Annotated in this window: 55 protein-coding genes and 2 pseudogenes (2 of these 57 cut by a window edge); 39 read left to right on the top strand and 18 right to left on the bottom strand. The window is 63.4% G+C overall.

The features are described from left to right. The 12 genes and pseudogenes from HU760_RS12445 to HU760_RS12390 all read left to right on the top strand — a co-directional run. Positions 1 to 414: the 3' portion of a hypothetical protein gene (locus tag HU760_RS12445; protein ID WP_186674271.1), read on the top strand. Its footprint begins 318 nt before the window's first position; 414 of the gene's 732 nt are visible here — the last part of the coding sequence; its start codon lies beyond the left edge, outside the window; the stop codon is at positions 412 to 414. Then, positions 411 to 974, top strand: coding sequence for a siphovirus Gp157 family protein (locus HU760_RS12440; protein WP_186674272.1), 564 nt, complete (start codon positions 411 to 413; stop codon positions 972 to 974). Before HU760_RS12445 ends, HU760_RS12440 begins: the two co-directional genes overlap by 4 nt. A 144-nt stretch (positions 975 to 1,118) precedes the next feature. Further along, on the top strand, positions 1,119 to 1,448 hold the full coding sequence (locus HU760_RS12435) for a hypothetical protein (RefSeq protein ID WP_186674273.1): 330 nt from the start codon (positions 1,119 to 1,121) through the stop codon (positions 1,446 to 1,448). Beyond that, entirely contained in the window at positions 1,445 to 1,741 is a 297-nt protein-coding gene (locus tag HU760_RS12430; RefSeq protein ID WP_186674274.1) for a hypothetical protein, read from the top strand. Before HU760_RS12435 ends, HU760_RS12430 begins: the two co-directional genes overlap by 4 nt. Next, on the top strand, positions 1,738 to 1,992 hold the full coding sequence (locus HU760_RS12425; protein WP_186674275.1) for a hypothetical protein: 255 nt from the start codon (positions 1,738 to 1,740) through the stop codon (positions 1,990 to 1,992). The genes HU760_RS12430 and HU760_RS12425 overlap by 4 nt, the downstream gene beginning before the upstream one ends. Continuing rightward, positions 1,989 to 2,303: a hypothetical protein gene (locus tag HU760_RS12420; RefSeq protein ID WP_186674276.1), complete on the top strand. Its 315-nt coding sequence runs from the start codon at positions 1,989 to 1,991 to the stop codon at positions 2,301 to 2,303. Before HU760_RS12425 ends, HU760_RS12420 begins: the two co-directional genes overlap by 4 nt. Next, the gene (locus tag HU760_RS12415; RefSeq protein WP_186674277.1) at positions 2,300 to 2,635 is read left to right on the top strand and encodes a hypothetical protein; all 336 of its coding nucleotides are present in this window, start codon (positions 2,300 to 2,302) and stop codon (positions 2,633 to 2,635) included. Before HU760_RS12420 ends, HU760_RS12415 begins: the two co-directional genes overlap by 4 nt. 93 nt (positions 2,636 to 2,728) lie before the next feature. Then, positions 2,729 to 3,136 (top strand): hypothetical protein, encoded by a 408-nt coding sequence (locus HU760_RS12410; protein WP_186674278.1) that lies wholly within the window; start codon positions 2,729 to 2,731, stop codon positions 3,134 to 3,136. A 56-nt stretch (positions 3,137 to 3,192) separates the two neighbouring features. Then, positions 3,193 to 3,744, top strand: coding sequence for a hypothetical protein (locus tag HU760_RS12405; protein WP_186674279.1), 552 nt, complete (start codon positions 3,193 to 3,195; stop codon positions 3,742 to 3,744). A gap of 212 nt (positions 3,745 to 3,956) precedes the next feature. After that, positions 3,957 to 5,147, top strand: a pseudogene (locus HU760_RS12400) (tyrosine-type recombinase/integrase). A gap of 20 nt (positions 5,148 to 5,167) precedes the next feature. Continuing rightward, a complete protein-coding gene (locus HU760_RS12395) occupies positions 5,168 to 6,754 on the top strand; it encodes an ABC-F family ATPase (RefSeq protein ID WP_170029732.1) in 1,587 nt (528 codons plus the stop codon). A gap of 183 nt (positions 6,755 to 6,937) precedes the next feature. After that, positions 6,938 to 8,116, top strand: coding sequence for an MFS transporter (locus HU760_RS12390; RefSeq protein WP_186674280.1), 1,179 nt, complete (start codon positions 6,938 to 6,940; stop codon positions 8,114 to 8,116). On the opposite strand, the gene HU760_RS12385 is transcribed toward HU760_RS12390, so the two are convergent. After that, positions 8,078 to 9,124, bottom strand: coding sequence for an alpha/beta hydrolase family protein (locus HU760_RS12385; RefSeq protein WP_186674281.1), 1,047 nt, complete (start codon positions 9,122 to 9,124; stop codon positions 8,078 to 8,080). The genes HU760_RS12390 and HU760_RS12385 overlap by 39 nt on opposite strands. Positions 9,125 to 9,323: 199 nt before the next feature. On the opposite strand from HU760_RS12385, the gene yghU reads away from it, so the two are divergent. The 4 genes from yghU to HU760_RS12365 all read left to right on the top strand — a co-directional run bounded on the left by yghU (position 9,324) and on the right by HU760_RS12365 (position 13,800). Continuing rightward, positions 9,324 to 10,163, top strand: a complete 840-nt coding sequence (yghU, locus tag HU760_RS12380) for a glutathione-dependent disulfide-bond oxidoreductase (protein ID WP_186674282.1) — start codon at positions 9,324 to 9,326, stop codon at positions 10,161 to 10,163. A gap of 138 nt (positions 10,164 to 10,301) precedes the next feature. Then, a complete protein-coding gene (locus HU760_RS12375; protein WP_186674283.1) occupies positions 10,302 to 12,005 on the top strand; it encodes an amidase in 1,704 nt (567 codons plus the stop codon). Positions 12,006 to 12,211: 206 nt separating this feature from the next. Next, entirely contained in the window at positions 12,212 to 12,886 is a 675-nt protein-coding gene (locus HU760_RS12370; RefSeq protein WP_186674284.1) for a helix-turn-helix transcriptional regulator, read from the top strand. Continuing rightward, the gene (locus HU760_RS12365) at positions 12,883 to 13,800 is read left to right on the top strand and encodes a pyridoxal-phosphate dependent enzyme (protein WP_186674285.1); all 918 of its coding nucleotides are present in this window, start codon (positions 12,883 to 12,885) and stop codon (positions 13,798 to 13,800) included. Before HU760_RS12370 ends, HU760_RS12365 begins: the two co-directional genes overlap by 4 nt. 111 nt (positions 13,801 to 13,911) lie before the next feature. On the opposite strand, the pseudogene HU760_RS24460 reads toward HU760_RS12365, so the two are convergent. Further along, positions 13,912 to 13,989, bottom strand: a pseudogene (locus HU760_RS24460) (KGG domain-containing protein); the annotation flags it as partial. A 266-nt stretch (positions 13,990 to 14,255) separates the two neighbouring features. On the opposite strand from HU760_RS24460, the gene nspC reads away from it, so the two are divergent. Next, the gene (gene nspC / locus HU760_RS12355) at positions 14,256 to 15,353 is read left to right on the top strand and encodes a carboxynorspermidine decarboxylase (RefSeq protein ID WP_186674286.1); all 1,098 of its coding nucleotides are present in this window, start codon (positions 14,256 to 14,258) and stop codon (positions 15,351 to 15,353) included. A 31-nt stretch (positions 15,354 to 15,384) separates the two neighbouring features. Next, positions 15,385 to 16,629 (top strand): saccharopine dehydrogenase family protein, encoded by a 1,245-nt coding sequence (locus HU760_RS12350; protein ID WP_186674287.1) that lies wholly within the window; start codon positions 15,385 to 15,387, stop codon positions 16,627 to 16,629. Positions 16,630 to 16,854: 225 nt separating this feature from the next. On the opposite strand, the gene HU760_RS12345 is transcribed toward HU760_RS12350, so the two are convergent. Next, positions 16,855 to 17,901, bottom strand: coding sequence for a class I SAM-dependent methyltransferase (locus HU760_RS12345; RefSeq protein WP_186674288.1), 1,047 nt, complete (start codon positions 17,899 to 17,901; stop codon positions 16,855 to 16,857). Between the two features lie 119 nt (positions 17,902 to 18,020). Next, complete coding sequence (locus HU760_RS12340) at positions 18,021 to 18,884, bottom strand: type 1 glutamine amidotransferase domain-containing protein (protein WP_186674289.1); 864 nt, start codon at positions 18,882 to 18,884, stop codon at positions 18,021 to 18,023. A gap of 117 nt (positions 18,885 to 19,001) precedes the next feature. On the opposite strand from HU760_RS12340, the gene HU760_RS12335 reads away from it, so the two are divergent. From HU760_RS12335 to HU760_RS12310, 6 genes are read left to right on the top strand one after another with little or no spacing between them, the layout of a single operon-like run. Beyond that, positions 19,002 to 19,937 carry a LysR family transcriptional regulator gene (locus HU760_RS12335; RefSeq protein WP_186674290.1) on the top strand — a complete coding sequence of 312 codons (936 nt, stop codon included), beginning with the start codon at positions 19,002 to 19,004 and terminating at the stop codon, positions 19,935 to 19,937. A gap of 48 nt (positions 19,938 to 19,985) precedes the next feature. Beyond that, on the top strand, positions 19,986 to 21,323 hold the full coding sequence (locus HU760_RS12330; protein WP_186674291.1) for a UDP-glucose dehydrogenase family protein: 1,338 nt from the start codon (positions 19,986 to 19,988) through the stop codon (positions 21,321 to 21,323). Beyond that, the gene (locus HU760_RS12325; protein ID WP_186674292.1) at positions 21,311 to 22,285 is read left to right on the top strand and encodes an NAD-dependent epimerase/dehydratase family protein; all 975 of its coding nucleotides are present in this window, start codon (positions 21,311 to 21,313) and stop codon (positions 22,283 to 22,285) included. The genes HU760_RS12330 and HU760_RS12325 overlap by 13 nt, the downstream gene beginning before the upstream one ends. Before the next feature lie 34 nt (positions 22,286 to 22,319). Continuing rightward, positions 22,320 to 23,063, top strand: a complete 744-nt coding sequence (locus HU760_RS12320) for a glycosyltransferase family 2 protein (RefSeq protein ID WP_186674293.1) — start codon at positions 22,320 to 22,322, stop codon at positions 23,061 to 23,063. Next, complete coding sequence (locus HU760_RS12315; RefSeq protein ID WP_186674294.1) at positions 23,060 to 23,332, top strand: lipid-A-disaccharide synthase N-terminal domain-containing protein; 273 nt, start codon at positions 23,060 to 23,062, stop codon at positions 23,330 to 23,332. The genes HU760_RS12320 and HU760_RS12315 overlap by 4 nt, the downstream gene beginning before the upstream one ends. Positions 23,333 to 23,335: 3 nt before the next feature. Next, the gene (locus HU760_RS12310; protein ID WP_186674295.1) at positions 23,336 to 24,892 is read left to right on the top strand and encodes an ArnT family glycosyltransferase; all 1,557 of its coding nucleotides are present in this window, start codon (positions 23,336 to 23,338) and stop codon (positions 24,890 to 24,892) included. On the opposite strand, the gene mqo is transcribed toward HU760_RS12310, so the two are convergent. Then, a complete protein-coding gene (gene mqo, locus HU760_RS12305) occupies positions 24,889 to 26,466 on the bottom strand; it encodes a malate dehydrogenase (quinone) (protein ID WP_186674296.1) in 1,578 nt (525 codons plus the stop codon). The genes HU760_RS12310 and mqo overlap by 4 nt on opposite strands. A 177-nt stretch (positions 26,467 to 26,643) precedes the next feature. On the opposite strand from mqo, the gene HU760_RS12300 reads away from it, so the two are divergent. Continuing rightward, positions 26,644 to 27,864 carry a putative DNA modification/repair radical SAM protein gene (locus HU760_RS12300; RefSeq protein ID WP_186674297.1) on the top strand — a complete coding sequence of 407 codons (1,221 nt, stop codon included), beginning with the start codon at positions 26,644 to 26,646 and terminating at the stop codon, positions 27,862 to 27,864. Then, complete coding sequence (locus HU760_RS12295) at positions 27,855 to 28,703, top strand: TIGR03915 family putative DNA repair protein (protein WP_186674298.1); 849 nt, start codon at positions 27,855 to 27,857, stop codon at positions 28,701 to 28,703. The genes HU760_RS12300 and HU760_RS12295 overlap by 10 nt, the downstream gene beginning before the upstream one ends. A gap of 74 nt (positions 28,704 to 28,777) precedes the next feature. Here the strand turns inward: HU760_RS12295 and HU760_RS12290 are convergent, their stop codons facing one another. Next, positions 28,778 to 29,035 carry a PAAR domain-containing protein gene (locus tag HU760_RS12290; protein ID WP_186674299.1) on the bottom strand — a complete coding sequence of 86 codons (258 nt, stop codon included), beginning with the start codon at positions 29,033 to 29,035 and terminating at the stop codon, positions 28,778 to 28,780. Next, positions 29,032 to 29,154, bottom strand: a complete 123-nt coding sequence (locus HU760_RS24560) for a hypothetical protein (protein WP_264081710.1) — start codon at positions 29,152 to 29,154, stop codon at positions 29,032 to 29,034. Before HU760_RS24560 ends, HU760_RS12290 begins: the two co-directional genes overlap by 4 nt. Positions 29,155 to 29,381: 227 nt before the next feature. Here HU760_RS24560 and treS point away from each other — a divergent pair, with 227 nt between their 5' ends. The 3 genes from treS to HU760_RS12275 all read left to right on the top strand — a co-directional run bounded on the left by treS (position 29,382) and on the right by HU760_RS12275 (position 32,868). Next, positions 29,382 to 31,448 (top strand): maltose alpha-D-glucosyltransferase, encoded by a 2,067-nt coding sequence (gene treS, locus HU760_RS12285; RefSeq protein WP_186674300.1) that lies wholly within the window; start codon positions 29,382 to 29,384, stop codon positions 31,446 to 31,448. Positions 31,449 to 31,529: 81 nt separating this feature from the next. Next, a complete protein-coding gene (locus HU760_RS12280; protein WP_186674301.1) occupies positions 31,530 to 32,156 on the top strand; it encodes a riboflavin synthase subunit alpha in 627 nt (208 codons plus the stop codon). A gap of 10 nt (positions 32,157 to 32,166) precedes the next feature. Then, positions 32,167 to 32,868, top strand: a complete 702-nt coding sequence (locus HU760_RS12275; RefSeq protein ID WP_186674302.1) for a YoaK family protein — start codon at positions 32,167 to 32,169, stop codon at positions 32,866 to 32,868. Here HU760_RS12275 and proP read toward each other — a convergent pair whose 3' ends face one another. From proP to glaH, 6 genes are all read right to left on the bottom strand, one after another. Further along, the gene (gene proP / locus HU760_RS12270) at positions 32,869 to 34,371 is read right to left on the bottom strand and encodes a glycine betaine/L-proline transporter ProP (RefSeq protein ID WP_186674303.1); all 1,503 of its coding nucleotides are present in this window, start codon (positions 34,369 to 34,371) and stop codon (positions 32,869 to 32,871) included. Positions 34,372 to 34,527: 156 nt separating this feature from the next. After that, a complete protein-coding gene (gene hemB / locus HU760_RS12265) occupies positions 34,528 to 35,502 on the bottom strand; it encodes a porphobilinogen synthase (RefSeq protein WP_186674304.1) in 975 nt (324 codons plus the stop codon). 172 nt (positions 35,503 to 35,674) lie between these two features. Next, positions 35,675 to 36,568, bottom strand: coding sequence for a PA4780 family RIO1-like protein kinase (locus tag HU760_RS12260; protein WP_186674305.1), 894 nt, complete (start codon positions 36,566 to 36,568; stop codon positions 35,675 to 35,677). A gap of 87 nt (positions 36,569 to 36,655) precedes the next feature. Beyond that, a complete protein-coding gene (gene gabP / locus HU760_RS12255; RefSeq protein ID WP_186674306.1) occupies positions 36,656 to 38,047 on the bottom strand; it encodes a GABA permease in 1,392 nt (463 codons plus the stop codon). Between the two features lie 149 nt (positions 38,048 to 38,196). After that, positions 38,197 to 39,447, bottom strand: a complete 1,251-nt coding sequence (gene lhgO / locus HU760_RS12250) for an L-2-hydroxyglutarate oxidase (protein WP_186674307.1) — start codon at positions 39,445 to 39,447, stop codon at positions 38,197 to 38,199. Positions 39,448 to 39,527: 80 nt separating this feature from the next. After that, positions 39,528 to 40,505, bottom strand: a complete 978-nt coding sequence (gene glaH / locus HU760_RS12245) for a glutarate dioxygenase GlaH (protein ID WP_186674308.1) — start codon at positions 40,503 to 40,505, stop codon at positions 39,528 to 39,530. Between the two features lie 196 nt (positions 40,506 to 40,701). Here glaH and csiR point away from each other — a divergent pair, with 196 nt between their 5' ends. The 3 genes from csiR (at position 40,702) to HU760_RS12230 (ending at position 43,582) form a co-directional block, all read left to right on the top strand. Beyond that, complete coding sequence (gene csiR, locus HU760_RS12240) at positions 40,702 to 41,397, top strand: DNA-binding transcriptional regulator CsiR (protein ID WP_186674309.1); 696 nt, start codon at positions 40,702 to 40,704, stop codon at positions 41,395 to 41,397. Positions 41,398 to 41,532: 135 nt separating this feature from the next. Continuing rightward, the gene (locus HU760_RS12235; protein ID WP_186674310.1) at positions 41,533 to 42,213 is read left to right on the top strand and encodes a response regulator transcription factor; all 681 of its coding nucleotides are present in this window, start codon (positions 41,533 to 41,535) and stop codon (positions 42,211 to 42,213) included. Next, a complete protein-coding gene (locus tag HU760_RS12230; RefSeq protein WP_186674311.1) occupies positions 42,191 to 43,582 on the top strand; it encodes a sensor histidine kinase in 1,392 nt (463 codons plus the stop codon). The genes HU760_RS12235 and HU760_RS12230 overlap by 23 nt, the downstream gene beginning before the upstream one ends. A 134-nt stretch (positions 43,583 to 43,716) precedes the next feature. Here HU760_RS12230 and cysS read toward each other — a convergent pair whose 3' ends face one another. Beyond that, positions 43,717 to 45,099 (bottom strand): cysteine--tRNA ligase, encoded by a 1,383-nt coding sequence (gene cysS, locus HU760_RS12225; protein ID WP_186674312.1) that lies wholly within the window; start codon positions 45,097 to 45,099, stop codon positions 43,717 to 43,719. A gap of 9 nt (positions 45,100 to 45,108) precedes the next feature. Further along, positions 45,109 to 46,812: a glutamine--tRNA ligase/YqeY domain fusion protein gene (locus HU760_RS12220; RefSeq protein WP_186674313.1), complete on the bottom strand. Its 1,704-nt coding sequence runs from the start codon at positions 46,810 to 46,812 to the stop codon at positions 45,109 to 45,111. A gap of 248 nt (positions 46,813 to 47,060) precedes the next feature. On the opposite strand from HU760_RS12220, the gene HU760_RS12215 reads away from it, so the two are divergent. Beyond that, positions 47,061 to 47,561: a peptidylprolyl isomerase gene (locus HU760_RS12215; RefSeq protein WP_170029693.1), complete on the top strand. Its 501-nt coding sequence runs from the start codon at positions 47,061 to 47,063 to the stop codon at positions 47,559 to 47,561. Next, complete coding sequence (lpxH, locus tag HU760_RS12210) at positions 47,558 to 48,280, top strand: UDP-2,3-diacylglucosamine diphosphatase (protein ID WP_186674314.1); 723 nt, start codon at positions 47,558 to 47,560, stop codon at positions 48,278 to 48,280. The genes HU760_RS12215 and lpxH overlap by 4 nt, the downstream gene beginning before the upstream one ends. Before the next feature lie 91 nt (positions 48,281 to 48,371). Here the strand turns inward: lpxH and pvdQ are convergent, their stop codons facing one another. Continuing rightward, complete coding sequence (gene pvdQ / locus HU760_RS12205) at positions 48,372 to 50,663, bottom strand: bifunctional acylase PvdQ (protein ID WP_186674315.1); 2,292 nt, start codon at positions 50,661 to 50,663, stop codon at positions 48,372 to 48,374. Positions 50,664 to 50,881: 218 nt separating this feature from the next. On the opposite strand from pvdQ, the gene HU760_RS12200 reads away from it, so the two are divergent. Beyond that, on the top strand, positions 50,882 to 51,256 hold the full coding sequence (locus HU760_RS12200) for a fe2+ zn2+ uptake regulation protein (protein WP_186674316.1): 375 nt from the start codon (positions 50,882 to 50,884) through the stop codon (positions 51,254 to 51,256). 36 nt (positions 51,257 to 51,292) lie between these two features. Here the strand turns inward: HU760_RS12200 and HU760_RS12195 are convergent, their stop codons facing one another. Further along, positions 51,293 to 51,481 carry a hypothetical protein gene (locus tag HU760_RS12195; protein WP_003248064.1) on the bottom strand — a complete coding sequence of 63 codons (189 nt, stop codon included), beginning with the start codon at positions 51,479 to 51,481 and terminating at the stop codon, positions 51,293 to 51,295. Positions 51,482 to 51,633: 152 nt separating this feature from the next. Between HU760_RS12195 and HU760_RS12190 the strand changes: the two genes are divergently transcribed. The 4 genes from HU760_RS12190 (at position 51,634) to HU760_RS12175 (ending at position 54,093) form a co-directional block, all read left to right on the top strand. Continuing rightward, positions 51,634 to 52,092 carry a hypothetical protein gene (locus HU760_RS12190; RefSeq protein WP_186674317.1) on the top strand — a complete coding sequence of 153 codons (459 nt, stop codon included), beginning with the start codon at positions 51,634 to 51,636 and terminating at the stop codon, positions 52,090 to 52,092. A gap of 249 nt (positions 52,093 to 52,341) precedes the next feature. After that, positions 52,342 to 52,722 carry a Mor transcription activator family protein gene (locus HU760_RS12185; RefSeq protein ID WP_186674318.1) on the top strand — a complete coding sequence of 127 codons (381 nt, stop codon included), beginning with the start codon at positions 52,342 to 52,344 and terminating at the stop codon, positions 52,720 to 52,722. A gap of 66 nt (positions 52,723 to 52,788) precedes the next feature. Beyond that, positions 52,789 to 53,472 carry a DUF2589 domain-containing protein gene (locus HU760_RS12180; protein WP_186674319.1) on the top strand — a complete coding sequence of 228 codons (684 nt, stop codon included), beginning with the start codon at positions 52,789 to 52,791 and terminating at the stop codon, positions 53,470 to 53,472. 66 nt (positions 53,473 to 53,538) lie between these two features. Then, positions 53,539 to 54,093: a DUF2589 domain-containing protein gene (locus tag HU760_RS12175; RefSeq protein ID WP_367615771.1), complete on the top strand. Its 555-nt coding sequence runs from the start codon at positions 53,539 to 53,541 to the stop codon at positions 54,091 to 54,093. 19 nt (positions 54,094 to 54,112) lie between these two features. Here the strand turns inward: HU760_RS12175 and HU760_RS12170 are convergent, their stop codons facing one another. Next, a protein-coding gene (locus HU760_RS12170; RefSeq protein WP_186674320.1) for a translocation/assembly module TamB domain-containing protein crosses the window boundary here: on the bottom strand, positions 54,113 to 56,576 show its 3' portion. The gene runs 1,211 nt beyond the window's last position; the window shows 2,464 of its 3,675 coding nt (coding positions 1,212-3,675); the start codon falls outside the window, past its right edge; it ends in the stop codon at positions 54,113 to 54,115.

Below are 56,576 nucleotides of genomic sequence, written 5' to 3'. Positions count from 1 at the left end.
TGCACCCGGTACCAGTACAAGACCAAGTACGGCATGACCACTGATGGCGAAGCTCCGAAGAAGTCGCTGACCGACGCCATCAAGAAGGCCCTGTCCATGCTGGGCTTCAGCGCAGACGTGTTCCTGGGCATGTTCGATGACGTGAACTATGTGCAACAGCTGCAGGCCGAGCAGGCCATCGAGCAGGCCGAGGACCGGCAGGCCGAGATCGAGCGCCAGCAAGAGGAGCGCTTGAACTTCATCAAGGACACGATCGCGACCATGCAGAAGGCCGTGACACAGCATGAGCGCAAGAAGATCCACGACCATGCTGTGCGCAAGCTCATCGGTCGCAAGGACGAGAAAGGCGCCGCCCGGATCGCCCTTGAATTGAAGAACCTCGAAGCCGGCAAGCCGCAGGAGGCTGCAGCATGACCCAGCTCTACGCACTCACCGGCCAGATGGCCGAACTGGCCGCCATGTGTGACACCGACGATGAAGGCCTGAAACAGGCCATTCAGGACACCATGGCCGGCATCCAGGGCGAGTTCGAGGTGAAGGCCGACAACATCGTCATGCTGCGCCGGAACATCGAAGGCGACATCAGTGCAATTGAAGCGGAAATCGACCGCCTCAACGAACTCAAGCGCATCAAGGCCAACAGCGTCACGGCTATCACCGACTACCTGCGCCGGAACATGGACGCGGCCAACATCAAGACGATCAAGCGCCCGCTGTTCACCATCAGCCTCGTCACCGGCAAAGAGAAGGTAATCGTCGACAACGAACAGGCGGTACCGGATGAACTGACGTCTGTGGTGACCAAGATCGCGCCGGACAAGAACGCCATCGCCGCCAAGCTCAAGGCCGTCCGGGAGCACAACGAAGCCGTGCGCAAGCGCATGGCTGCCGGCGAAGACTGTGAAGATGAACTCATCCCCGAGCCAGCGTGGGCGCACCTTGAGCGCGGCGAAAGCTCGATCCGCATCAAGTGAGGCAAGCATAAACCAATCCATCGACCTGGAGGCAGCGAAAGCTGCCTTCTTCGCTTCTGGCGGCCAGCTCGTTTTGTACTCCGCACCACTGTAACCCCTCTCCCCTCTATTCACTGCCGCGATATGGCGGCCAAGGACGAAGTCATGCCTGAAGAAAAACAATTGATCCAGCCGCTGCAGGTTGAGCGCGATGAGTACGGTTTCTGGACCCACCCGGCCTGGCCAGATGACGGCGACGAATGCGCGCTTCCGTTCAGCTGGTTCGGTGACCACGGGCTGGAGTACTGCGTGGTCGAGATGGAAAACGACGGCCCAGAAGAACTGAATGCGGAATGGCTCGACGCCGGCGGCGATTATGACTGCTCGCCGTGGCAGCCAAGCAAGCCGGCTGGCAATGGCTGGTTCACCTTCTCGATCCACGACACTGAGGACGGCCCGATCTGCGTTTGGGTCCGCCAAAAGGTGGCGGCATGAGGCTGAAACAGTATCCGCTGGACGTGCAAAGCGTCGGCAGCGACACCTACATCGCGATGAGCAAGGGTCACCACGACCTTGAAACGTTCATGGCTGCAGCCGTGAAGGAATGCCCAGGCTGGTTCCTGGGCGGCCCGCAGCACAAATGGTGCAAGACGGTGCCGGATCGCTCGGGCGAGTTTGCACATCGGTATGTGTTCGTCGAGGAAGGCACGCCAGGCGCATGGCCGGCGACCTACTGCTGGGAGTTCGGTGAAGACTACAAGCGCTACAACGGCGAGGTAGGCACATGAGCGATTTCGAAATCACTGTCACCGAAATGCCCGCAACCAAGCTGCCGGAGTACATCACTGCGCTGGACAAGGCCACACGCGACTGGACAGATCGCGCCGCTCGCGGCGAATGCCCATGGGTTTGCGCGGACTGTTGTTACACCTTCAACGAAGGCATGCCAGATCAATGCTGCCACGGGTTGCAGGCGTGCACCGACATCATCAAGCGCGACAAGCTGCGCGCCATGCGAGAAGGAAACGAACCATCATGACCCGCCTCGCCCTCTGCCTCCTGCTGCTGGCCACCCTGGTCGGCTGCGAACCGGTGACGCCAGAGCATGCTGCACCGCAGAAGATCAACCGGCCGTTCTACGGAGTAACCGTAGAGCACGACGACGCGCGCGGGGTTACCTGCTGGGTTCCTTCCGACGCGCGAGCCGGCCTCTCCTGCTTGCCTGATTGGATGCTGCGTAGCCCAGACCAGGCCGGCAACGAGCGCCAGCTCTCCCCGCACGAAACCCAACCCGAACCTACACCCGCTCTGGCGCCTGGGCGCTGGATTGATGAGAGGTATCAGCTGTGACCGAACTTGAAGAACTGCTGCTGGCTGCCAAAGCCGCCGGGCTTGAAGTTGAACCGTGCACCTGCAGCGATCCGAAATGGCCTCTGCGCATCAAGGGCCAGTCGGGCACGCGGGCGCACTGGAATCCCAACATCAACGACGGCGACGCATTCAAGCTGGCCATTGACCTGGGCATCCAGATCCACATTGAAGGGTCTGGCGAGTCTGAGGCCGTCTGGGCTGATGACACCATGGTCTGGGTGGACAGCGAATATGCCCAAGGCGATCGCCGAAAGGCGGCACGCACCGCCATCGTCAGCGTTGCTGCCCAGCGCGGGGAGAAGATGCCATGATCGACGTAACCGTAGCGCCCGCCGAAGACCAAGAGCTGCTACTGCCATGATCGCCCTCGCCTACATGGCCTACCTGATATACAGGGGGCCGCGATGAGTCGCGAAGTGACAGAGCAGGACTTCAGGAAGCCGGAATTCCGCGACGCAAAGGTTGAGGATTACGAGTTCCGCGAAGACGGCGCGCTGGTCAGAAAAGACCGGTGGCAAACCGGCATGTGGCGCGTTGCATCGCTCGTCGGCCAATCCCGGGGCGGATTCGAGATCGACGCCGTGGTCGAGAAGGTTCGCAAGCTGGCAGGCAATTGGTGCCCGTCAGATCCGGAAGAGGATCCTGGTCTGGAGCGGATCGACATCCACCTATCCTGCGGCAGCGTCCTGGCCAACTGCGAGCGCACCGGCCCATTCGCCTACCTCTGGTCTTTCGGGAACATCACCTTCACCAGCAAAGACTTCGGCGCCGACATCATCGAGTGGCAAGAGTCAGCCGCGCCGAACGCCTAACCCCTCCCCCAACAACTCAAGCCCGCCGACATGCGTGGGCATGGAGAGCTATTGCCATGATCATCGACGATGTGATGACCGACAAGATCACGCTCCACGGCCTGGGCTTCGTCCAGGTGCAGCTGCAGGGCGACCAACGCCTGCACGTGTGGCACCCCGAACTGCCGCGGCGCAGCTGCTTCGAGCACTCGGCCATTCACGATCACCGCTTTAGCTTCGTGTCCCGTGTGCTTGTCGGCGAACAGATCAACCATCGATACGAGCCTGTGCGGCACGCCGATGGCGAGTTCGTGTTGTACCTGCATGAAGGGAAGCGCCAAGCCGGTGGCGGGCGTCCCTGGACGCCGGATGGCCGTGCCGATATGGCCCACCAAGGAACCGACCTGATCTATGCAGGGGGTGAATACCTTACCTACGCCTACGACTACCACAGAACCGAGCCAGGTGGTTACGGCCGGGTAGCGACCATCATGCGGAAGGATGCCGAGTTCCCGGAAGGTGCCCACTCCACCTGCCGCTACGGTGTCCAACCGGACACAGACTTTGACCGCTACCAATGGCCCGCCGCTCGACTCTGGGAAGTCGTGCGCGAAGTGCTGCTGGCCTGACCACCAACCTGCCGCCACCGGCGGCGTGGAGACCATCCCATGGAAACCGAAAGCTCCGGTGACGTCGACAAAGTCACCGAACAGCGAATGGCCGACTTACTCGGCTGCACCAAACGCGCCTTGGAAGGCCGGCGCTTACGAGGAGCGATCCCCGAGGGCGTCTGGATGAAGCATGGCGGACGCATCATCTACAGCAAAAAGAGGTATGACGAATGGCTGGAAAGCCAATGGATTCCCCCTGGCATCGACGTCCACTATGGCTCGCTCCGGCTCAGGTTCATGTGGGAAGGTACTCGCCGAAGTGAGACCCTTCCCTACCCCCCGACACAAAAAGGCATCAAGGCTGCATCCCAGCTTCGCGATAAAGTAAACAGCCTGATCAAGCTCAACCTCCTCGACCATGACAAGTACGCGGAGTTGTTCCCCAGTTCCGCCGCTGTCGTGGGCGGCGTTCCAACATTCGGTGAGTACGCCCAGTTGTGGCTGGACAGTCGTGAGATCGCAGCCGGCACCAGGCTGAACTATAAGGGCACTCTGAACCTGTACTGGGTGCCCCACCTCGCCTTGGTGCGTATTGACCTGATAACGTCGACGCTCCTGAGGCGAATCGTCGCCTCCATCACCTGGACTTCACCGTCGGTCAAACGCAATGCGATGGTGAAGCTGTCAACCATCCTGCGCTCAGCGGTACTGGACGGTCTGATCACAGGAACCCGGCTGAAGCCATACAGCTGCCAGCACGCTCGAGGAAAGAGGTTGATCCCTTTACCTTGGACGAGGCGAATCTGATCATTGCCGAGCTGTACAAGCACCCTCACTGGCCGAGCCAGATCTATGCAGCGTTCTTCGAGTTCATGTTTTTCACTGGCCTACGTTTGTCCGAAGGCCTGGCATTGAGATGGGATGCAGTCGATACGACCAAGAAGACAGCCCACGTGCGGCGAACGATCGCGCTCGGTGTAGTCGAGGAAAGGACGAAGACAGGGAAGGATAGGTTTGTGTTGCTCAACGACAGGGCCTTGCACGCCTTGGAGTTCGCCAAGCAGTACGCAGAGCGCCGCAGGATGGGCAAAGGACAATTCACCGAATCGCCGTTCGTCTTCCCACCTGGGAAGAATGGGGAGCACGTCAAGCAGACGTCGGATCTGCACCATCAGTGGCGCCCGATCCTTAAAGGTTTGGGGATCAGATACCGCCCCCCGTATAACTGCCGCCACACCTATGCGACAATATGCTTAATGTCTGGTCTCAATCCCGCATTTATCGCCCAACAGCTCGGGCATAGCGTGCAGATGCTCTTATCGACTTATGCGCGCTGGATTAACTCGTCCAACGACTGGCAGGAGCTGGAAAAGCTCCAAATTGGTCCGAAATTGATCCGTAGCTGCGAAGAAGCCACGTAAGTTATTGATAGGTAAGCTCCTTGATCTCCACCGCTAATATCACCATGCAGTTCGGCTCCAAGCCGCTGTTCGAAAACGTTTCCGTCAAATTCAACAACGGCAACCGCTACGGCCTGATCGGCGCCAACGGTTGCGGCAAGTCGACCTTCATGAAGATCCTCGGCGGTGACCTGGAGCCGTCCGCCGGCCAGGTCATGCTCGAGCCGAATACGCGCCTGGGCAAACTGCGCCAGGACCAGTTCGCCTACGAGGAATTCACCGTGATCGACACGGTGATCATGGGCCACGCCCAGCTGTGGAAGGTCAAGGCCGAACGCGACCGCATCTATTCGCTGCCGGAAATGACCGAGGAAGACGGCATGGCCGTCGCCGAGCTGGAAACCGAGTTCGCCGAAATGGACGGCTACACCGCCGAATCACGTGCCGGTGAACTGCTGCTGGGCCTGGGTATTCCACTGGAGCAACACTTCGGCCCGATGAGCGAAGTGGCCCCTGGCTGGAAGCTGCGTGTGCTGCTGGCCCAGGCGCTGTTCTCGGACCCGGACGTGCTGCTGCTCGACGAACCGACCAACCACCTGGACATCAACACCATCCGCTGGCTGGAAAACATCCTCACCGCGCGTAACAGCACCATGGTGATCATTTCCCACGACCGGCATTTCCTCAACAGTGTCTGCACCCACATGGCCGACCTGGACTATGGCGAGCTGCGCCTGTTCCCGGGCAACTACGACGAATACATGACCGCCGCTACCCAAGCGCGCGAGCAACTGCTGGCCGACAACGCCAAGAAGAAAGCGCAGATTGCCGAGCTGCAGACCTTCGTCAGCCGCTTCTCGGCCAACGCCTCCAAGGCCAAGCAGGCCACCTCGCGCGCCAAGCAGATCGACAAGATCCAGCTGGCCGAGGTCAAGCCATCGAGCCGGGTGAGCCCGTTCATCCGCTTCGAGCAGACCAAGAAGCTGCACCGCCAGGCCGTGACCGTCGAGAAAATGTCCAAGGCGTTCGACGACAAGGTGCTGTTCAAGGACCTGGGCTTCACCATCGAGGCCGGCGAGCGCGTGGCGATCATCGGCCCCAACGGTATCGGCAAGACCACCCTGCTGCGTACCCTGGTCGGAGAAATGACCCCGGACAAGGGCGAGGTGAAGTGGACCGACAGCGCCGAAGTGGGCTACTACGCCCAGGACCACGCTCACGACTTCGAAGAGGACATGACCCTGTTCGACTGGATGGGCCAGTGGACCTCCGGCGAGCAAGTGATCCGCGGCACCCTCGGGCGCATGCTGTTCTCCAACGACGAGATCCTCAAGTCGGTGAAGGTGATCTCCGGTGGTGAGCAAGGCCGCATGCTGTTCGGCAAGCTGATCCTGCAGAAGCCAAACGTGCTGGTCATGGACGAACCGACCAACCACCTGGACATGGAATCGATCGAGGCGCTGAACCTGGCACTGGAAAACTACCCTGGCACGCTGCTGTTCGTCAGCCACGACCGGGAGTTCGTGTCGTCGCTGGCCACCCGCATCATCGAGCTGTCGGCCGATGGCGTGGTGGACTTCAGCGGCACCTACGACGATTACCTGCGTAGCCAGGGTGTGTTGGTCTGATTTAAAGCAAGGCCTGGCCATTTTGCGTGGCTGGGCCGGCTGCTTCGCGGGTTTACCCGCGAAGTATCTGCTGCCATCCCGCAAGCGGGCACTTGCCCACGATAATTCGTTAGCCTGCTTTCTTTTCCTTCGCGCAACGGCCATGATGGGATCACGCCCAACCGCCCGCCCGCGAACGAGCCCATGACCGCGCAACAACCTGCCGCCGGCATCACCCTGCAGATCCTGTCGATCGTCTTCTACACCTTCATCGCCTTTCTCTGCATCGGCCTGCCGATCGCCGTGCTGCCCAGCCATGTGCATGACCAGCTAGGCTATGGCGCGATCGTCGCCGGCGCGACGATCGGCCTGCAGTACCTGGCCACCCTGCTCAGCCGCCCATTTGCCGGGCGGGTGGCGGACACCCTCGGCGGAAAACGCGCCATTCGCTTCGGCCTGCTGGGAATCGCAGGCTGCGGGGTACTGACATGGTCGTCGGCCCTGACCCTGGCCCTGCCGTCGCTGAGCCTGGCACTGTTGCTTGGCGGGCGCTTGCTGCTGGGTATCGCTCAAGGGCTGATCGGCGTAGCCACGTTGAGTTGGGGCATCAGCCAGGTTGGCTCCGAGCACACCGCGCGGGTGATTTCCTGGAACGGTATTGCCTCCTATGGCGCCATTGCGATCGGCGCCCCCTTGGGCGTGCTGGCGGTTGACGGGTTGGGCTTCAGCATACTGGGGCCGGCGCTGCTGGTGCTGGCGCTACCGGCCCTGCTGGTGCTGCGCAAGCGCTCGGACGCGGTCGTGGTACGCGGCGAGCGCCTACCCTTCTGGTTGGCCTTCGGACGGGTCGCGCCGTGCGGCCTGGGCCTGACCCTGGCCTCGATCGGCTACGGCACCCTGACCACCTTCGTTACCCTGTACTACCTGGAGCGAGGCTGGGTCGGCGCAGCCTGGTGCCTGAGTGCCTTCGGCGCATGCTTCATCATTTCTCGGCTGCTGTTCGTCAACGCAGTCAACCGGTTTGGTGGCTACAACGTCGCCATGGCCTGCATGGCCACCGAAGTGTTCGGCCTGAGCCTGCTGTGGCTGGCACCCTCGCCGCCATGGGCGCTGGTTGGTGCCGGGCTGACCGGTTTCGGGCTGTCGTTGGTGTACCCCGCGCTGGGGGTGGAGGCAATCAGGCAGGTGCCTGCCAGCAGCCGCGGCGCCGGGTTGGGCGCCTACGCGGTGTTTTTCGACATGGCCCTGGCCATCGCCGGGCCGCTGATGGGGGCAATTGCCGTGCACCTCGGCTATGCATTGGTCTTCGCAGTGGCGGCCCTGCTGGCACTGATGGGCGTCGGCCTAACGCTGTGGCTGGCGCGGCATACTGGCCGCAGCTGAGCGCTCAGCCGGCTGCGGCGCGCCCAGCGCCTGGCTGAAGAACGCCGCTGTTTCACGTTGCAGCGAATGGTGGATATCGCGGCGGTCCACGCCTTCGGCGTCCTTGCACAGCGCCGGCATGCGCGCGCTTTGCTCGCTGTCGCAATGGGCCATGAACACAAAATGCCCGGCGCCGGCCAGCAGGCGGTAGTCCGGGATGACCGGCAGCTTGCGGGCCAAGGCTTCGGCATTACGATCCACGGCCACCAGCTGGTCGCTGTCACCGCTGTAGATCAGCACCGGCAAGCGCACCCCGGCCAGGGTATGGCGGTCGAACAACAAGCTCAGCGGCGCCATCAGCATCACCGCGCCCACCCGTTGGTCAGCCATGGGCACCAGCTCGCTGCGGTCGGCAATCAACACCCCGTGCGTCCTGCAGGCATCGGCATCGTTCGGGCGCTCGAGGCAATACTGGCGCAGACGGTCCAGGTCAGGCCGCGCACCGGAAAGAATCAAGGCGGTTTCACCGCCGGCCGAATAGCCGATCACGCCCACCTTGCCATCATTCAGGTAAGGCCCCAGCAAAGCATCGTCGCGAGCCGCGGTAATCGCGGCACTGACCTGCAACGGCCGCCCATACAGGTTGCTCAGGGTACCCAGGCGGCTGTGATCGCGGGCATTGTCCCCGGGGTGCACCACCGCCACCACCACAAACCCCCGACGCGCCAGCGAGGTGGCCAGGTAATGCAAGGCCAGTGGGCTGCCGGTATTGCCATGAGACAGCACCAGCAAGGGGAACTGGCCCAACGCTGCCGGTGCTTCTTCAGCCACCTCGATCGGGTAACCATCCATGCGGCGGCTGTGGGTTTTGCCAACGGCCGGGTAGAACGCCAGCGCCTGCATGGGCTGGCCATCGACCGGGTCGGCCAAGCTCATGTGGTGCAGGCCGGCAACCCAGGGCGCGGCCTCGGCATGAGCAAGCAGGCAGCCGAACAAGGCCAGGGCCAACACGCAGCGTGGAAGGGTCATCGGCCAGCAGTTCCTTGCAGGGCAAAGCGATAACCCAGCATAGAACCGGGCTGACCAATGGCAGATGAAACCTGGATGAAACCGACGTCATGCACATCACGCTCGCGGATTGCGCATTTGCGCTTTCTATCGAACCCATGGCATAGATACCGGTCGACGTTTCATGTGCCCGTATCGCGCCATTCAAGGAGATTCATGCATGAGCAAGCCCGCCTATGTGCCACCCAAGGTCTGGCGCAACGACGCAGCGTCCGGCGGCCAGTTCGCCAGCATCAACCGCCCGGTTGCCGGCCCGACGCACGACAAGGACCTGCCGCTGGGCAAGCACCCACTGCAGTTGTATTCGCTGGCCACGCCCAATGGCGTCAAGGTCACCATCGCCCTGGAAGAACTTCTCGCACTCGGCCACCAGGCTGCCGAATATGATGCCTGGCTGATCCGCATCGGTGAGGGTGAGCAATTTTCCAGCGGCTTCGTCCAGGTCAACCCCAACTCGAAAATTCCTGCACTGCTCGACCGTAGCGTCGAGCCGCCAGTGCGGGTGTTCGAGTCGGGCTCGATCCTGCTGTACCTGGCGGAAAAATTTGGCGCCCTGCTGCCCGAGGCACCAGCGGCCCGCACCGAGAGCCTGAACTGGCTGTTCTGGCAGATGGGCGCGGCACCTTACCTGGGTGGCGGCTTTGGCCACTTCTATGTCTATGCGCCGGAAAAGTTCGAGTACGCGATCAACCGCTTCACCATGGAAGCCAAGCGCCAGCTGGATGTGCTCGATAGGCGCCTGACCGAAAGCCGCTACCTGGGCGGCGAGCAATACAGCATCGCCGATATTGCCGTGTGGCCATGGTATGGCCAGTTGGTGCGCGGCAACCTGTATGGCGCAGCGGAGTTCCTGGCGGTGGACGAATACCCGCATGTACAACGTTGGGCCGAGGAAATCGCCCTGCGCCCGGCAGTACAGCGCGGTACCCGGGTAAACCGCACCTGGGGCGATGAAGCGAGCCAGGTACCAGAGCGGCATGCGGCGTCAAACCTGGCTTGAGGCAACCTCGGGGCCGTAGCGCGGCCCCGACAATGCCTGCCTGCAAAAAACCATTTGCCCCCGCGCAAACCTGCGCCCGCCAGGCCCTTCTTGTACACTCCTCGCATTAGCCCCCACCTGCACATTTTTGGTGAAAGCATGATCGAGGTAACCGAGGTTTCCATTGCCGAGCTGCGCGACGCACTCGAGTCGGGCCGCACGACGGCGGTCGAGCTGGTCAAGGCCTACCTGGCGCGCATCGACGCCTATGACGGTGCCGACACCGCCACCGCCCTGAACGCCGTTGTAGTGCGCAACCCGCAGGCGCTGGCAGAGGCCGAGGCCGCCGACGCCCGCCGCGCCAAAGGCCAGCTTCGGAGCCCGCTGGACGGCATCCCCTACACCGCCAAGGACAGCTACCTGGTCAAAGGCCTGACTGCTGCTTCCGGCAGCCCGGCGTTCAAGGACCTGGTGGCGCAGCGCGACGCCTTCACCATCGAGCGCCTGCGGGCCGCCGGCGCCATCTGCCTGGGCAAGACCAACATGCCGCCAATGGCCAACGGCGGCATGCAGCGCGGGGTTTACGGCCGCGCCGAAAGCCCTTACAACGCCAATTACCTGACCGCGCCGTTCGCCTCGGGCTCGTCCAACGGTGCCGGCACTGCCACGGCAGCCAGCTTCAGCGCCTTCGGCCTGGCCGAAGAAACCTGGTCCAGCGGCCGTGGCCCGGCGTCCAATAACGGCTTGTGCGCCTACACCCCGTCGCGCGGGGTGATCTCGGTGCGTGGCAACTGGCCGCTGACTCCGACCATGGATGTGGTGGTGCCATATGCCCGCACCATGGCCGACCTGCTGGAAATCCTCGACGTGGTGGTCGCCGACGACGCCGACAAGCGCGGCGACCTGTGGCGCCTGCAACCCTGGGTGCCAATCCCGCCAGCCTCCCAGGTGCGCCCCGCCAGCTACCTCGACCTGGCCGTGGATGCCAGCGCGCTCAAGGGCAAACGCTTTGGCGTGCCACGCATGTACATCAATGCCGACCCCGAGGCCGGCACGTCCGAGAAACCCGGCATCGGCGGCCCGACCGGCCAGCGTATCAACACCCGCGCCAGCGTGATCGAGCTGTGGCGACAGGCTCGCCAGGCACTGGAAGCGGCCGGCGCCGAAGTGCTGGAAGTGGACTTCCCGTTGGTATCCAACTGCGAAGGCGACCGCCCGGGCGCGCCGACCGTGTACAACCGCGGTATCGTCAGCAAGGCGTTCCTGCATGACGAACTGTGGGAACTGTCCGGCTGGGCATTCGACGACTTCCTGCGAGCCAATGACGACCCCAAGCTCAACCGCCTGGCCGATGTCGATGGCTCGTTGATCTTCCCCCACGACCCGGGCACCCTGCCTAACCGCGAGGACGACCTGGCCGCCGGCATGGACGAATACGTCAACATGGCCAAGCGTGGCCTGAAAGCCTGGGACCAGATCGAGACCCTGCCCGACGGCCTGCGCGGCCTGGAGCAGACCCGCAAGATGGACCTGGAAGACTGGATGGACAACCTGGGCCTGGACGCAGTGCTGTTCCCCACCGTGGCCGATGTGGGCCCGGCCGATGCCGACGTCAATCCGGTATCGGCCGACATCGCCTGGAGCAACGGCATCTGGGTAGCCAATGGCAACCTGGCGATCCGTCACCTGGGCGTGCCCACCGTCACCGTGCCAATGGGCGTGATGGCCGATATCGGCATGCCGGTAGGGCTGACCTTTGCTGGTCGGGCTTATAGCGACAACGCGCTGCTGAGCTTCGGTGCGGCCTTCGAGGCGACCGGGTCGCGGCGGATGATCCCTCCGCGCACGCCGCCTTTGAGCTGATTATCGGGGGCTGCTTCGCAGCCCTTCGCCGGCATGCCAGCCCCCACACCGAGCGCGTTCTCAACGGCAGGTTTGCATTTGCCTTGAGGCCGCTGCGCTCGAGGTGGGCGCTGGCTTGCCGGCGATGAGGTCAGAAAAGCTACCCCAGATCGCGAAATTCAACTCATTGTGTAAAAATACACAAAAAGTTGATTTCGTGATCCAGCATGCCGATTCCCCTCAACGAAGAACGCCAGCTCACCCTCACCGTCCTCAAGGCCGCCATCCAGGCCATGGGCAGTGTTGCCCCACGCAACCTGGAAATCCTCCTGCACGACCTCGATCACCCGGAACATTCCGTGGTGGCGATCGTCAATGGCCACCTTTCCGGCCGCAGCGTCGGCAGTCCTATCCTCGCCGCCCCGGAACAGGACCAGGGCTTCAAGGCGCTGATGCAAGCCACGGCCGACCAGCAAGGCCGCGCGCCGGTGGTCGTGCCGGACTATCCCACCAGCCTCAGAGGCCGCACCTTGCGCAGCGCCACGGCGATCTTCCGTGACAGTACCGGCCAGCCCTTCGCCAGCCTCTGCGTCAACACCGATGTCACTGGCCTGGAGGCTGCCATGGGCTTCCTCCAGCACTTCCAGCCGTTGGGTGGGGCTCCCGTCGTCAGCGAGCCCGCCGACATGGAGCTGCTGATGGGCGAAATCATCCAGGCCTCGCTACAGCGCAGCGGCCAGGGGCGGATGAACAAGCAGGCCAAGGTCGAGGCCGTGCGGTTGATGCAGGAACGTGGCCTGTTCATCGTCAAAGGCGGCGTGGAGAAAGCCGCAAGCGCCCTGGGTGTGACCCGCTACACCATTTACAACTATCTCGAACAACTGCGCGGAGCCAGCCGATGACCTTGCATATCCCTACCCCCTTGATCGAATCCCGCCCGCTGTCGCTGGCAGCCGGGAGCAACATCTGGCTCAAGCTCGACGCCCTGCAGCCCTGCGGTTCATTCAAGTTGCGCGGTGTCGGTCACGCCTGCGAAGTGCACCATGCCCGTGGCGTGCGGCAGTTCATTTCCTCTTCAGGAGGCAACGCAGGCCTGGCGGTGGCCTATGCCGGGCGCAAGCTGGGTGTGCCGGTGACCGTGGTGGTGCCGGAGACCACCACCGAACGGGCCAAGGAGCTGCTGCGTCTGGAAAGCGCCAAGGTGGTGGTACACGGTAGCTCCTGGCAGGAGGCCAACACCCTGGCGCAAACGCTCGTCGGCCAGGGTGATGCTTTCATCCACCCGTTCGACGACCCACTACTGTGGGCCGGCCATGCCAGCCTGGTGGACGAAGTCGCCGAGGCCGGGCTGAAGCCGGATGCGGTGGTGTTGTCGGTAGGCGGTGGTGGCCTGCTCTGCGGGGTGGTCGAGGGGCTGCAGCGTAACGGCTGGGGCGATGTGCCGGTGCTGGCAGTGGAAACCACGGGCGCGGCGTCGCTGCATGCGGCCTTGCAGGCAGGGCACCCGGTCGAGCTGGAACGTATCGATTCGGTAGCCACGTCACTGGGGGCCAAGCGTGTCGCCGACCAGGCACTGGCCTGCGCGGCCCGGCACCCGGTGCATAGCCATGTGGTGAGCGACCGTGCTGCACTCGAAGCCTGCGAGCGGTTCCTGCTGGATCACCGCGTGCTGGTAGAACCGGCCTGCGGTGCCGCGCTGGCGTTGACCTATGACGCGGTCGCGCTGGCCGGCTACCGTAACGTGCTGGTGGTCGTGTGTGGCGGGGCCACCGCTACCCTGGCACAGATCCATGCCTGGCTGGCCGTGGCCGAATGAAGCGCGGGCGTGGCGAGGCCAACCTTCGCCACGCCGACGCGAACCGCCGTGGCTGTGTTGCCCGCCTACACGCGCCTTCTCCGCACGGTCCTGTTTCAGGTCCTTGCCAGACCCACCCTTGCGCCCCGCGTCATGGACCCGTTGCGGGTCATCGGCAAAACCGTGGCCGTTGTCGTGATGTTTGGTCATGCCATGTCTCCCTGATCCAAAGGAATGCCCAATCTTGGAAACCTGGGCGCGACAGATGATTGCCTTGCCCTGACCAATGGCTCAGGTAGTTCCTGGATGATGACCAGGATGGTCACATGAGCATGTTCTACTGAGGCCGCCGCAACCGGAAAAACCGCTGCAACGTCAGCAACCCTGACGAAATGCATAATCCACCCTTTCGGTCTGCGGCAACTGAAGGCACAATGCGTGTCCTTTTTTTGGCCGGCCTGGCCGGGGGCCCTTAAATGATCAAGACGCCTTACTACCTCATCGATAAAACCAAGCTGCTGGGCAACATGGAGAAGATCGCCTACGTGCGCGAACACTCCGGTGCCAAGGCCCTGCTCGCCCTCAAGTGCTTCGCCACCTGGTCGGTCTTCGACCTGATGCAGCAGTACATGGACGGCACCACCTCTTCCTCGCTGTACGAGCTCAAGCTCGGCCGCCAGAAGTTCGCCGGCGAGACCCACGCTTACAGCGTGGGCTGGGCCGATGACGAGGTCGAGGAGATGCTTGAGAACTGCGACAAGATCATCTTCAACTCGATCGGCCAGCTGCAGCGCTTTGCCGCACAGTCCGAAGGCAAGGTCCGCGGCCTGCGTGTCAACCCGCAGGTCAGCAGCTCCGACTACCAGTTGGCCGACCCGGCCCGCCCGTTCAGCCGCTTGGGCGAATGGGACCCGGCCAAGATCGAACAGGTGATTTCGCAAATCTCCGGCTTCATGTTCCACAACAACTGCGAGAACGGCGACTTCAGCCTGTTCGACAAGATGCTCAGCCACATCGAAGCGCGCTTCGGCCACCTGCTGCATCAGGTTGAATGGGTCAGCCTCGGTGGCGGCATCCACTTCACCGGTGAAGGCTACGACCTGAACGCCTTCTGTAAGCGCCTGAAAGCCTTCTCGGAAAATTACGGCGTACAGGTGTACCTGGAGCCGGGCGAAGCGGCCATCACCAAAAGCGCCTCGCTGGAAGTGACCGTGCTCGACACGCTGTACAACGGCAAGCACCTGGCCGTGGTCGACAGTTCGATCGAAGCGCACATGCTCGACCTGCTGATCTATCGCCTCAACGCCAAGATGGCCCCGAACGAGGGTGCGCATACCTACATGGTCTGCGGCAAGTCGTGCCTGGCCGGCGACATCTTCGGCGAATATCAGTTCGACCGCCCGCTGGCCATCGGCGACCGCCTGTCGTTCGTCGACGCGGCGGGTTACACCATGGTCAAGAAGAACTGGTTCAACGGTCTGAAAATGCCATCCATCGTGGTCAAGCAACTCGACGGCAGCGTCGAAGTGGTGCGCGAGTTCAGTTTCGAAGACTACGTTTCCAGCCTGTCGTAAGACCGGCTTTCAGTAAGGAGCAAGGGATAAATTGAAGAAGAACGTTCTTATCATTGGTGCAGGAGGTGTCGCCAAGGTGGTGGCCCACAAGTGCGCGCAGCATAACGACGAACTGGGTCGTATCGCTATCGCGTCACGGAACATCTCCAAATGCCAGGCCATCATCGACAGCGTCAAGGCCAAGGGTAGCCTCAAGGTACCCGCCGACATCCAGGCCTTCTCGCTCAATGCCCTCGATGTCGAGGCGACCAAGGCACTGATCCGCGAAACCGAATCGCAGATCGTGATCAACGTCGGTTCCGCCTTCCTCAACATGTCGGTGCTGCGTGCCTGCATCGATACCGGTGTCGCCTACCTGGACACCGCCATCCACGAAGAGCCGGGCAAGATCTGCGAGACCCCGCCGTGGTACGGCAACTACGAGTGGAAACACCTCGAGGAGTGCCAGGCCAAGAACATCACCGCCATTCTCGGCGTCGGTTTCGACCCGGGTGTGGTGAACAGCTACGCCAAACTGGCGCAGCAACAGTATTTCGACAGCATTGATTCGATCGACATTCTCGACGTCAATGCCGGTTCGCATGGCAAGTACTTTGCCACCAACTTCGACCCGGAAATCAACTTCCGCGAATTCACCGGGCAAGTCTGGAGCTGGCAGAACAGCCAGTGGACCAGCAACACCATGTTCGAGGTCAAGCGTACCGACGACCTGCCCGTGGTCGGCTCGCAGAACCTGTACCTGACCGGCCATGATGAAGTTCATTCGCTGTCGAAGAACCTCGACGTGCCGAACGTACGTTTCTGGATGAGCTTCGGCGAACACTATATCAACGTGTTCACCGTACTGAAAAACCTGGGCCTGCTCTCCGAGCAACCGGTAAAAACCGCCGAAGGCCTGGAAGTGGTACCGCTGAAAGTGGTCAAGGCCGTGCTGCCGGACCCCGCCTCGCTGGCCCCGGGTTACACCGGCAAGACCTGCATCGGCGACCTGGTCAAGGGCACCAAGGATGGCCAGCCGCGCGAAGTGTTCATCTACAACGTGGCCGACCACGAAGAAGCCTACGCCGAGACCGACAGCCAGGGCATTTCCTACACCGCCGGGGTTCCGCCGGTGGCTGCCGCCCTGCTGGTTGCCCGTGGCGAGTGGGATGCCAAGCGCATGGTCAACGTCGAGGAGCTGCCAGCCGAGCCATTCCTCAAGGCGCTGGACGTGATGGGCTTGCCGACCCGCGTCAAGGATGAAAAAGGCGATCGTCCTTGGGACGCCGAAGCCTAAGCGGTACAAGAAGGGGCGCCATTCAGGCGCCCCTTCTTTTTGCCTGTTCCGGCCGCATGGCCGACAAGCCAGGCTCCCACGGGTATCGCGGCACCTGTAGGAACGGCTTCAGCCGCGATCACCGGCACAGCCGGTGCCATCCACCGCGCACCTGCTTCGCGGATAAATCCGCTCCTACGAGTGACGCTGCTGACTTTCCAGCGATTGGCCGGTGCAGGAGCCTGCTTATTTCCGGGCCTCGAGAATAAGGTTGAACGGTGTCTGCGTCGCCCGCCGGAACCGGCTGAATCCCGCCTCCTCGAACACCGCACGCAAGCGCGCCTCCCCAGCTTGGGCGCCCAGCCCCAACCCCACCTCCTGGGATAACGAGTTGGGTGTGCAGATGAACGTCGACGCGGCATAGAACAAACGCCCGACCGGCGTCAGGTTGCCTTCCAGCGAATCCTCGGCATAGGGTTCCACCAGCATCACCGTACCGTCCGCCTTCAACGCGCGGTAAGCATGTTTCGCTGCCCCCACCGGGTCCCCCATGTCGTGCAGGCAATCGAAGAAGCACACCAGGTCATAGTCATGCCCCGGATAGTCCTTGGCGCTGGCCTGCTCGAACGTCACCCGCCCCACCAACCCCGCTTCGCGCGCGCGTTCGTTGGCCGTGGTGATGGACGGCCCGTGGTAGTCGTAGCCAATGAAGGTGGAGGCCGGAAACGCCTCGGCCATGACCAGCGTCGAAGCGCCATGCCCGCAGCCGACGTCGGCCACCTTGGCACCCGCCTGCAACTTGGCGACCACGCCATCGAGTGCCGGTAGCCACTCGGACACCAGAAAAGTGCGGTAACCCGGCCGGAAGAACCGCTCGGTACCGCTGAACATGCACGGGTGATGATCACCCCAGGCCAGTCCGCCGTCACCGCGCATTGCCGCAACCAGTTTGTCCTTGTCATGGAACAGTGCCGCCACTACCGCCGCGCCACCGGCCATGTAGGCTGGGGAATCTTCCAGCGCCAAAGCCATGGCCTGTTCTTCGGGCAATACGAAGCGGCCCTGATCATGCACCATGTAGCCCGACGCGGCCTGGGCGTTGAGCCATTCGCGCACCAGCCGCGGGTGGCAGCCGGTCTTTGCCGCCAGCGCCTCGGGGGTGGTCGGCTGGCTATCGGCCATGGCCCGGTACAACCCCAGTTCGTCGCCGAGTATCACATTGGCCAGGGTTGCTGCCGCACCCATGTCGCCCACCAGCTTGCCCATGAAATCGTGAAGCCTTGCCTCGTCCATGACCTGCCCTCCTCTGCAAGAAGGCCATCGCCAGCGAGGGACGTCCGCTCCAGGGAGGCGGTGGTCGGTTGGATGATGTTGGCCTGTCGAGCGTCAGCCGGTGCAGGCCACTTGTAAGTTTAGATGCCCTGCCCGGGGCGCTGTGCCTGTTCGGCCAACTTTTCCAGCAGTGCCTTGGCCAGCATCTTGTCCGAGAACGGGTTCTGCCCGGTAATCAGTTCGCGGTCCACCACCACGTTGGGTTGCCAGGCCTTGGCGTAGGCCATGTCGCCGCCTGCGATCGCCATGGCACCCGCCGGGTAGAACAACAGACGCTGGCCCTTGAGCGAACTCTCGAATACCTGCTCTTCCGGGTCGGAGAAGATGGTCATCCGGTAGCCCTTGTACAACCAGTCAGTGGCTGCCGGCTTATCGCCATGCGCCAGCGCGGCCTGATACCCTGCCGGGTCCTGCTGGGCCGAGAGCAAGGCGATGGGGCCGTGGCAGATGGCCGCGGTAGCTTTGCCGGCCTGGTGGAAATGCCGCAGCAAGGCACCCACGTCCGGGTTGTTGGCCAGGTCGATCAACGGCGCGTGGCCGCCAGGGATGAACAACCCTGCATAACGGCCCAGATCGCCTGCCAGCACTTCCTTCACCGACAGGGTATGGTCGATGCCCGGCAGGCTTTGGACGACCTTCTCGATCCGGTTCATCTCGGCCGCATCGCCGGCAAAATAGCTCGGGTCGATCGAACGCGGGTCGACGCTCGGCGCATTGCCCTTTGGCGTTACCAGTACCAACTTGTAGCCAGCCTTGAGCAATTGGTCAGCGGGTACGCCGAACTCGTTGAGGTAGTAACCGGTGGCGTAGCGTTTGCCGTCCTGCAATGGCAGCTGGTGCTCGCTTGACAGTAGTACCAGCACCTCGCCCTTGGGCGCGGCCTGGGCGCCAGCAGCTAGCAGGGTGGCAGCCACAGCAAAGGCAAGCCTGGACATTTGAATCATTCAGCAATCTCCTCGATCAACCCATGGGCCATCCGTACAGGGCGGCCCGATGCGCTCATACTAGTGGCCCAGCTATGATTCGATAATTCGAAAGCTTGCATGCCCGTGATCCAGAAAATGAATATCGCCAGCAAAGACTTCAACCTGCTGTACCTGTTCCATGTGCTGTATCAGGAACGCAACGCCACCCTCGCCGCCCAGCGCATGGCGCTGAGCCAGCCTGCGCTCAGCCACAAGCTCAACAAGCTGCGCCATCAGTTCGGCGACCCCTTGTTCGTGCGCGCACCCCGCGGCCTGACCCCCACGCCGCGTGCTCACGAACTGGCGCCCCAGGTGGAACGCCTGGTAGTGAGCCTGGAAGGCTTTTATGAACGCTGCGAAGGCCAGGACTTTCTCGCCCGCCCTGCCCGGCTGCACCTGTACAGCACCGATTACGTCGAACAGACCCTGTTACCCAGGCTGCTGCCGGTCCTGCGCAGCCAGGCGCCAAACCTGACCCTGGTCACCCACAACACCCGTGGCCAGCTCCCCCGCGAAGCGCTGGAGAAAGGCACTTGCGACCTGGCCGTTGCCGGGTTCTATACCGACCTGCCGGACACCTTCCACCAGCAGCGCCTGCTCAGCGAATCGCTGGTCGTGTTGGCGTCACGCAGCCATCCAGGCCTGGACCAGGGCCTGGACCTCGACACCTTCCTCGCCAGCGACCATTTGCTCACCACCCTTACCGGCGACCTCGACGGCCTGGTCGATCGCGCCCTGCGCAGCCAAGGCAAGCAACGGCGGGTGGTAGCTGGCTTGTCCAGTTTCATCGCACCCGCGCGTTTGCTGCGTGGCACCGACTTGCTGCTGACCTGCCTGCGCTCACTGGCCGTCGAAGCCAGCGCACGCGATGACGACCTGGTCATCTACCCACTGCCGCTGGCCCTGCCGGTAATCGAGGTGATGCAGATCTGGCACGAACGCACGCATGCCGATCCCCTGCGGCGGTGGTTCCGCCAACAGCTATGGACGGTCGCCCAGCAATCGGCAGTCAGTACGGGTAACAATTCCTAAACAACAATGTGACATTTTTTTTCAGCTTTCTCGCCAAGGAGCTGTCAAATGAAGGTCACGGTTTTCGGTACCGGTTATGTTGGCCTCACCCAGGCAGTGTGCCTGGCCCAGGTGGGGCATTCGGTGTTGTGCATGGATGTCGACGCCGCACGGGTCGCCACCCTCAATGAAGGCCACTGCCCGATCTTCGAGCCCGGCCTGGCGCCCTTGTTGGCGAACAACCTGGCCTGTGGTCGGTTGCGCTTCACCACCGACGCCAGCGAAGCGGCCAACTACGCCAGATTGCAGTTCATCGCAGTCGGTACCCCGCCACAGGCCGATGGCAGCGCCGACCTCAAGCACGTGTTTGCAGTGGTCGACAGCATCCTCCAGCACGCCGACGGGCCCAAGGTAATCGTCAACAAATCCACCGTCCCGGTCGGCACGGTACACCGCATCAAGGCGCACATCGCCCAGGCCGTGGCCGACACCCATCGCTTCCAGGTCATCAGCAACCCCGAGTTCCTCAAGGAGGGCTCGGCCGTAGACGATTGCATGCGCCCGGAACGCATCATCATCGGTGGCGCGGAACCTGCCGAGGTGGAACTGCTGCGCGAGCTGTACCTGCCGTTCAGCCGCAACCGCGAGAAGCTCATGGTAATGGACGCGCGCAGCGCCGAGCTGACCAAGTACGCGGCCAACTGCATGCTGGCAACCAAGATCTCGTTCATCAACGAAATCGCCAACCTCGCCGAGCACCTGGGCGCCGACATCGAGATGGTGCGCCGCGGCATAGGTTCGGACCCACGTATCGGCTACGACTTCATCTATGCCGGCTGCGGCTTCGGTGGCTCATGTTTCCCCAAGGATCTGCAGGCCCTGCGCCGCAGCGCCGAGGCCGAAGGCTTCGAGCCGCAGCTGCTGCGCGCGGTGGAGTCGGTCAACGAGCGGCAAAAGGGCCGGCTGTTCAGCAAGATCCAGCGCCACTACCCAGGTGGCTTGCGAGGCAAGGTCTTCGCCTTGTGGGGGCTGTCGTTCAAGCCCAACACCAACGACATTCGTGAAGCCTCCAGCCGGGTGTTGCTGGAAGCGCTGTGGGCCGCCGGTGCGCGGGTACAGGCCCATGACCCGCAGGCCATGGACGAGATCCAGCGGCACTATGGCGCACGTTGCGACCTGCGCCTGGTGCCCTGCAAGGAGGATGCGCTACGCGGCGCCGATGCCTTGGTGATTGTCACCGAATGGCAGGATTACCGTGTGCTCGACCTGGACAAGGTGCTTCAGCAACTGGCCGACCGCGTGGTATTCGACGGGCGCAACCTGTTCGAACCAGAGCACATGGCCGCTGCCGGCCTGACTTACTACGGCATCGGCCGTGGCCAGGCGCAACCCGCATGCCTGTACTGATTACCGGTGTGGCCGGGTTCATCGGCTACCACGTTGCCCGGCGCCTGTGCGAGGCGGGCATCGAGGTGGTCGGCATCGATACCCTCAATGCCTACTACAGCGTCAAGTTGAAGCTGGCACGCTTGCAACAGCTGTTCGACTTCGCCAACTTCCGCTTCCATACCCTCGACATTACCCAGCCGGCGGAACTGCAGCAATTGTTTGCCGGGCAACCGTTCAGTGAAGTGATCCATCTGGCGGCGCAGGCCGGGGTGCGTTATTCGCTGGACAACCCGGGTGCCTATGGCCAGGCCAACCTGGTTGGCTTTCTCAATATGCTCGAGGCCTGCCGCCAGCAGCCACCACGCCACTTCATCTATGCCTCAAGCAGTTCGGTGTACGGTGCCAACGCCAAGCTGCCGTTCAGCGTCGACGACCCGGTCGAGCAACCACTGTCGCTGTACGCCGCCAGCAAACGTGCCAACGAACTGATGGCGCACAGCTATGCCCACCTGTACCAGTTGCCGACCTCCGGGCTGCGTTTCTTCACTGTCTACGGCCCCTGGGGCCGCCCCGACATGGCCTTGTTCGCGTTCACCCGAGCCATCCTCGAGGGCCGGCCGATCGCGGTCTACAACAACGGCCTGATGGCCCGCGACTTTACCTATATCGACGACATCGTCGAAAGCATCGTGCGCTTGCGCCTGAGGCCGCCACAGCCAGCCGAGGGGCAACCGCCCTGCCAGTTGTTCAATATCGGCCGCGGCCAGCCGGTAAGGCTGCTGCAGTTCATCGAATGCCTGGAGCATGCCTTGGGCACCAAGGCCCAGCGTGACTACCTGCCGCTGCAACCCGGCGACGTACTGCAAACCTGGGCCGATGTCGACGCCCTGGCGCGCTGGATCGACTACACCCCAGGTACATCACTGGAGCATGGCGTCAACGCCTTCGTCGGTTGGTACCGGGATTACTACCGGGTCTGAACCGCCCCCCTCACAACAGGATCACAAGCGCCCCATGACAGCCCCACTTGAGCTATCGGTACTGATTCCCGCCAGGAACGAGGCCGACAACCTGCCGGCACTGCTGCAGGAAATCCGCACGGCACTGGCGACGCAAGACTACGAAGTGCTGGTGGTCGATGACGGCAGCCGCGACCATACCCTGAGCGTCCTGCAACACTTGAAAAACCAGGGCTACGCGCAGTTGCGCATCCTCCGCCACGAGCACTCGCTGGGCCAGAGCACGGCACTGTGGCACGCCGCCGAAGCGGCGCGCGGCCAGTGGCTGGCCACCCTTGACGGCGACGGGCAGAACGACCCGGCGGACATCCCCGGCATGCTGGCCCTGGTACGTGCCAACCAGCACCTGGCCGGCAGCCTCAAACTGGTGGCCGGGCACCGGGTCAAGCGTCGCGACAGCGCCAGCAAACGCTGGGCCTCGCGCTTGGCCAACGGCCTGCGCAGGCGCCTGCTCGGGGACGCCACGCCCGACACCGGCTGCGGGCTGAAACTGGTCGAGCGCGCGGCCTTCCTGCGCCTTCCCTACTTCGACCATATGCACCGGTTCATTCCGGCGCTGATCCTGCGCCACAACGGCTGCATGCTGGTCCACCCGGTCAACCACCGGCCACGTCAGGCCGGAGAGTCCAAGTACGGCAACCTGGATCGCGCCCTGGTTGGCATTCTCGACCTGTTCGGGGTCTGGTGGCTGATCCGCCGTACCCGCCTGGACACGCGCCCGCAGGAGCTTGAAGGATGACCCGCGAAAGCCTGTGGCTGATCGTCGGCCTCGCCGGCCAGGCCGTGTTCACCGGGCGCTTCGTGCTGCAGTGGCTGTACAGCGAGTTCAAGCGCCGCAGCCTCATCCCGGTGGGTTTCTGGTACCTGAGCATGCTCGGTAGCGCGCTGCTGCTGGCCTATGCCATCTATCGCCAGGACCCGGTGTTCATCATTGGCCAGAGCTTCGGTTTCCTGGTCTATCTGCGCAACCTGCAGCTGATCGCCCGCCACCCGCAACAGAAGGAATAGCCCGTGCCAAGGTTCAACACGCTCATGGCCGAACGCCTGGCCCTGATGGTCCTGGCGCTGGTGCTGGTGGGTGCCGGTATCGGCTGGCGTCAGCCGATGAATGTGGATGAGGAGCGCTTTCTCGGCGTGGCCCTGGAAATGCTGCAGAGCGGTCACTGGTTCATCCCGCACCGGGCGGCAGAAATCTATGGTGACAAGCCACCGCTGTTCATGTGGACCGTTGCCCTGTTCAGCAACCTGAGCGGCTCACCCAGCATCGCCCTCTACCTGCCCGGACTGTTTTCGGCAGCGACCATCACCTGGGTGCTGCACGACCTGGGGCGACGCCTGTGGAACCGGCGTGTCGGCGTGATTGCCGCGCTGCTGTTCCTGGCGACCTACCAAAGCTACAGCATCCTGCGCACCGGGCAGATCGACAGCTTTCTGTGCCTGTGGGTGGCGCTGGGCCTCTACGGCCTGCTGCGCCACCTGCTGCTGGGGCCGGCCTGGGGGTGGTTCTACCTGGCTTGCGCGGCCATGGGCCTGGGTATCATCAGCAAGGGCGTGGGCTTTGTCCCGGCACTGGTATTACTGCCCTATGCCTGGGCGGTGCGCCAGCGCTGGCACGGCGTGGTGGCGATGCCCGGCCAGGCTTGGCGCTGGAGCGCGGGCCTGCTATGGCTGCTGGCCGGTTGCGCGATCTGGCTGTTGCCGCTGCTGGTGTCGATTGCCCAGGGAGGCGGCGCGGCGGAACTGGCCTATCTGAAGGAAATCCTGCTGCGCCAGACCGCCAGCCGCTATGCCAATGCCTGGGATCACCGTGAGCCGTTCTGGTACTTCTTCGTCAAGGTCATCCCCAAGTACTGGCTGCCGCTGGTGCTGGCCTTGCCCTGGCTGGTGCCGGCCTGGCATCGGCAGTTGCAAAAGCGCGACGGGCGCTTGCTGTTGCTGCTCGGCTGGGTGGCGCTGGTGCTGTTGTTCTTCAGCCTCAGCAGCGGCAAGCGCAAGCTGTATATCTTCCCGGCACTGCCGGGCCTGGTGCTGGCCATCGCGCCGCTGCTGCCCTGGCTGCTCAAACGCTGGCTACAGCGCCGGCCGGCCTGGCGCAAGGGGTTCACCGCCGTGGCCCTGGCATGGTTCGCGCTATGGTTCGCGCGCGGCTGGGTCGAGCCATTGCAAGAAGGCCGCAACCCACATGACACCTTGATGAGCGAAGCCGCGCGCGTCACCAGTGGCGCCGAACTGGTGCTGGTTGACTGGCGCGAGGGGCACTGGCTGTTTGCCCGGCAACCTATCGTGCATTTCGGATTCAGCGGACAATCCAGGATAGATGCGGCCGCTTACTGGCTGCGCCATCACCCCACGGCCTACGCCTTGATCCCGGCCACGACACTGGGCCGTTGCTTCAGTGCCGACAAGGCGCGCAGGCTCGGCGAAACCTCGCGCGCCGAGTGGTATGTGGTCGGCGCCGATGCCGACAACGGCGAGTGCCAATCGGTAGCACCCAGCCATGTCTATCACTTCGCCTGGGCGAGCCCTGCCGATAGCCTGCCCGCGTTGCACAGGCCGCCGCTACCCTAGGGCACAGCGGCGCTCGCAGGAGGATCGAGCTGCAGCACCTCGTTGGTGTAGGCCCATTCCTTCTGCACCTGGTCCGGGTGGTCATTCAGGCGAATGCCGTAGGATGGGATGATCTGCCTGATCTTCGCCTGCCATTCTGGAGAAGCCATTTTGTCCTTGAATACCCTGTTCAGCACGTCAAGCATGATCGGTGGCGCGGTCGAGGCGCCAGGCGAGGCCCCCAGCAACCCGGCGATGCTGCCATCCCTGGACGCCACCACCTCGGTGCCGAGCTTGAGCACGCCGCCCAGTGCCTCGTCCTTCTTGATGATCTGCACCCGCTGGCCTGCCTGCCATAGCCGCCAGTCCGCCTGTTTCGCCTCGGGGAAGTAGGTCCGCAGCGCTTCGAAACGATCATCGTCGGATTGCAGTACCTGACCGATCAGGTACTGCACCAGGTCGAACTCGCGTACCCCGACCCGCACCATCGGCCAGGCGTTGTGCACATTGGTACTGGCGAGCAGGTCGAGCAGCGAGCCTTGCTTGAGAAACTTGGTCGAGAAGGTGGCAAACGGCCCGAACAGGATCATGCGCTTGCCATCGAGCACGCGGGTGTCCAGGTGTGGCACCGACATCGGCGGTGCGCCAGTAGCGGCGATGCCGTAGGCCTTGGCCATGTGACGCTGGGCAATGGCCGGGTTGTCGGTGACCAGGAACGAACCACCGACCGGGAAGCCAGCATAGTCCCTGGCCTCTTCGATGCCGGACTTCTGCAGCAGCGGCAGCGCCGCGCCGCCAGCGCCGATGAACAGGAACCTGGCATCGGTGGCCGCTGTGTTGCCATCCTTGAGGTTGGTGTACTCGACGTGCCAGGAGCCATCGTCATTGCGGGTGATGGCCTGGACCTCGGTCGACAGCTTGAGGTCGAAGTTCGGCCGACTCTGCAGGTAACCCACATACTGACGGGTGATCTCGCCGAAATTGACATCAGTGCCGATCGGCGTCCAGGTCGCGGCCAGTTTCTGCCTGGGGTCGCGCCCCTCCATCATCAACGGCACCCACTTGCGGATCTGTTCAGGGTCTTCGGAGTACTGCATGGGCTTGAACAGCGGACTGGCTTGCAGCGCCTCGTAGCGTTTCTTCAGGAAGCGAATGTTGTCGTCACCCCACACGAAACTCATGTGCGGGGTAGTGTTGATGAAGGAGCGCGGGTTCTTCAGCACCCCCTGCTTCACCTGCCAGGCGAGGAACTGGCGGGTGACCTGGAACGCCTCGTTGATCTCCACGGCCTTGCCGATATCGATCTTGCCGTCCTTCTCCGGGGTGTAGTTCAGCTCGGCCAGCGCGGAATGGCCGGTGCCGGCGTTGTTCCAGCCGTTGGAGCTTTCTTCGGCGACCTTGTCCAGGCGTTCGACCATCTCCATCGACCAGCCCGGCTCGAGCTCGTTGAGCCATACCGCCAATGTCGAGCTCATGATGCCGCCGCCCACCAATAGTACGTCGACCTTATCTGTCTCTGCCGCCTGGGCATGGAGCATGCCCAAGGCCAGTGCAAGCCCTGCAAGCGCCATTCGTGGCCTGATGGTGATGATCATATCCTCTCCCACAGGGCAGACCGCGCCCTGAGCTGTCCGTAAAGTCCAGCGATAAGCGTAGCTGAGGGATTCGCTCGGGCATGGCGGGCCAAGCCCGCGCGAGGCATTCGTCACGCAAGCTTGCAATCGGTGCATTCTCAAAATACTGTATGAATACTCAGTACACGGTGTAACCTCATGCAACTCATCGCCAAACTCGGCATTCTCGCCGACGCCGCCAAATACGACGCCTCCTGCGCCAGCAGCGGCGCACCCAGGCGCAATTCGCGGGGTGGTGATGGCCTGGGTGCCACCAACGGCATGGGCATCTGCCACAGCTACACCCCCGACGGCCGCTGCGTGTCGCTGCTCAAGGTGCTGCTGACCAACTTCTGCCTGTACGACTGCCAGTACTGCGTGAACCGCCGCTCCAGTAACGTGCCCCGCGCCCGTTTCACTCCTGAGGAAGTGGTCCGCCTGACCCTGGATTTCTACCGGCGCAATTGCATCAGCGGCCTGTTCCTGAGTTCCGGCATCATCCGCTCGGCCGACTACACCATGGAGCAGTTGATCCGCGTGGCACGGCTGTTGCGCGAGGAGCATCACTTTCGCGGCTACATCCACCTCAAGACCATCCCCGATGCCGACCCGCTGTTGATCGAAGAAGCCGGTCGTCTGGCCGACCGCCTCAGTGTCAACATCGAACTGCCCACCGACGCCAGCCTGAAGCGCCTGGCGCCGGAAAAGCAGGCCCACACCATTCGCCAGGCGATGGGCGTCATCCACCAGGGCCAGCAAGCCGTGGCCAACGAACCCAAGGCTCCGCGCTTTACCCCCGCCGGGCAGAGCACCCAAGTGATCGTCGGTGCCGACAATACCGACGACAGCACGCTGCTGCGCAATGCCGAGTCGCTGTACCAGGGCTACGGCCTCAAGCGCGTGTACTACTCCGCCTTCAGCCCGATACCCGACAGCCCGGGCAGCGTGCCGTTGGCGGCACCGCCGCTGCTGCGCGAACACCGTCTGTACCAGGCCGACTTCCTGTTGCGTGGTTATGGCTACCAGGCCGGGGAACTGCTCGGCCAGGGCGATAACCTGGCATTGGACATCGACCCCAAGCTGGCATGGGCGCTGGCCAACCGTGAGGTCTTCCCACTGGATGTGAACCGCGCAGAACCGGCACTGCTGGCGCGCATCCCGGGTATCGGCCTGCGTAGCGTACAGCGCCTGGTCGCACTGCGACGCGAGCGGCGCATTCGCTATGACGACCTGATCCAGCTGCGTTGCGTGCTGGACAAGGCGCGACCGTTCATTGTCACCAGTGACTACCGCCCGGCCCAGGCCGAGCTGCGCAGCGGGCTGTTGCGGGCCCGTCTGCGGGAGCCACAGGCACCGGTGCAGATGGGGTTGTGGGGATGATCGCGCTGGACTGCGAAGACTTGTTCGCAACCTGGCGTGGCCAGGCACGTGTGTTGTTGGGGCATGGTATCGATCCCTCGGCGGTTACCTGGTCGCAAGGGCCGATGGCTGACTTGCTGGCCGTAGCGACTCCGCTCCCGGAGGGCCCCGGCCCCTTCCATGCCAAGGTACCAGCAGCCCTGCTGAACCTGCTGGAACAGGCCGCCCGCTACCGTGGCGAGCAACGCTGGAACCTGCTGTACGAGGTACTTTGGCGTGTGGCCCACGGCGACCGCACCGCCATGCTGGCGGGGGACCGACTGGGCAGCGAACTGCATCGGCGGATCAAGCAGGTCAGCCGCGAGGCGCACCACCTGCACGCCTTCGTGCGTTTCGTGCCATTGCCGGACGCCTTGGCAGCCCACTTGCAGCTGGACCTTGTGGCTTACCACGAGCCGGCCCATGACATTCTGGAGAGCGCCAGTCCGCACTTCGCCGACCGCCTGGGGCGCTTGCGCTGGTTGATCGCCACCCCGCGCGATGGCATACGCTTCGACGGCCAGGCATTCGATTACCATCGGCAATGTCCCGAGGCCTGGCGCCACTGGGCGCGCAACGCCGACGACCCGGGTGCCGAGCTGTGGCGCACCTATTACCGCCATACCTTCAACCCTGCCCGCCTCAACCCCGATGCCTTGCGCCTGCACATGCCGGGGAGGTTCTGGCGACACTTGCCGGAGGGCATGCTGATACCCCAGCTCGAAGGCCTGGCGCGCCAGGGCAAGCAACGCGACGGCCAGGCGCTGGAAGTGGCAGCGCAGGCAGGCAAACAAATCAGCAAGCCAACACGGTCGGTGTAGGAGCGGGCTCGCCCGCGAAGAAGCAGGCGCCACGGTAGTTGGCTTGCCCCAGGTCCCCGGACAAGCCGCCAGCGTCAATCCAGCATCCAGCCAGCATCGCCCTCTTCCAGCACACCACCATGGTCGGTTCGGTCCCCTTGGCGTGCCACGGCTGCACCTTCAATCAGAAAATGCGCGGCACCACTGATTACTACAGCGCCACAGGTGGTGCGGTCCCCCACCCTGGCAACCGGCCTGCCATTGAAGGTATACGCGGAACTGCCGCTTTCTACCTGGTTGGTGCCATGCAGCGGGCAGACATGCCGATGGCCTACGAGTATCACGGGTTTCATATGGCCTCACCTTCAGACGGGGCAGTACGGGATTCGAGATCAATGATGGCGCCGAGGCTGATCGCCCCCAGCGCCAACAGCCGATCGGTGATGAAGGGATTGGCGTGTGGCCGAGGCATGAAGAGGTCCTTTTCTTCCAGCAGACTGAAGACATGGACGCTATCGGGGAAGCCATTCTGTGAGAAGTCAGGGCCTTCCCAAGGGGTTGTGGGACATTTCGACTGGCCTCTTTCCCCGACACGGGTACACACCCTGACGCGTCACCCGCAACGTACGCATCCAAGTGAAACGTTCCGCCTGCGAAGCCGTCATAACCTGAGCCGGTGACACGCAATGAGGAGGCGCAATGACCCAGCCCGACCCGTCCTATGTCAAATGGCTCGAAGACCGCGCCATGCTCCAGGCCGCGCAGCAGCGTACCCGCCTGTATTCAGGCCAGTCGCGCCTGTGGCAGCAGCCTTACGCCGAAGCCCAGCCACGCCGGGCCATCGACATCGCCTCGGTCTGGCTGACCGTCTACCCCGACGCCATCATCGCCCCCGAGGGTAGTTCGGTGCTCGCTGCCCTGGCCCACGAAGCGCTGTGGAAGCGCCTGTCGGAGGTCGGTATCCAGGGCCTGCACACCGGGCCGATCAAGCAGTCCGGGGGCCTGCGCGGCCGCGAACTCACGCCCAGCGTGGACGGCAATTTCGACCGCATCAGCTTCGACATCGACCCGCTGTACGGCAGCGAGCAGGAGCTGATCCAGATGAGCCGCATGGCCGCCGCACACAACGCCGTGACCATCGACGACCTGATCCCCTCGCACACCGGCAAAGGCGCCGACTTCCGCCTGGCCGAGCTGGCCCACGGGCCGTACCCGGGGCTGTACCACATGGTCGAGATCCGCGAGGAGGACTGGCCGTTGCTACCGGACGTCCCGGCCGGTCGCGACGCGGTCAACCTGTTGCCGGCACAGTGCGACGAACTCAAGGCCCGGCATTACATCGTCGGCCAGTTGCAACGGGTGATCTTCTTCGAGCCGGGCGTTAAGGAAACCGACTGGAGCGCCACGCCGCCGGTGACCGGGGTGGACGGCAAGACGCGGCGCTGGGTATACCTGCACTACTTCAAGGAGGGCCAGCCGTCACTGAACTGGCTGGACCCGACCTTCGCCGCCCAGCAAATGATCATTGGCGATGCCCTGCACGCCCTGGACTGCCTGGGGGCCCGCGGCCTGCGCCTGGATGCCAACGGCTTCCTCGGCGTGGAAACGCGCACCCACGGCACAGCCTGGTCGGAAAGCCACCCACTGTCGCTGGTCGGCAACCAGCTGATCGGCGGCATGATCCGCAAGGCCGGTGGCTTCAGCTTCCAGGAACTTAACCTGACCCTCGACGACATCGCACAGATGTCCAAGGGCGGTGCCGACCTGTCCTATGACTTCGTCACCCGGCCCGCCTACCAGCATGCGCTGCTGACCGGCGACACCGAATTCCTGCGCCTGATGTTCAAGGAGATGCACGCGTTCGGCATCGACCCCGCCTCGCTGATCCATGCCTTGCAGAACCACGACGAGCTGACCGTGGAACTGGTGCATTTCTGGACCCTGCACGCGCATGACATGTACCTGTACAAGGGCCAGACCTTGCCCGGCGGCATCCTGCGCGAGCATATCCGCGAGGAGATCTACGAGCGCCTGTCCGGCGAACATGCACCCTACAACCTGCGCTTCGTCACCAATGGCATCGCCTGCACCACGGTCAGCCTGATCGCCGCAGCACTGGGCATCCGCGACCTGGAGCAGATCGGCCCGGCCGAGGTCGAGCTGATCCAGAAGGTGCACCTGTTGCTGGTCATGTACAACGCCATGCAGCCCGGCGTGGTGGCGCTGTCCGGCTGGGACCTGGTGGGCGCCCTGCCCTTGCCCGCCGAAGCGGTGGCAGAACGGATGATGGATGGCGATACCCGCTGGATTCACCGGGGCAGTTACGACCTGGCCGGGCTCGCCCCCCAGGCCGAGGCATCGGTGCGTGGCTTGCCGCGGGCGCGGGCGCTGTATGGCAGCCTCGACAGCCAGCTGGAAAACGGCGATTCGTTCGCCTGCAAGGTCAGGAAACTGCTGGCGGTGCGCCAGGCCTACGGCATCGCCAGCAGCCGCCAGCTGCTGGTACCTGACGTCAGCAGCCCCGGGTTGCTGGTGCTGGTGCATGAGCTGCCGGCCGGGCGTGGCATCCAGATCAGCGCGCTGAACTTTGGCCGGGAAGTGATTGCCGAGGAATTGCAACTGACCGGGTTCACCCCGGGGCCGGTGGTGGACATGATCCATGAGACGGTCGAGGGGGACCTGACCGAGGACGGGCGCTTGACGGTGAACCTGGACCCGTACGAGGCGCTGTGCCTGCGCATCGTCAACAGTAGCGGGCATGTCTGAACAGCGCTGGCCGGTCTTGCATTTACCGCTCCACGGGCATAGCGTTCGGAAGTTTTCTTTCTCTGTGCCCAGGAGCAACCCATGTACACCGGCATCGTCCAGGCCGTCCGACCTCTGCTTGATGTGACCAGCTACCCGGGCCACAACCAGTTCACCATCGACCTCACCCCGGAGCTGCTCGACGAGCTGAAGATCGGTGCCAGCGTCAGTGTCGAAGGAACTTGCCTCTCGGTCACCGAAATTGACGGCAGCCGGGTCAGGTTCGACGCCATGACCGCCACCCTCGAGCGTACCAACCTGCGCTTCTTCAAGGCAGGCCAGGGTGTCAACATCGAACGGTCGGCGAAGATGAATGCCGAAGTCGGCGGTCACCTGATGGCTGGGCACATCGCCACCACCGCCGAGATCGTCGAGCTGTCGATCCAGCCGAACGGCGCCTTCATCCGGTTCCGTATGCCCGCGCAATGGGGCAAGTACGTGTTCCCGCGCGGCTTCATCGGGGTCAACGGCTGCAGCCTGACGGTCGCCGATGTCGAAGACAACGTGGTCACCATCAACCTGATCCCCGAAACCCTGCGCCAGACCACTTTCGCCCGTTACCAGGTCGGTGAACTGCTGAATATCGAGGTCGACCACCAGACCATGGTGCTGGTGGATGTGGTAGAACGCACCATCAAGAGCACCCTCGCCCGCGAACTGCCCCGCTGAGGTACCTGGCATGCTGCCCAACGCCCTTCCCGCACGCACGGCCCGGCGGCTGCGCCTGCAGATCCTGCGTGGCCGTGTCGGCCTCGGCCTGGTTGCCGGCCTGTCGGTACTGGCCGGCATGACCGATGCGATCGGCCTGCTGGCACTGGGCGACTTTGTGTCGTTCATGAGCGGCAACACCACGCGCCTGGCGGTAGCCATCAGTGAAGCGGACCTGGCCATGGTGCTGCGCCTGAGCGGTGCCATCCTCGGCTTTGTCGCCGGTAACGCACTGGGTGTGGTGTTGGCGCGCAGCTTCCACCGTAGGGCCTGGCCAGTGCTGCTGGTGGTCGCCGTACTGCTGGCCTTCGCCGCCGGCTGGCGCTTGGCAAATACCTTCCCGGCGCTGCTGGCCGCCACGTTGGCCATGGGCATGATCAATGCCGTGGTCGAACAGGTGAACGGCCTGCCAATCGGCCTGACCTACGTTACCGGGGCCCTGTCACGCTTCGGCCGTGGCCTGGGGCGCTGGCTGTTGGGTGAGCGGCGCAACGGCTGGCGTGTGCAACTGGTACCGTGGGCCGGCATGCTGCTGGGCGCTTCGCTGGGGGCCTGGCTGGAGCAACGCCTGGGCCTGCAGGCGCTGGCCGGCAGCTGCTCGCTGGCCTGCGTGCTGGCCCTGGTGTCGCGCTTCATTCCCCGGTCGTGGCAGCGTGGCTACATGCCACGCTGATCAGTCGATGCGCGGATGCTGCTGCACCAGCAACGTGCGCTTGGCCTCCAGTTCGGCAATCTGCGCATCGATGTCCTCGATCTTCTGTTCGATATTGTCATGGTGCTCCTGCAGCAGCTCGCGCGCTTCCTCGATATCCGATGCGGCCGGTGCCGCGCCGCGCAGCGGCTTGTTGGCGGTTTCCTTCATGGTCAGGCCGGTGACCAGCCCCACCGCGGCAATCACCATCAGGTAGTACGCCGGCATGTACAGGTTGCCGCTGCTTTCCACCAGCCAGGCCGCGAGGGTCGGCGTAAGCCCGGCAATCAGGACCGAGATGTTGAAGGCGCTGGCCAGGGCGCTGTAGCGGATGTGCGTGGGGAACATGGCCGGTAGTGTCGAGGCCATTACGCCGATGAAGAAGTTCAGCAGCACGGCAATGATCAGCAGGCCGGCAAAAATCACCCCCAGCACGCCGCTGTTGATCAGCATGAAGGCAGGGATGGCCAGCACGAAAAGACCGACGCTGCCAATGATGATGAACGGGCGCCGGCCGAACTTGTCGCTGAGCAGCCCGATCATCGGCTGCACGAACAGCATGCCGACCATGATCGCGATGATGATCAGCACGCCATGGTCTTCGCTGTAGTGCAGGTTGTGCGACAGGTAGCTGGGCATGTAGGTGAGCAGCATGTAGTAGGTGACGTTGGTGGCGATCACCACGCCGATGCAGGTCACCAGGCTGCGCCAGTGCTGGGTGGCGACTTCCTTGAACGATACCTTGGGTCCGGCGGCCAGCCCTTGGCGGTCGCCTTGCTCCAGCGTGTCGACGTGCTGCTGGAAGGCTGGGGTTTCCTCCAGCGCATGGCGCAGGTAGAGGCCGATGATGCCCAGCGGCAGGGCGAGGAAGAACGGCAGGCGCCAGCCCCATTCGAGGAACTTGTCCTCACCCAGAACGGTAGAAATCAGCACCACCACACCGGCCCCCAGCACAAATCCGGCAATCGAGCCGAAGTCCAGCCAACTGCCGAGAAACCCGCGCTTGCGGTCGGGCGCGTATTCGGCGACGAAGATCGACGCGCCGGTGTACTCGCCCCCTACCGAGAAGCCCTGGGCCATCTTCGCCAGCAGCAACAGGATCGGGGCCCAGATGCCGATGCTGGCATAGGACGGTATCAGGCCGATGGCGAAGGTGCTGAGCGACATGATCACAATGGTCGCCGCGAGGATTTTCTGCCGCCCGAAGCGGTCGCCCAAGGCACCGAAGAACAACCCGCCCAATGGCCTGATCAGAAACGGTACGGAGAACGTGGCCAATGCCGCGATCATCTGCACGCCCGGGTCGGCATTGGGGAAGAACACCTTGCCCAGGGCGTAGGCGACAAAACCGTAGACACCGAAGTCGAACCACTCCATGGCATTGCCCAGGGCGGCAGCGGTAATCGCCTTGCGCATCTTGGCGTCGTCGACGATGGTGATGTCCTTGAGGCCGATTGGCTGGAGGCTTTTCTTGCGAGGTTTCATGTCCGTATCCCTGTCGATGAATGCTCTAAGGGATGAGATACAACGGGACACTAAATAATTCAGCGCTCACTGCTTTTTCGTGTTTTCTCGCCGGCTGTCACGCATTGGATGAAAGCCGCTGGGATGACAGCGGCTTTCACTGGCAAAGGCCGCCGATCAGATACCGTCGCGGGCCAGGTCCATCGCGAAGTAGGTGAGGATCAGGTCGGCACCCGCACGTTTGATCGCACCGATGCTTTCACGCACCACCCGGCCTTCGTCGATGGCGCCAGCCAAGCCGCCGAACTTGATCATCGCGTATTCGCCACTGACCTGGTACGCGGCCAGCGGCAGGCGCGAGGCGGCACGGATATCGGCGATCACGTCGAGGTAGGCGCCAGCGGGCTTGACCATCAGCACGTCGGCCCCTTCCTGCTCGTCGAGCAACGACTCGCGCACCGCTTCGCGGCGGTTCATGGGGTTCATCTGATAGCTCTTGCGGTCGCCCTTCAGCGCGGTACCACCGGCTTCGCGGAACGGGCCATACAGCGACGAAGCGAACTTGGTGGAATAGGCCATGATCGCGGTGTCGTGGAAGCCGGCACCATCCAGCGCGCTGCGGATGGCCTGCACCTGGCCGTCCATTGCCGCCGAAGGGGCGATGAAATCGGCACCGGCAGCGGCGGCGATGACTGCCTGCTTGCCCAGGTTGGCCAGTGTGGCATCGTTGTCCACGCCGTGGTCATGCAACACGCCGCAGTGGCCGTGGCTGGTGTATTCGCAGAAGCAGGTGTCGGACATCACCACCATTTCCGGCACGGTGTCCTTGCAGATCCGCGACATGCGCGCGACCAGGCCGTTTTCGTTCCAGGTGTCGCTGCCAACGGCGTCCAGGTTGTGCGAAACGCCAAAGGTCATTACCGACTTGATGCCGGCACGGGCGTAGCGTTCGATTTCCTGGGCCAGCAGCTTTTCGGGGATACGATTGACGCCCGGCATGCTGGTGATCGGCACGAAGTCATCGATGCCTTCTTCGACGAAGATTGGCAGGATCAGGTCTTCAAGGCGGAACTCGGTTTCCTGGAAGATCGTGCGCAGGGACTCGTTCTGGCGCAGGCGGCGAGGACGAACGGACGGGAATTGGTTGGACATGACTGCTCCAGGGTATTTGAACGGCGTATACCTTATGCCTGTCGCGCGCCAGAGAAAAGGCCAAATGAAGAGTTATTGTCGTGCATCAAAGGCAATGGTTGTCGCAGCCATGGCTATCCTGTGTCGGCCTCTTCGCGGGTGAACCCGCGAAGAGGCCGACACAGGCAACCCATTACTGCAGCCAGGGCGGCGTCGGCTCCTCGGTCCTCGCCGGACCATGCTCGGCCTCGGCTCGCGCCGCACGCCGGCGCGCATCATCCCGCCGGGCGGCATCGATCTCGCGCATTACCCCCGCCACGTCGGCATCATGCGCGTCCTCCTCGAACAGCCCTGTCAGTGCGCTGTCCGAGCGCAGTTCGCCCGCCTCGTACAAGGCCCACATTTCCTGCGCGTACCGGGTATTTTTCAGCTCCGGCGCAAAACGCCCGAAATAGTGGGCCATGTTGGCCACATCACGCTGCAGCATGCTGAAGGCATGGTTGTTGGCCGCAGCGTCCACGGCCTGCGGCAGGTCGATGATCACCGGCCCGTCGGGGCCGAGCAGCACGTTGAACTCCGACAGGTCGCCATGCACCAGCCCGGCACACAGCATCAGCACGATCTGGCGGATGACAAAAGCATGGAAGGTGCGGGCTTCCTCGGCCTCCAGGTGTACGTCGTTCAGGCGCGGTGCCGCATCGCCGTCGGCGTCGGTCACCAGCTCCATCAACAGCACGCCGTCCTGGAAGTCGTAGGGCCGCGGCACGCGCACCCCGGCAGCGGCCAGCCGGAACAGCGCCGCCACCTCGGCGTTCTGCCAGGCATCCTCGGCTTCCTTGCGGCCATACTTGCTGCCCTTGGCCATGGCCCGTGCCTGGCGGCTATTGCGGACCTTGCGGCCTTCCTGGTATTCGGCGGCCTGGCGGAAACTGCGCTTGCTGGCTTCTTTATACACCTTCGCGCAGCGCACCTGGCTGCCGCAGCGCACGACATACACGGCGGCTTCCTTGCCACTCTTCAACGGCCGCAGTACTTCGTCGACCAGGCCGTCCTCGATCAGGGGTTCGATTCTTTTCGGTGTCTTCATCAGGCTGAGTTCGGGGTCCTGGCTGTGATGGCGGACATCCTCTCACAGCCGGGAGCGACTTGCTCGTCTGTCTTCAGCGCGCCAGTGTCAGGCGCCCTGCCCCACAGCACCTGGCACCATCCCGCGTGCCCGGCGCCGCGTAACCAGCACGCCGGAACACACCACCAGCAGCGCCAGCACCATGGTCGACACGACCTCCAGGCGGTGGTCCGGGCGGAACAACATCAATACCAGCACAGCACTGATGAACAGGATCACGCCCCAGGTCAGCCATGGGAACAGCCACATGCGGTAACCCAAGGTCTTGCCCTGGGCGGTCAGGCGCTGACGCAGGCGCAACTGGGAAATGGCAATCACCAGGTACACCAGCAAGGCGATGGCGCCCGAGCTGGCCATGAGGAAGCCGAACACCTTGGCCGGCACCAGGTAATTGGCAATGACCGCCAAGAACGCCGCGCCGGTGGACAGCAACACCGCCACCACCGGCGTGCCACTGCGGCTGGTCACCTGGGCGCAGGCCGGCGCATCACCGCGGCGGCTCAGCGAGTAGACCATGCGCGAAGCGGTGTACAGCGACGAGTTGAGGCAGCTGGTGACCGAGGTCAGCACGACGAAATCGATAATCGCCTTGGCATGCGGTACACCGAGGGTGTCCAGCACCGTGACATACGAGCCCTCGCTGGCCAGGCGCGGGTCAGTCCATGGCACCAGGGCGATGACGATGAAGATCGACAGGATATAGAACAGCGTGATCCGCCAGATCACCGAGTTGGTGGCCTTGGAGATATGCTTGCCCGCTTCGTCGGACTCGGCTGCGGCGATGGTCACCACCTCGGCACCAAGGAACGAGAACATGGTGATGAGCATGGCACTGAGCACCGCGCCGAAGCCGTTGGGCATGAAACCGCCGGTGTCCCACAGGCGCGACACGCCGCTGACGCCGGAGCCCGGCAGCAGGCCGAAGATGGCGCACGCACCCAGCGCGATGAAACCGACGATGGCCAGCACCTTGACCAGCGCCAGCCAGAACTCGAATTCACCATAGTTCTTCACGCTGAACAGGTTGGTAGCGGTCAGCAGCAAGGTGATGACCAGCGACAGCACCCAGATTTCCAGTTGCGGAACCCAGGAATTGATGATGGTGGCGGCGATGTTGGCCTCGATCGGGATGATCAGCACCCAGAACCACCAGTACAACCAGCCAATGGTATAGCCGGCCCATTTGCCGATGGCGAGGTCGGCATAGGTGGAAAACGAACCGGTGTCCGGCGAGGCTACCGCCATTTCCGCCAGCATGCGCATTACCAGCACGACCAGGGCACCGGCCAGGATATAGGCCAGGATGGTAGCCGGCCCGGCTTCGGCGATCGCACGGCCGGAGCCGACGAACAGGCCGGCACCGATCACACCGGCAATGGACAGCATGGTGACATGCCGTGATTTCAATCCATGACTCAAATTGTTGTTGTGGGTTTGCATGGCGTTACCTTGTTGTTTTTGTCATGCCCACGCAGGGGCCGCCGGCTTGCACGTCACCGACGCAGGCGCGAAAAAGCCCGCCCTGCCCTGGATGGTGAGCAGGGCAGTACGGGTTGAGTAAACGAAACCGCAGGGTGTGTACGGGTGGTTCAGCTGGCTGTCCGCTGGCGGGGCGCCAGGTCGGCCTTGGGGGCAGCGCTGCCCTGCCGGCTGACTTGCTCACAGACCTTCTCGACGATGTAGGCACCGATCGGAATGGCCGACGTGGCAGCCGGCGACGGCGCATTGCAGACGTTGACGCTGCGCGCAGTGTTGACGAACAGGAAGTCGTCGATCAGCTTGCCATCTCGCGACACGGCCTGGGCACGCACGCCGGCCGGGTACGGCGTGAGGTCGGCCTTGGTGATGCCCGGGCAGTACTTCTGCACCTGCTTGAGGTAGCCGCCCTTGAACAGCGAGTTCTTCATCTCGATCAGGCCCGGGCGGAAGTTTTTCGCCAGTACCTTGAGAATGCCCGGGGTGGTCAGGGTCTGGAACAGGTCGCCAGGGCTGATGTCGGTCTTGCGATAGCCCTCGCGCTTCATCGCCAGCACGGCGTTGGGGCCGACGGTGACGGTGCCGTCGATCATGCGCGTCAGGTGCACGCCGAGGAATGGCATGGACGGGTCGGGAATCGGGTAGATCAGGTGGTTGACGATCTGGTTGTGCTGCTTGGGCAACAGGTAGTACTCACCACGGAACGGGCAGATGACGAACTCGGTACGCAGCCCCAGCATGCTCACCACGCGGTCGGCCATCAGGCCCGAGCAGGTCACCAGGAAACGGCTGCGCAGCTCGTCGCCATGCGTGCGCACGATCACTTCACTGGCGCGCTCCTGCAAGCCGATCACCTCGGCGCCATAACGGATTTCACCGCCGGCACGCTGGAATTCCGCGCCCATCGCCGCCGTCACCTGGGCGTAATTGACGATGCCGCTGGAGGGCACGAGGATGCCGCCCATCCCCACGATGTTCGGCTCGCGCTCGCGCAACTCGGCCGCCGACAGCCAGTAGCGTTCCAGGCCATTGGCCGCGGTGCGCTCCCACAGCGCCTTCATGCGCTGCATTTCCAGCTCGTTGGTGGCTACCAGCAGCTTGCCGCACTCGTCGAAGCGGATGCCGTGCTGGCTGCAGAAGGCCTTGGTGGCCTTGTTGCCTTCCAGGCAGAAGCGCGCCTTGAGGCTACCGGGGGTGTAATACACGCCGGCGTGGATCACGCCACTGTTGTGGCCGGTCTGGTGGCGGGCCGGACCGGACTCTTTCTCCAACAGGAGAATCTTCGCATCCGGGTAGACCTTGACCAGGTGCATGGCTGTGGACATACCCACAATGCCACCGCCGATGATGATGAAATCGTACACAGCCTTACCTCACACGCAGGCATTGCCTGGTTGGCTCACTACATGGACGCATGGGCGGGCGCCCGCCCCGCGCCCTGTCATTATTGTCCGCGCTGGTACAGCGGTTTGGGGAAGGCGAGATAACCGCGCTGGCGCATCAGTTCGCGGCGCAGGCCTTCATGTGGCGTGAAACGGTCGCGGCCATGCAGCCAGAACAGGTTGTTGATGAGCAGGAAGCTGCCCACGCCCACCGGTACCGACAGCTTCTTCTCGCTGCCTTCCAGCGATTCGGACAAGGCGTTCAGCCAGATGCCTTCTTCATAGTTTTCCGGCTGCACGAACTGGTCAATGTAGCGCATGGTCGGGCGGCCTTCAGCATCGGTGTCGAATACCGCGTGGAACACATCCTCGGACACCTTCTTGCTCGGTGGCGCGGTCCAGCGCATCTCGCGGCGTGCCAGCGGGTGGCGGAAGAACTCGTCGCACTGCTCCCAGTCATCCAGGTGCAGCAGCAGGGAGTTGCCGCCTTCCATGTTCTTTTCGTCGATTTTCAGCATCAGCACGTAGTCGGTGATCTGGTTGACGAAGGTGCCGTCGTTGTGCAGCTCCATGACCCGGTGCGGCTGGCGCAGGTAGCTGTCGGAGTTGTCGGTGTTGACCACCACGAAGCGGGCATAGAACTGGCCACTCATGGCGTCGTAGTTGCTGCGCCCGATCAGGTGCGCGCAGGCGGTGGTGAACTTGACCATGTCTTCGGCCTGGCTCACGTCATCCAGGCCGACCGGGGTAATCAGCATGCCACCGCTGGCGCGGTTGAGGATGGTGTTGAGCAGCACCGGGCGCAGGGTGCCCTGGCACAGTTGGTCGAGGATCTCGCCTACGCGGAAACGCAGGAACGACTTGTATTCCAGCGCCTGCACCGGCCACTGGGCAACGGCCTGGACGAACGCTTCCACCGTTTCGCGGGCAAAGGTGATCTGCAGCAGGCGCGGCGACTGTTTCGAAGGGGCGATGGTGTAACCACGTGGTTCGAGCGGCAGTGGCATCACAAGTTCGTCGATCTGCGTAAAAGCGTTCATGGCAATGTCCTGGCAAAGAAAGTGGGTGGCGCCGTCCGCTCATGACCTGGATCAGTGCGGGCGAGAGAAAAATATCGCCACAAACACAAAATGTCTACATTTTTATTTTTCAGCGACAATTTGACGATTTGTCCATTGTTTTTCGCCAGCTGACGCTTTCGGTATGATCGGCAAAACGGTTTGAGGAAACAGGACCTTGGAAGCGCTCGCCCCCCGACAAAACTCAGCATTCAGCGGGTATGAGAGGCTCAAGAAGGACATCATCCGCGGCGTCTTCAAGCCCGGTGAGAAGCTGTTGATGAGCACCCTGAAGGAACGCTACGACCTGGGCGTCGGCCCGTTGCGCGAAGCGCTGTCGCAGCTGGTGGCCGAGCATCTGGTCAACGCCATCAGCCAGAAGGGCTACCGCGTGGCCCCCATGTCGCTGGAGGAGATGAACGACATCTACGATGCCCGCGCCAACCTGGAGGCGATGATCATCACCCTGGCCATCGAGCGTGGGGATGACGCGTGGGAAGCGTCGGTCCTGGCCCATTCGCATACACTGGCCAAGGTGGTGGAAGTAAAAACCCGGGAACAGCGCCTGGACCTCTGGGACGAGCGGCACAAGGCGTTTCACACTGCCATCGCTTCGGGTTGCGGGTCCAAGCATCTGCTGCAGGCACGCAGCTACCTGTTCGACCAGGCCGAACGCTACCGGCACCTGTGGCTGACCCAGACGGTGTTTTCCGAGCAGGCGCTGGAGCTCAAGCGCCAGGAACATGCGGCACTGGTCGAAGTGATTCTCGCCCGCGACGCCAAGCGCGCCAGCGCCATGATGCGCTCGCACCTGATGACCCCGGTGCCGATCATTGCCCAGATCATGCATGCCGAGGGCATCGGCGCGCGCTGAGCCGCTTCTGCCAGCGAGCGCCGATGCTTGTAGAAGTGCCCCTGCCCGGCCAGGCGACTAGATGAATTTTTCTTAAATCGCCGGTTGGCTATTCTTTGGCACAATCAACTCTCCATCAGATGCCCGGAAACCAGCATGCCTCGCGTACTGACCATCGAAGACGACGCCGTCACCGGCCAGGAAATCGTCGCCGAACTTACCAGCCACGGCCTGGAAGTGGATTGGGCCGACAATGGCCGTGAAGGCCTGGCCAAGGCCATTGCCGGCGGCTACGACCTGATTACCCTGGACCGCATGCTGCCCGAGGTCGACGGGCTGACCATCGTCACCACCCTGCGCAACCTCAAGATCACCACGCCGATCCTGATGATCAGTGCCCTGTCGGATGTCGACGAGCGCGTACGCGGCCTGCGTGCCGGTGGTGACGACTACCTGACCAAACCGTTCGCCTCCGACGAGATGGCCGCACGGGTCGAGGTCCTGCTGCGCCGCAACAGCGTGCCCGTCACCCAGACCCGCCTGCAGGTTGCCGACCTGCAGCTGGACCTGATCAGCCACGAGGCCCGACGCGGCGATCAGACGCTCAACCTGCTGCCCACCGAGTACAAGCTGCTGGAATACCTGATGCGCCATAGTGGCCAGGTCATCACCCGCATGATGATTTTCGAAGAAGTCTGGGGCTACCACTTCGACCCGGGTACCAACCTGATCGACGTGCACATTGGCCGCCTGCGCAAGAAGATCGACTCACCCGGCCAGTCGCCGCTGATCCGTACGGTACGGGGCTCCGGCTATGCCATTGCTGAACCCGTCTAAAGGCTGGAGCTCCTCGACCAGCCGCCTGTTGGCGCTGTACAGCTTTCTGTTCGTGGCCTGGAGCAGCATCCTCATGGGGGTGCTGTACTTTGAAGTGTCCAGCTACCTGAACAAACTCACCCGCCATTCCATGCTGCAACGCCAGCACCTGTTCGCCCACATGAGCGGCAAGCAGCTGGATGATGCCCTGGTCGCCAGCCAGGCCCTGGAAGAGCGCAGCTTCGATGCCTATGGCCTGTTCGACAGCCAGCTCAACCCGATTGGCGGGCGCATTCGCGCGCTTCCGCAAGAGTTGCGGCTGGATGGCAAGGTTCATGAGCTCAAGCGCTGCCTGGACGCCGACGACCCGCACATGCCGCGTGACAGTTGTGATGCCGTGGCGATCAAGGTGCAGGATGGCCGCTGGCTGGTGCTGGTCCGTGACAACGGCTCACTGTTCGTGGTTACCCGGATCATTCTGCATGCACTGCTCTGGGGTATCTCGCTGACCCTGATCCCTGGCTTCGCCGGCTGGTACCTGCTGCGCCGCCGGCCGCTCAAACGCATCCGTGCGATCCAGGCCCAGGCCGAGCTGATCGTCGCCGGCGACCTCACCCACCGCCTGCCGCTTTCGGCCCGGCGCGACGAACTGGACATGCTGGCAGCCATCGTCAATGCCATGCTCGACCGCATCGAGCGATTGATGCATGAGGTCAAGGGCGTGTGCGACAACATCGCGCACGACCTGCGCACCCCGCTCACGCGCCTGCGCGCCCAGCTGTACCGCATTCGCCAGCAGAGCGACAGCGATTCCACCCAGGCCGAGGCACTGGACCAGGCCATCGGCGAAACCGACACCCTGATGGCACGTTTTCGCGGGCTGTTGCGCATCAGCGAACTGGAAGACCGCCAACGCCGTGCCGGTTTCGTCCAGCTGGACCCACACGCATTGCTGGTGGAGCTGCATGACTTCTACCTGCCCTTGGCCGAAGATGGCGGCATTCGCCTGGAACTGCAGCAGCCTGGGGAGCTGCCGCCACTGCATGGTGACCGCGAGCTATTGTTCGAGGCCTTGGCCAACCTGGTGGGCAACGCTATCAAGTTCACCCCGGAGGGTGGACGGGTGCGCATTACCGCGACGCAGGACGACAACAGCCTGCAGCTGGCCATCGAGGACAGCGGCCCGGGTATTCCCGAAGAAGAACGGGCTGCGGTGCTGAAGCGTTTCTATCGCAGCGACGAAGGCCATCGCCATGCGGGGTTCGGGCTGGGGCTGTCGATCGTTGCGGCGATCGTCGACCTGCACGGCTTCGGGCTGGAAGTCGGGGCAAGCGGGTTGGGTGGGGCGAGGCTGGTGTTGCACTGCCCGCTTGCGGGGCTGAGCAAGTAACAGCGGGGCCGCTTTGCGCCCCATCGCGACACAAGGCCGCTCCGGCAGAAATAGCGCTGCATTCAATGCATGCCTCAACCTGCAGGAGCAGCCTTGTGTCGCGATGGGCTGCAGAGCAGCCCCCTTGTCACCGATCAGTCAGCCAGACGCCAGGTAGTACTACCCTTGCTGTCTTCCAGCACAACGCCCATGGCGGTCAGCTGGTCGCGAATGCGGTCAGATTCGGCCCAGTTCTTGTCTGCACGCGCCTGCAGGCGCGCCTGGATCAAGGCCTCGACCTCAGCCGCATCCACCTTGCCTTCGGCACCGGCACGCAGGAAGTCATCGGCTTCCAGCTGCAGCACACCGAGCACATCACCCAGTTCACGCAGGCGACCGGCCAGGCCCGCGGCCGCGTCCGGGTCGCTGTCGCGCAGGCGGTTGATCTCGCGCACCAGGTCGAACAGTACGGCGCAGGCTTCAGGGGTGCCGAAGTCGTCGTTCATCGCCACGCTGAAGCGTTCGACGAACGCCTCACCGCCCTTGGCTGGCACGCGTGGCAGGCCGCGCAAGGCGTGATAGAAACGCTCCAGGGCACCCTTGGCATCGCGCAGGCTGTCTTCCGAGTAGTTGATCGCGCTGCGGTAGTGGCTGGCCACCAGCAGATAGCGCACCACCTCGGGATGGTACTTCTCGAGCACATCACGAATGGTGAAGAAGTTGTTCAACGACTTGGACATCTTCTCGCCGTTGATACGGATCATGCCGCAGTGCATCCACGCATTGGCGTACTGCTTGCCGGTGGCGGCTTCGCTCTGAGCGATTTCGTTCTCGTGATGCGGGAACTCCAGGTCACTGCCACCGCCGTGAATGTCGAAGCTTTCGCCCAGGCAGCAGGTCGACATCACCGAGCATTCGATGTGCCAGCCCGGACGCCCCGGCCCCCATGGCGACTCCCAGCTCGGCTCGCCCGGCTTGGCGCCTTTCCACAGGACGAAATCCAGCGGGTCCTGCTTGGCTTCATCGACCTCGATGCGCGCACCGATACGCAGGTCTTCGATCTTCTTGCGCGACAGCTTGCCGTAGCCGACGAACTTGCCGACGCGGTAGTACACGTCGCCATTGCCCGGGGCGTAGGCGTAGCCCTTGTCGATCAGGGTCTGGATCATCGCGTGCATGCCGGCGATATGGTCGGTGGCACGCGGCTCCTGGTCCGGCGGCAGGATGTTCAGGCGCCGCTCGTCTTCGTGCATCGCGTCGATCATGCGGGCGGTCAGGGCGTCGAAGGCCTCGCCGTTCTCGTTGGCCCGGTTGATGATCTTGTCATCGATGTCGGTGATGTTGCGCACGTAGGTCAGCTCGTAGCCGCTCTTGCGCAGCCAGCGAGTGACCAGGTCGAAGGCCACCATGCTGCGACCATGGCCCAGGTGGCAGTAGTCGTACACGGTCATGCCGCACACGTACATGCGCACCTTGTTGCCATCCAGCGGCTTGAAGACTTCCTTGGCTTTGCTCAGGGTGTTGTAGATGGTAAGCACGGCGGTTCCTCAGCTGCCCCAGGAGTCACGCAGGGTGACAGTGCGGTTGAATACCGGGCGGCCCGGCTGGCTGTCTTTCAAGTCGGCGCAGAAGTAGCCTTCGCGCTCGAACTGGAAGCGGTCCTCGGGCTGAGCCTGGGCCAGCGATGGCTCGGCACGGCAGCCGCGCAGCACCTGCAGCGAATCCGGGTTGATGTTGTCCAGGAAGCTGCCGCCCTCCTCGGTCTTCTCCGGGTTCGGCGAGCGGAACAGGCGGTCATACAGGCGCACTTCGCACTCGACGCTGCCTTCGGCCGGCACCCAGTGGATCACGCCCTTGACCTTGCGCCCTTCAGGGTTCTTGCCCAGGGTGTCCGGGTCGTACGAGCAGCGCAGCTCGACGATGTTGCCGTCGGCGTCCTTGATGGCCTCGTCGGCGCGGATCACGTAGCTGCCGCGCAGGCGCACTTCACCGGCCGGCTCCAGGCGCTTGTAGCCCTTCGGCGGCTCTTCCATGAAGTCGTCGCGGTCGATGTACAGCTCACGGGAGAACGGCAGCACGCGCACGCCCATGTCTTCCTTCGGGTGGCGCGGCAGCTCAAGCTGCTCGACCTGGCCTTGCGGATAGTTGGTGATGACCACCTTCAGCGGGCGCAGCACGCACATGGCGCGCGGTGCGGTGCGGTCCAGGTCGTCACGGATGCTGAACTCGAGCATCGACATGTCGACCACACCGTCGGAACGGTTGGTGCCGATCATTTCGCAGAAGTTGCGGATCGAGGCCGGGGTGTAGCCACGGCGACGGAAGCCGGACAGGGTCGACATGCGTGGGTCGTCCCAGGCTTCGACATGCTTTTCGTCCACCAGTTGCTTGAGCTTGCGCTTGGAAGTGATGGTGTAGTTCAGGTTCAGGCGACTGAACTCATACTGGCGCGGGTGCGCCGGCACCGGCAGGTTGTCGAGGAACCAGTCGTACAGCGGCCGATGCCCTTCGAACTCCAGGGTGCAGATCGAGTGGGTGATGCCCTCGATGGCGTCCGACTGGCCGTGGGTAAAGTCATAGTTGGGGTAGATGCACCACTTGTCACCGGTCTGGTGGTGGTGGGCATGGCGGATGCGGTACAGGATCGGGTCGCGCAGGTTCATGTTCGGCGACGCCATGTCGATCTTGGCGCGCAGCACGCGCTCACCGTCCTTGAACTCCCCCGCCTTCATGCGGGCGAACAGGTCAAGGTTCTCTTCCACGCTGCGCTCGCGGAACGGGCTGTTCTTGCCCGGCTCCTTGAGGCTGCCGCGGTATTCCTTGGCCTGCTCGGGGGTGAGGTCGCAAACGTAGGCCTTGCCGCGCTTGATCAGTTCGACCGCCCAGTCGTGCAGCTGGTCGAAGTAGTCGGAGGCGTAGCGCACGTCACCGGCCCAGTCGAAGCCCAGCCACTTGACATCGCTCTGGATGGCGTCGATGTATTCCTGGTCTTCCTTGGCCGGGTTGGTATCGTCGAAACGCAGGTGGCAGACGCCCCCGAATTCCTTGGCCAGGCCGAAGTTCACACAGATCGACTTGGCGTGGCCGATGTGCAGGTAACCGTTGGGCTCCGGCGGGAAACGGGTAACGATGCGGCTGTGCTTGCCCGAGTCCAGGTCGGCCTGGATGATCGGCCGCAGGAAGTTCGCAGGGACAGCGGGGGCGCCTTTGGCAGCGGCGTTGGGCGCGTTGTCGGCAGTGGGCTTGCTCATAGGATCCTTGAATGCACGTGGCCGGCCTGGGTAGGCCGATTGAATCAAAGGGCCTATCATAGCCGAAGCAGTCAAGCTGCTGACAGTCGGGCCCGGACAATCAGCCGCGATTTATCACGGCTTTTTGCCGCAGCCTGGCAAAATGGCCAGTGCGCGCCATGTGTCGCGATCGCCTGATCCTGCGTCAGGTGGTAACCCGCGCCCTGCGCACCCTAATTCCCGATTGCCTTGAAAGAGCGAGTTTCAGCATGTCCAAAGTCAAACTGAGCACCAACCACGGCGACATCGTCCTGCAACTGGACGCCGAGAAAGCGCCGCTGACTACCGAAAACTTCGTTCAGTACGTCAAGGATGGCCACTACAACGGCACCGTGTTCCACCGCGTGATCAAGGGCTTCATGATCCAGGGCGGCGGCTTCGAGCCTGGCATGAGCCAGAAGAAAACCCGCGCCAGCATCCAGAACGAAGCCGACAACGGCCTGAAGAACAAGAAGTACAGCATCGCCATGGCCCGCACCATGGAGCCGCATTCTGCCTCGGCCCAGTTCTTCATCAACGCCGCCGACAACGACTTCCTCAACCACAGCGGCAAGAACGTGCAGGGCTGGGGCTACGCGGTGTTCGGCGAAGTGATCGAAGGCCGTGAAATCGTCGATGCCATCGAGAAGGTCGCAACCGGCTCCAAGGCCGGCCACCAGGACGTGCCGAAAGACGACGTGATCATCGAGAAAGCCGAGATCATTGAGTGATCCTGCTGATCTCCGATCTGCACCTGCAAGAAGAACGCCCGGACATTAGCCGGGCGTTTCTTGATTTGCTCGATGGCCGTGCCCGCCACGCCCAGGCCTTGTACATTCTGGGCGACTTCTTCGAAGCGTGGATCGGCGACGATGCCATGACGCCCTTCCAGCAGTCGATCTGCCAGGCCATGCGCCAGTTGAGCGACAGCGGTACGGCCATCTACCTGATGCATGGCAACCGTGATTTCCTGATTGGCCAGGCCTTCTGCGCAGCCGCGGGCTGCACATTGCTGGTTGATCCCAGCGTGATCGAACTGGGCGGCGAACAGGTGTTGCTGATGCATGGCGACACCCTGTGCACCCGCGACCTGGGCTACATGAAGCTGCGTCGTCTGCTGCGCAACCCGCTGAGCCTGTGGCTCTTGCGTCACCTGCCGCTGACGGCGCGCCACAAGCTGGCGCGCAAGCTGCGCAGCGAAAGCCGCTCGCAAACGCGGATGAAGGCCACCGAAATCGTCGATGTCACCCCGGAAGAGGTACCGCAGGTGATGGCCGCGCATGGTGTGCGCACGCTGGTGCATGGCCATACCCACCGGCCGGCGATTCACAAGCTGGTGGTCGATGGGCAACCGGCGCGGCGCATCGTGCTGGGTGACTGGGACCGTCGGGGTTGGGTATTGCAGGTTGATGAGCAAGGCTTTCAGCTGGCGCCGTTCGAGTTTTCCTGACGCTGCAGCGCCGGCAATCCTGGCGCGGGTAAATCCGCTCACACGGCCACTGCACCGCTTGCTGCCTCGGTGCAGTGCCCGTGTGAGCACCTCAAGGCTGACTGGCCACCGCGTCCTTGTCTCCCTCACTGATCACATACTGCTGGTACTCAGGGTCCGCCTTGATTTGGGCTTCGGTAAACGGTAGCGCCGCCAGTTGCTTGGCCGAGAAGGCCTTGGTCTGGTCGCCGAAGTGCACCGAACCGGCTTCGCTGGACTGAGAGAATGCCAGCAAGCCGCGAGCCTCCGGCCCCTTGTCGGTAAAGCTGACCAGTTGCAGGTAGCTGGTACCACTGACTACCAACCGCTTGCCCTGCCCGTGCGGCACGCTGTGGATCGCGTTGTACACGCCCAATGCTTGCGGGCCGCCCGGTACTGGCGTGCCATCAACGGCATGCTGCACCTGCCCCCAGCGCACCTGCTTTGCCATGCCACTCTCATTCACCTGCCTGAGCGACGCCAGCGCCGCCTGGTGCAGCCGTTCGCGCACCGCTGCCTGCTCGACCGCCAGGCCACGCGGGGTGTGCAGCGGGTCGGCCGGGTCGAAGGCCACCCGCCAGCTTTCCGGGTGTTCGGCCAACGCCTCGAACAGGTTGTTGAAGTGCACCAGGCCAATGCCACTGTCGAGGTCGGCCTTGCCATTCCAGCCCGCCAGGCTGCTGCAGACGGCCTGGACATCGGCAGCGACGCCCTTGCACCACTGCAGCAGGTCTGGCAGCACCAGGCTGGCCAGGTAGACCTCATCGTCAGTCACCATGCGTTGCAACTCGTCGATACCCAACCGGGCCTCGCCCTGCAGGCGTTGCAGAGCAAAACGGCCGCGCATGCCCAGCGGCTGGTCACTACGACTTATCAGTGGCGAGTAACCGGTCAGCGGCTGCGCCGGGTTGGTCATCCAGGCCGGGTCGTTGGAGTTCTGTACGAAATCCGTACGCTGAAGGCTGGGCAGCAGCCTTGCCGGGAAGATCCCCGGCTGCGCCGCCTGCGCATCCACCTTCCATGCGCACCCGCTGCGCGAGCCATCCAGCACCACCAGACGCCCCGACGCCTGTGGATTGCTGCACGCCTCCAGCAACGGCTGATCGACATAGGGCACCACCGACTGGTTCAGGTACAAGGCCTGGCCGGCCTGGTCCACAGCCAGCGTGTTGACCCAGGGAATACCCTGCAGCCGCTCGACCGCCCCCTGCAGCACCGCCAGGCTGTCGGCGCGATTGATCTGGTACCACTGCTGCAATACCCGGGTGTTCTCCAGGTTGGCATCGCGCAAGCTGTAGGCCGCATGAGCATCCCAGTCCAGGCGCCCGGGCCATTGCACCACCGGGCCGAAATGCGAACTGTAGACCTGGCGTTGCACCTGGCTCAGGCTGCCGTCTTCGGCCTTGACCACAACGCTGACGGTATGCCGGGTCAGCGGCAGCGACTTGCCATCGAGCAGGTAGCGAGTCGGGTCCTTGGGATCGAGCTGCAGGCGGTACAGGGTAAAGTGCTGCGACGTATCGACGGTGTGCGTCCAGGCCAGGTGCTGGTTGAAACCAATGTTGACCACTGGCAGCCCCGGCAATGCCGCCCCCATCACATCGAGCGCGCCGGGAATGGTCAGCTGCATCTGGTAGAAACGCATGCCCCCACTCCACGGGAAGTGCGGGTTGGCCAGCAACAGACCGTGACCATTGGCCGAACGCTGAGCGCCTACGGCAACGGCATTGCTGCCGCGCTCCAGGGCGAAACGCTCCTGGCGGGCCAGTGCCGTGGCAAAGCCGCTCGCGGCCTGCCGGCTGGCCAGCGTTGGCGGTTGCGCCTGCGCCAGTGCCTCGACGAACTGCCCAATGCCACCTTCGGCCAGCAACCGACGGGTCAGCTTGATCAGGTCTTCGCTGCTGATCGGCCGCAGCCACTCGCCACTGCCGCATTCGGCGGGCAAGCCTTGGCGACGGCGCTCGGCCAGCGCCCGGTTGTAGCCACTGGCATATCCCGCCAGCAACGCCCGGACCGGGGCCGGTTGCGCCTGCAGGAACGCACTCACTGCTGACGGGCTGTTGAGCCAGTTGAAGAACACATCACTGGCCAGGTTGTCGCGTTGCTCCAAGGTCTTGCCCCTGGCCCCGAAGTAACGGGAACGTTCCCCGCTGACCGTGAGCACCTCGTTGGCCAGCAAGCATAGGTTGTCCTGCGCATAGGCATAGCCGATACCGTAGCCCAGGCCAAGCTCGTCCTTGGCCACGATATGCGGCACGCCGTAGCTGGTACGGCGAATCTGCGCGCTGGCATCGACTGCGGCCGGCTGCGCCGCTGCGCCTGCACCGAGGGCTAGCAGAGCGGCGGTCAGGCCAGCGCACGTCATGGGACGGGAGATTGAAAACACAGGCATTCCTCGAGTTCGGGGGTCATCCCGAGCAGACGAATGGCCAGATGAAAATTTTACCTAAGCGCGGCGGATGATACGTCTTGAACATGAACCGGCATTTTTTTCGCGGATGGGCTGCAGTTTTTTCGTTCTCATTCGTCCTAGTCATTGAGGCACCCATATTTTCGGGTTCGTCGACGAAAAGGAGCATTCACATGTACAACCCGCAATCCTCGATCCAGGCCGGTCGCAGCCCGGACAAGGCGCCCCAGGGACAGGACGCACTGGCCGACGAACGTACTGGCAACGAACAGATCCGCGCGCTGTTGCGCACCTTCGGCCTGCGCACCAGCCTTATCCGCCTCAAGGTGATCGACGCCCTGCACGTCGCCCAGCGCAATGGCCGCAGCATTGGTGTGCGTGGCGTGCATGCGCAGCTGCAGCAGCTGGATATCCCGCTGTCGTTCCTCAGCGTGCGCGAAGTGCTCAAGCGCCTGTGCGCCGAAGGCGTCATCCAGCTGGGCAGCGACAAATGCTACAGCCTCAACCCCCAGGCGCGCGCCGTGCTGGAGCAAACACCTCCACGCTGAGGGCACGGCCGGCCACGGCTGGCCGGCCCGCACAGGTCAGGGCTTGACCTTGCGCCGCAAGATACCATTGATGACCACCACCACCACGGCAATGGCAATCGCCAGCATCTGGAAGGTCTGCTCACTGATCGTACCCTGCTTCTGCAAGTGGGACAGGCCCAGCATCAGGCCCAGTACGACCAGGATGATCAGAAGGGAGTATTTGAGGCGCTGCACATGTGTCATCGAAGGTTCCTTGCAACATCTGGGGCAAATGGCTCGCAATAAGCGGCGGCAATGATACAACGCCCACTGGCCCCGGCGCTGCATTTCCTGCTGGGTGGGGTGGCGGTTGCCTGCAAGCATGGCGCTCCCAAGCACTTACCGCCGGAGGCCCCATGTACAAACCCCTGTTGTTCGCATCCCTGTTTTTCACACCCTTTTCCCTTCATGCACTCGATACCCGCCAGGCCTCGCCCGAGCAACTGCTCGAACTGGGACGCGACCTGGCGGCCCAGGCCGGTGCCAGCCAGTGGCAACAACTATGGCAACGCGTCCGCCAGGCCGGCTACCTCCAGGCAAACAGTGCATCGCTGCATTTCAGCGTAGCGCCAGCGCTGCTGCCCGAGCTGGCCCGGCAAACCTTGGCCCGAGCTGACCGGGTGCAAGCGCAGCAGCAAACCCAGGCGTTGTACCGACGCAACTTTGCCGACCAGGTCATTGGCCAGCGTGATGGCCAGCCGCTGCATGCGCTGTGCTTGCTGGTCGATTGGCGCGCGCTGCCGCAAAGCATGCTCCACACCCCTGAAGCTTACTTGCGTGGCGCCAGCCTGCTCAGCAGCTATCCGTGCGATTGAGGGTTGCCAGACCCTGCAAGCAGAGCCGGGAGAGGCTTAATGGGAAACCACCCGCCACAGCCAATTGTTGAAGCCATGTCCTACAGCGCTGGATATCGCTGCCTGCAATTCCTGTTCTCCGAGGCTACAAGCCCCAACCCCTATGTCGCCTAGCGACCGCTTTACCCGTCGCAGAGAATTCAGTCACACCGTCGACATAAACGCCGCTGGTGATCGGGTTGTAATCCCATCCATCCCAAGGAGCACCACATGGAATTGCCAGACTTGAGCCACATCGATATCAGCCAACTGCCCCATTCGCTGCAGTCCCTGATCGACTGCATCGGCATCGACAATGCCTACCAGCTCACCTGCGCCTACGGCGGCAGGCCCAAGTACATCCCCAAGCATCGCGAGCGCACCAAGCTCGCCGATGTGCTGCCAGCCGAAGCACTTGATGCGTTGATCAAGCGCTTTGCCGGGGTCGCCCTGGAGATTCCCAAGGCAGACCACTTCCTGCGCCAACTGCGCAACCAGCAAATTCAGAAAGAAAGCGCCAGCGGCTTGTCACGCAGCCTGCTGGCCAACAAATACGGCCTCAGCCTGCGCCAGATCGGCAACATCCGGCGCCAGGAAGCGTGCGCTCGCTGATTCCCTACCACCGTGCCCGGTCGCTAACGATCGCTTGTCACACCCAACCAGAAAGAGACACCAGTCATGATAGATAACAGCCTCATCGGATCCGTCATCAACTCCTTGCCGATGGATCGCATGATTGCCGGCCCCCTGCAAGCCATGGTCCAGGCCCAGGTCACCGCGAGCAAGTCGTATGCCGACTTCCTGATGCAAGTCTGCATACAGGACGGCAAGGCGGTCGCCATCCAGTTCGACTACGACGAAACCATCGTCGACGAACAGGGTGAATACAAAGGCGTGGTCAGCAAGACCATGAAAGTGCCGCTGCTGGCGGCCATCACCCACCCGAACATTGCCATCGAAGAAGGTAAAGTCGAATTCGAACTGACCATCCAACAGTCGGCGGAAGACACCTCCAGCAGCGAAAAGAGCGGCACAATGGCCGCCTCGCTGGGCTGGGGGCCGTTCCGACTGAACATGAAAGGCAGCATCAGCCACAAGTCCACGCAAACCCGCAAGACCGATACCCGCGCCCGCTATGCCTTCAACACCACCATCAAGCGCCAGGAACCACCAGAAGCGCTGATGCGAGTGATCGACTTCCTTACCGACGCCGCCACCAAACCGACCGTCGTCGGCTCGGCAAAACTGGATAGCCCGGAGGCGATCTCGAAGGCCGACACGCTGAAAAACAGCGCCAGCGCTGGAACCGGTGCTGGTGCTGGTGCTGGTGCTGGTGCAGGAGCCGGCGCCGCAGCTCCTTGAGCCACAGAAACCCGCACCTCCCCCATCTGCGTGGTGGGGGAACTACCCGCCAGAGGAGCCAAGTGAGTGGACACCCTACCCGCCCCGATGACGTCAATCGACCTGCGCGAAATCACCCGTGGCCTGCAGCAAGCCGCCAGCGCCACCAACAGTCTGATCGCGCAGCAATACATCAACCTGTTCGACCAGTTCTTCGAATGCGACACCGAGGCATTGGGCGCGCCCATGAAAGCCAAGATGGTCGAGGTGGCCATGGACGGCCAGCACATCATGCGGGTACCGCTGTTCGCGCTGGTATCGCCCAAGGGCCTGGCCCTGGAGCGCATGCAGGTCGACCTGTCCGTCCGGGTCAAAGGCACTGAAGCACAACGGGCACTGAGGGACACTGGCGAAGACAGTGCGGCAAGCTTCAAGGTCTCGATCGGCGGCCAAGGCCGTCAGGGAGAAAACCGTGACCCCGACGAGGTGCAGATCCGCATGCAATTCCAAGCCAGCGAACCACCAGAAGCCCTCAACCGCTTGATCGAGGAATACACCAGCCAGATCATCCCGGTACGCGCCCCCAGCCCGCCGCATTCACCGGATACCAACGAGTTCATCGAGGCGGCCACCGTCCGTTGACCGCCGCCCCTTGCGCGGCTCAGAAGTCGCGCTTGTAGAAAATGTCCAGTGAACTGGCCAGCCCGCTGGCAGCTTCGAGGTAGACCTTCTTGCTCAGCTTGTAGCGCAACGCAATGGTGTTGGCAGGCTCGAACACCCCCACCCCGTAGCGCAGGCTCAGCTTCTCGGTAAGGTTGCCGCTGGCGACCACACTGGTGGTGGTGCCGGAACCTTCGGTGTCCAGCTGGAAGTCGTCGATCCCCAAACTTGAAGCCAGGCTGCTGGTGATGCCGGCGCTACCGGCCAGGCCCAGGCCCAAAGCCGCCTCGGCAAGCATGTTGTTGTCTTCGCCGGAGGCGCCCAATGGCCGCCCCAGCACCAGGTACGACAATGCCTGTTCCTGGCTCATGGCCGGCTCCGAGAACACCTTCGTGGTGGGCTGCTCTGCGCTGCCGGTCAAGCGGATACCGGCAATCACGTCGTCAACCTTGCGGATCGCTTCGATGTCCAGGTACGGCTGGTCGATAGGCCCGGCAAACAGTAGCCGCGCACGGCGAATGGTCAGGCGCTGGCCGTAGGCACGGTAGCGGCCGTCAGCCAGGCTCAGCTCGCCACGGGTATCAAGGTTATCGCCGATGTGCACATGGCCGAGCAAGTTGGCCTTCAAACCAAAGCCACTGAACGACAGCTTGTCGCGCCCCACTTCGACGTCGATGTCCATGGCTATTGCCATGGGTGGCGTACCCTCTTCGGTCTGGTGGCCGACGATCACCGTGTCATCCGACACTTTCACGGTGGACGGCGGCAGCTCACGCACAGTGATGGTGCCTTTGGGTACCTGCACCTTGCCGGTAACCGCCAGCTTGTCGTCGATCAGGCGCAGGGCCAGCTCCGGGGCGACCTCCAGCGTTGCATAGGGTTCGACCGTAACAGGCAATTGCTGGCCTTGCAGGCGCAGGTCCATGCCCAGTGCCTGGCCCCAGGTGAGGTCGCCACGCAACTGGCCATGCCCCGCCTCGCCACTGCGCCAGTCACCCTCGAGTTGCACCTGTTCACCAGCGATCAATGCCTGCAACGACAGGTTCTTGAAGCTGACCGGCAACTCGGCACCGCTGATCTCGCCACCGCGAAGCATCAGGTTGCCATTGACCTGCGGCGCCAGCAGGGTACCCGACAGCCGCCCGCTGCCATTGAGCAGCCCGGCCAGGCGCTCGACCATCGGCACGAACGGCCGCGCCACTGACAGGTCGAGGCCGGCCAGGCGGAAGTCGCCTGACAATGGCTTGTTCTTGCCTAGCGGGTCGAGACGGGTATTGACGTTCAGCTCACCCAGGCGCTGGCCACGGAACACCAGGCGAGTATCGATACGCCGCGGCGCCAGCGTGCTGTCCAGGCGCAGGGCCTGGTACGGGAAGTCGACCCAGCGGTCCTTGTCACGCACGCGCAGGGTGCCGCCACTGGCGTCGACGACGATGCTGCCCTTCGGGCCGCTGGCCGGAATGTCCAGATTGATGTCGGCGTTGAGCAGCCCCTGCCAGGCGAAGTCTTTCGGCAGCCATTGGGCCAGGCTGTCCAGCGGGAACTGCTTGAGGTGGTAGCGCAAGCGTGGCTCGGGGGCCAGGCGCTGGTCGTCGCCGCACAGGCTGGCCCGGCCAGAGCGCCAGCAATGGGCACCGAAGTCCAGCTGGCCGCTGGCCAGCCGCTGCAGGCGCGCTGGTGCCTGCAACTGCCAGTCCTGGCCACCGGCCTGGACCCGCCCGCTGGCCAGGCGCCCACGCCAGTCACTCTTGTTCAACTGGCCATCCAGGCCCAGGTCGAGTTTGAGTTGCGGGCCATCCAGCGCCAGGGTCAGGGCCTGCTGGCGAATGTCGCCCTTGCCGTTGGCCTGCAGGGTGCCCAACGCCGTGTCACCCAGGTGGATGCCGCCGGCCTTGAGCGCGATCACGCCGCGCTGGGCGTTGTCCAGGCGAGCATCCAGGCCCAGTTGCTGAAGACGGTTTTCGCCCAGGGCCAGCTGCTGGCCTTGCAGGGCCAGCGTACCTTGCGGGGCCTGCAAGGTACCGGCGATGTCCAGCCGGCCCTTGACCTGGCCCTGCAGCCTTGGCCACAACTGGCCCAGCCGCGGCAGGTCGAGGTCGATCCGCCCGGCCAGGCGCTGCTGCAGACTGCCACTGCCATTGATCCGGTTGTCACCTAGCTGGATGGCCAACGCGCCCAGCGTCCAACGCTCCCCGGCCCCCTGGGTATCGACCTTGAGTACTGCCGGCTGACCGCGCAGACGGCCTTTCAGGTCAAGCTGGGCCTCCAGGCTCAGCGCATCACCCTTGAGCTCGCCTTTGCTGCGCAGCGGCCCCGCCAAGGTGCCTGGCAGTTCGGCCAGCCAATAGGCCGGGTCGAGCGCTGAAAGCTGCAGGGCAACGTCCCATGCCAGGTGCTCGGCAAAATCTACGGCAACGCTGCCTTCAGCCTTGCCTTGCCCGGCAGTCAGCGCCAGTTGCGGCAGC

The organism is Pseudomonas oryzicola (genome assembly GCF_014269185.2).
GTDB classification, from domain to species: domain Bacteria; phylum Pseudomonadota; class Gammaproteobacteria; order Pseudomonadales; family Pseudomonadaceae; genus Aquipseudomonas; species Aquipseudomonas oryzicola.
Note: the sequence above shows the minus strand (reverse complement) of the source record. Positions and strands in the feature narration are given on the sequence as shown.

Coding starts and splice junctions, on each gene's coding strand:
- HU760_RS12440 (WP_186674272.1), top strand. CDS start 411: ATGACCCAGCTCTACGCACTCACCGGCCAGATGGCCGAACTGGCCGCC.
- HU760_RS12435 (WP_186674273.1), top strand. CDS start 1,119: ATGCCTGAAGAAAAACAATTGATCCAGCCGCTGCAGGTTGAGCGCGAT.
- HU760_RS12430 (WP_186674274.1), top strand. CDS start 1,445: ATGAGGCTGAAACAGTATCCGCTGGACGTGCAAAGCGTCGGCAGCGAC.
- HU760_RS12425 (WP_186674275.1), top strand. CDS start 1,738: ATGAGCGATTTCGAAATCACTGTCACCGAAATGCCCGCAACCAAGCTG.
- HU760_RS12420 (WP_186674276.1), top strand. CDS start 1,989: ATGACCCGCCTCGCCCTCTGCCTCCTGCTGCTGGCCACCCTGGTCGGC.
- HU760_RS12410 (WP_186674278.1), top strand. CDS start 2,729: ATGAGTCGCGAAGTGACAGAGCAGGACTTCAGGAAGCCGGAATTCCGC.
- HU760_RS12405 (WP_186674279.1), top strand. CDS start 3,193: ATGATCATCGACGATGTGATGACCGACAAGATCACGCTCCACGGCCTG.
- HU760_RS12390 (WP_186674280.1), top strand. CDS start 6,938: ATGACCGCGCAACAACCTGCCGCCGGCATCACCCTGCAGATCCTGTCG.
- HU760_RS12385 (WP_186674281.1), bottom strand. CDS start 9,124: ATGACCCTTCCACGCTGCGTGTTGGCCCTGGCCTTGTTCGGCTGCCTG.
- yghU (WP_186674282.1), top strand. CDS start 9,324: ATGAGCAAGCCCGCCTATGTGCCACCCAAGGTCTGGCGCAACGACGCA.
- HU760_RS12375 (WP_186674283.1), top strand. CDS start 10,302: ATGATCGAGGTAACCGAGGTTTCCATTGCCGAGCTGCGCGACGCACTC.
- HU760_RS12370 (WP_186674284.1), top strand. CDS start 12,212: ATGCCGATTCCCCTCAACGAAGAACGCCAGCTCACCCTCACCGTCCTC.
- HU760_RS12365 (WP_186674285.1), top strand. CDS start 12,883: ATGACCTTGCATATCCCTACCCCCTTGATCGAATCCCGCCCGCTGTCG.
- nspC (WP_186674286.1), top strand. CDS start 14,256: ATGATCAAGACGCCTTACTACCTCATCGATAAAACCAAGCTGCTGGGC.
- HU760_RS12345 (WP_186674288.1), bottom strand. CDS start 17,901: ATGGACGAGGCAAGGCTTCACGATTTCATGGGCAAGCTGGTGGGCGAC.
- HU760_RS12340 (WP_186674289.1), bottom strand. CDS start 18,884: ATGATTCAAATGTCCAGGCTTGCCTTTGCTGTGGCTGCCACCCTGCTA.
- HU760_RS12335 (WP_186674290.1), top strand. CDS start 19,002: ATGAATATCGCCAGCAAAGACTTCAACCTGCTGTACCTGTTCCATGTG.
- HU760_RS12330 (WP_186674291.1), top strand. CDS start 19,986: ATGAAGGTCACGGTTTTCGGTACCGGTTATGTTGGCCTCACCCAGGCA.
- HU760_RS12325 (WP_186674292.1), top strand. CDS start 21,311: ATGCCTGTACTGATTACCGGTGTGGCCGGGTTCATCGGCTACCACGTT.
- HU760_RS12320 (WP_186674293.1), top strand. CDS start 22,320: ATGACAGCCCCACTTGAGCTATCGGTACTGATTCCCGCCAGGAACGAG.
- HU760_RS12315 (WP_186674294.1), top strand. CDS start 23,060: ATGACCCGCGAAAGCCTGTGGCTGATCGTCGGCCTCGCCGGCCAGGCC.
- mqo (WP_186674296.1), bottom strand. CDS start 26,466: ATGATCATCACCATCAGGCCACGAATGGCGCTTGCAGGGCTTGCACTG.
- HU760_RS12300 (WP_186674297.1), top strand. CDS start 26,644: ATGCAACTCATCGCCAAACTCGGCATTCTCGCCGACGCCGCCAAATAC.
- HU760_RS12290 (WP_186674299.1), bottom strand. CDS start 29,035: ATGAAACCCGTGATACTCGTAGGCCATCGGCATGTCTGCCCGCTGCAT.
- HU760_RS24560 (WP_264081710.1), bottom strand. CDS start 29,154: ATGCCTCGGCCACACGCCAATCCCTTCATCACCGATCGGCTGTTGGCG.
- treS (WP_186674300.1), top strand. CDS start 29,382: ATGACCCAGCCCGACCCGTCCTATGTCAAATGGCTCGAAGACCGCGCC.
- HU760_RS12280 (WP_186674301.1), top strand. CDS start 31,530: ATGTACACCGGCATCGTCCAGGCCGTCCGACCTCTGCTTGATGTGACC.
- HU760_RS12275 (WP_186674302.1), top strand. CDS start 32,167: ATGCTGCCCAACGCCCTTCCCGCACGCACGGCCCGGCGGCTGCGCCTG.
- proP (WP_186674303.1), bottom strand. CDS start 34,371: ATGAAACCTCGCAAGAAAAGCCTCCAGCCAATCGGCCTCAAGGACATC.
- hemB (WP_186674304.1), bottom strand. CDS start 35,502: ATGTCCAACCAATTCCCGTCCGTTCGTCCTCGCCGCCTGCGCCAGAAC.
- HU760_RS12260 (WP_186674305.1), bottom strand. CDS start 36,568: ATGAAGACACCGAAAAGAATCGAACCCCTGATCGAGGACGGCCTGGTC.
- gabP (WP_186674306.1), bottom strand. CDS start 38,047: ATGCAAACCCACAACAACAATTTGAGTCATGGATTGAAATCACGGCAT.
- glaH (WP_186674308.1), bottom strand. CDS start 40,505: ATGAACGCTTTTACGCAGATCGACGAACTTGTGATGCCACTGCCGCTC.
- HU760_RS12235 (WP_186674310.1), top strand. CDS start 41,533: ATGCCTCGCGTACTGACCATCGAAGACGACGCCGTCACCGGCCAGGAA.
- HU760_RS12230 (WP_186674311.1), top strand. CDS start 42,191: ATGCCATTGCTGAACCCGTCTAAAGGCTGGAGCTCCTCGACCAGCCGC.
- HU760_RS12220 (WP_186674313.1), bottom strand. CDS start 46,812: ATGAGCAAGCCCACTGCCGACAACGCGCCCAACGCCGCTGCCAAAGGC.
- HU760_RS12215 (WP_170029693.1), top strand. CDS start 47,061: ATGTCCAAAGTCAAACTGAGCACCAACCACGGCGACATCGTCCTGCAA.
- pvdQ (WP_186674315.1), bottom strand. CDS start 50,663: ATGACGTGCGCTGGCCTGACCGCCGCTCTGCTAGCCCTCGGTGCAGGC.
- HU760_RS12200 (WP_186674316.1), top strand. CDS start 50,882: ATGTACAACCCGCAATCCTCGATCCAGGCCGGTCGCAGCCCGGACAAG.
- HU760_RS12195 (WP_003248064.1), bottom strand. CDS start 51,481: ATGACACATGTGCAGCGCCTCAAATACTCCCTTCTGATCATCCTGGTC.
- HU760_RS12190 (WP_186674317.1), top strand. CDS start 51,634: ATGTACAAACCCCTGTTGTTCGCATCCCTGTTTTTCACACCCTTTTCC.
- HU760_RS12185 (WP_186674318.1), top strand. CDS start 52,342: ATGGAATTGCCAGACTTGAGCCACATCGATATCAGCCAACTGCCCCAT.
- HU760_RS12180 (WP_186674319.1), top strand. CDS start 52,789: ATGATAGATAACAGCCTCATCGGATCCGTCATCAACTCCTTGCCGATG.